This is a genomic window from Streptomyces sp. CNT360 (assembly GCF_000424785.1).
This window is the reverse complement of record NZ_AUKO01000001.1, coordinates 230,685-288,355: the sequence shown is the minus strand read 5'-3', so window position 1 is coordinate 288,355 and position 57,671 is coordinate 230,685. Positions and strand designations below refer to the sequence as shown.

Here is a 57,671-nt window from a genome sequence, read left to right as displayed (position 1 = left end):
TGACCACGCGATCGGTCAGCGCCTGGGCCAGCTCCAGCTCCTCCGTGGCGAAGCGCACGGCCTCCTCGGTGCGGCCGAGCTCGATGAGGGAGACGACGGTGTGCAGCCGGTTGGCCGCCTCGTGTGCCTGGGAGCGGAGGGCCTCGGCGAAGTCCCGTACCGAGTCGAGCTCCCCGGTCAGGGCGCGCAGCTCGGTGTGGTCCCGCAGGGTCACCACGGTGCCGCCGTCCTGCACCGGGGAGGAGCTGACGACGATCACGCGGCGCGCGGTGAGGTGGACCTCGTCCACGCGGGGTTCCGGGTCGGTGAGGGCGCGCGTCAGCTCCCTCGGCAGCCCGAGGGCGGTCACGGGGCGGCCGACCGGGTCCTGGCCGGCCGGCAGCTCCAGCAGCGTGCGGGCGCCGTCGTTGGCCAGGGCCACCCTGCCGCGGCCGTCGAGCAGGAGCAGGCCCTCCCGCACGGCGTGCAGCGTCGCCTGGTGGTAGTCGTACAGGCGGCTGAGCTCGGCGGCGTTCATGCCGTGGGTGTGGCGGCGCAGCCGGGCGTTGACCACGTAGGTGCCGGCGCCGCCGAGGAGGAGGGCGCCGCCCGCGACGGCGAGCAGCGCGGTGAGCTGTTCGCCGACCCGCTCGCTGATGGTGTCCACGGCGATGCCCGCGCTGACCATGCCGACGATGCGGTCACCGTCCCGGATCGGGGTGACCACCCGTACCGAGGGGCCGAGCGTGCCGGTGGAGGTCTCGGCGAAGGTGGCCCCGTCGAGGGCGTGGCCGATGTGGCCGACGAAGCGCTCGCCGATCCGCTGCGGGTCCGGATGGGTCCACCGGGTGCGGTCCCTGTCCATGATCGTGACAAAGGTGACGCCGGTGTCGCGGCGCACCCGCTCCGCGTACGGCTGCAACCGCCGCGAGGGGTCGGCCGACCGGATGGCCTCCCGCACCGAGGGCGAGTCGGCCACCGCCTGGGTGGTCGCCCGGGCACGGTGGGTGGCCGCCTCCTCGGCCTGCGTCTTCGCCGACAGGTACGCGAACAGGGCGCACCCCGCCACGACCACGCCGACCAGCACGGCCTGCATGGCGAAGAGCTGTCCCGCCAGGCTGTGCGGACGGGACCGCACCAGGGAGCCGGGGCGGGACAGACGCATGGGGACAGTCTGCCGCGACCGGTTACGTGCACGTAATGCACGTAAGGGTGACGCCCGTCGCACCGTGGTGCATAGTCGCCGGGACTCAACACGATCGAGATCCGCGATGAACGTGTCCTGTCAGGGACCTCACGCGGGGACCACCGTGACGTGAACCCACCGACGAGGAGCCGCAGACGTGTCGAAGAAGACACCGCAGCAGGCCGCAGCGGGCGCTGCGCCGGACGCACCACGGGTGAAGCGGGACCGCACGCACTACCTCTACCTCGCGGTGATCGCCGCGGTGGTGCTGGGCGTGACCCTCGGTCTGACGGCACCCGGCGTGGCCAAGGAGCTCAAGCCGCTCGGCGAGGGGTTCGTCAGCCTGATCACCATGATGATCTCGCCGATCATCTTCTGCACGATCGTGCTGGGCATCGGTTCGGTCCGCAAGGCCGCCAAGGTCGGTGCCGTGGGCGGGCTGGCCCTCGGCTACTTCCTGACGATGTCGCTGGTCGCGCTGGCCATCGGGCTGGTCGTCGGCAACGTGCTGGAGCCGGGCCACGGGCTGGACCTGACCGACGAGGCCCGCGAGGCGGGCGCCTCGCAGGCCAAGGGCGGCGAGGGCATGACCGACTTCCTGGTCGGAGTGATCCCCAAGACCATGGTCTCCGCCTTCACCTCGGGCGAGGTCCTGCAGACGCTGCTGATCGCTCTGCTGGTCGGCTTCGCGCTGCAGGCGCTGGGCAAGTCGGGGGAGCCCGTGCTGCGCGGCATCGGGCACATCCAGAAGCTGGTCTTCCGGGTGCTGGCGATGGTCATGTGGGCGGCGCCCGTCGGGGCGTTCGGCGCGATGGCCGCAGTGGTCGGCGAGACCGGCGTGGACGCGCTGAAGTCGCTGGCCGTCATCATGGTCGGCTTCTACCTGACCTGCTTCCTGTTCGTCTTCGTCGTCCTGGGGCTGATCCTGCGCCTGATCGCGGGGGTCAACATCTTCGCGCTGCTGAAGTACCTGGGCCGCGAGTTCCTGCTGATCCTGTCCACCTCGTCGTCCGAGTCGGCGCTGCCGCGGCTCATCGCGAAGATGGAGCACCTGGGCGTCAGCAAGCCCGTCGTCGGCATCACCGTGCCGACCGGGTACTCCTTCAACCTCGACGGCACGATGATCTACCTGACGATGGCCTCCCTCTTCGTCGCCGAGGCCATGGGGGATCCGCTCAGCCTGGGCCAGCAGATCTCGCTGCTCGTCTTCATGTTCATCGCCTCCAAGGGCGCCGCCGGTGTCACCGGTGCGGGCCTGGCCACCCTCGCGGGCGGCCTCCAGTCCCACCGCCCCGAACTGGTCGACGGCGTCGGACTGATCGTCGGTATCGACCGCTTCATGAGCGAGGCCCGCGCCCTGACCAACTTCGCGGGCAACGCGGTCGCCACCGTGCTGGTGGGCACGTGGACCAAGGAGATCGACAGGGGCCGGGTCCAGGAGGTGCTCGCCGGGCACCTTCCGTTCGACGAGAGCGGGCTGTCCCCTCAGCCGCACGACGTCCCCGCGGAGAGCACCGGGGACACGGACCAGGTGCCCTCCCAGGAGCGCCCCGAGGCGGCGGCCAGGGCCTGACGGCAGGGCGCAGGGGCGGCGACGGCAGGGCCGCCGCCCTCCCCGCGCCCTGCCTCGGCTCCGGAGCCCGGCTTCCCTCCGCCGGGCGCGGCGCCCGGCGCCGGCCTCCCCCGGGGACGACGGCGGCGCGGCTGCGGATCCGGCCGTGACGGCGGCTGCGGGCGTCCGAAGCACCGGCGGATTGCGGGAAGTCGTGGAGCGTCGGAGCCGTGGGTGGCGGGATGTCGTCGCTCGTCCCCGCGTGCCCTGCCGCATCCCCTCCCGGCCGCCTCCCCGCGGCCAAGGGGGCGAGGGATTCAGCAAGGGCGGAGCCAGACCGTGCCCAGGGGCGGCAGGGTGAGGGCGACCGTGTGCGGATGCCCGTGGGCCGGCGGGCCGGAGGCGGACAGGGCACCTGGGTTGACCACCCCGCCACCGCCGTACCGTGCGGCGTCCGTGTTCAGCACCTCGCACCAGGCGTCCCGCCCCCGCGGCAGACCCAGGCGGTAGCCCTGGCGGACGACGGGGGAGAAGTTGCTGACCGCCAGCAGCGGGCTCCCGTCGGCGGCGAACCGGAGGAAGGCGAACACGTTGTCGTCCGCGGCGTCGCCGAGCACCCAGGCGAACCCTGCCGGGTCGGTGTCCCGTTCCCACAGTGCGGGCGTCGCCCGGTACGCGGAGTTCAGGTCGCGCACCAGGTCGCGCACTCCGCGGTGGTCGGCCTCCGCACCGTAGGAGGGGTCCAGCAGCCACCAGTCGGGGCCGTGGCTCTCGGCCCACTCGGCGCCCTGCGCGAACTCCTGCCCCATGAACAGGAGCTGCTTGCCGGGGTGGGCCCACATGAAGGCGAGGTAGGCGCGGTGGGTGGCCCGCTGCTGCCACCAGTCGCCGGGCATCTTCGACACCAGTGAGCGCTTGCCGTGCACCACTTCGTCGTGGGAGATCGGCAGGATGTAGTTCTCCGCGTAGGCGTACACCATCGAGAACGTCATCGTGCCGTGGTGGTGGGCGCGGTGCACCGGGTCCTCGGACAGGTACGCCAGCGAGTCGTGCATCCAGCCCATGTTCCACTTGAAGCCGAAGCCGAGCCCCCCGAAGCCGCCCTCGCCCACGTGGTGGGTCGCGCGGGTCACGCCGGGCCACGCCGTGGACTCCTCCGCGGCGGTCAGGACGCCGGGGCAGCGCCGGTGGAGGGTGGCGTTCATCTCCTGGAGGAAGGCGACCGCCTCCAGGTTCTCGCGGCCGCCGTGCACGTTGGGCGTCCACGCGCCCTCGCCCCGCGAGTAGTCGAGGTAGAGCATCGAGGCGACGGCGTCCACGCGCAGGCCGTCGATGTGGAACTCCTCGCACCAGTAGACGGCGTTGGCGGCCAGGAAGTTGCGCACCTCGCGCCGCCCCAGATCGAACTCCAGGGTGCCCCAGTCGGGGTGTTCGGCGCGCCGCGGGTCGGGGTGCTCGTACAGGGGCGTCCCGTCGAAGCGGGCCAGCGCCCACTCGTCCTTGGGGAAGTGGGCGGGCACCCAGTCGACCAGCACGCCGATGCCCGCCCGGTGCAGTGTGTCGACGAGGAAACGGAGGTCGTCGGGGCCACCGAGCCGGGCGGTCGGGGCGTAGAACCCGGTCACCTGGTAGCCCCACGAGCCACCGTAGGGGTGCTCGGCCACCGGCATCAGCTCCACGTGGGTGAAGCCGAGGTCCCGTACGTAGGCGGTGAGTTGCCCGGCCAGCTCGCGGTAGCCCAGTCCGGGCCGCCAGGAGGGCAGATGCACCTCGTACACGGACAGCGGTGCCCGGTGGTGCGGGACCCTGCCGCGGGCGGCCAGCCACTCCTCGTCGCCCCACGTGTAGGACGAGGTCTCCACCACGGAGGCCGTCGCGGGCGGGCACTCGGTGCGCCGGGCCATCGGGTCGGCCCGCAGCGTGTGGGAGCCGTCGGGCCGTGCGAGGTCGAACTTGTAGCGCGCCCCCGCCGCCACGCCGGGCAAAAACAGCTCCCACACCCCGGTCGAGCCGAGCGACCGCATGGGCGCTGCCGTCGCATCCCAGTAGTTGAAGTCCCCGGCGACGCGTACGCCGCGCGCGTGCGGCGCCCACACGGTGAACCGGGTGCCGTCCACCCCTTCGTGCACCATCGGATGCGCCCCCAGGACCCGCCAGAGCTGCTCGTGCCGTCCCTCGCCGATCAGATGGAGGTCCAGCTCGCCCAGCGCTGGCAGGAACCGGTAGGGGTCGGCGGTGGTGACCTCGTCCTCGCCCGGCGCCTGCCCGTACCGGACCACCAGCTCGTACGGCGGCAGCGGAGCGGCTGCCACGGGCAGCACAGCGGCGAACAACCCCTCGCCCTCGTCGGTCAGTTCGGCGCGCAGTCCGGTGCCTCCGCCGGGCGGTGCTTCGACGCGCACGGTGACGGCCCGCGCATACGGGCGCAGCGCCCGCACCACCACCCCGGAGCCCTCGGCCAGCGGATGCGCGCCCAGCAGCGCGTGCGGGGCGTGGTGGGTACCCGTCAGCAACCGTTCCCTGTCCTCGGCCTCCAGCGGCGGTGCGGCCCGCACGGGCAGAGCCTCACCGCCAGGCGGCCGGGCCCCCTCCTCCGCCGCAGGGCTCCGGCGGGGCGCCGGTGTGCTGTCCTCGGCTGCCGGGGCGGCGTCGCTCGCGGGCCCGGCCGGTTTCCGGCGGAAGGCGGCCGGGACGTTCGGTGACTGCGGTTCGCGGGCCACGTGCACTCCTCGGGTCCGGGATCGGGCTGCTGCGCCTGCGGGGCCTGCGGCGCCGGCGGCTGCTGCGCCTGCGGGGCGGGGGCGTTGCTCAGGCCGTGGTGGGCGGCGCCGCCAGACGGCGGATCGCGGTCATCGGGACGTGCAGCCACGAGGGCCGGTTGCGGGCCTCGTACAGCACCTCGTAGACGGCCTTGTCCGTCTCGTAGGCCCGCAGCAGCACGGCCGCCTCGCGTGGATCGTGGCCGCTCACCTCGGCGTATCCCGCGCAGTACGCCGACCGGTGCGCGGCCGCCCAGGCGCGCGAGGCCGGACCGTGCGGTCCGGCCGGATGCCGGCAGGCGGCGTAGTCGAGCGACCGCAGCATGCCCGCCACGTCCCGGACCACGGGCTGGGGCGCACGCCGCTCGACCAGCGGGCGCGCCGGCTCCCCCTCGAAGTCGATGAGCGTCCAGGCGCTCGGGTCGTCGGCCGACCCGAGCGCCTGGCCCAGGTGCAGATCTCCGTGGATGCGCTGGGCCGGTACCGTACGGCCGCGTCCGGCGAGCTCGGACAGCGTGCGGAAGGCGTCGGCGAGTCCGGAGCGGAAAGGCCGCAGCGCGGGTACGGCGGCGCTCACCGCCTCCAACTGGCCCGCCATCGCCTGTGCCGTCCGCTCCAGTTCGGCTCCGGTCAGCGTCGCGGTCGGCAGCGCCTCGGCGAGCCCCGCGTGCACCCGTGCCGTCGTCCGGCCCAGCGCTCTGGCCGCGTCCGTGAAGTCCCTCCCCTCGGCCAGCGCCCGTAACGCGAGCCGCCAGCCGTCCTGGGTGCCGGGCAGATAGGGCTGGAGCACCCCCAGCGTGAAGGTGGCGGCGCCCGCACGGCGGGGCACCGCCTCGAACCATGCCAGCGGCGGTGGAACACTCCCGCACCCGTTGCGGGTCAGGGCCCGGCTCAGCTCCAGATCGGGGTTGACCCCGGCCTCCACCCGGCGGAAGACCTTCAGTATCGAGGTCTGGCCGTAGACCACGCAGGAGTTGGACTGTTCGCCCGCCAGCAGGTGGCCCGGCCCCGGCTCGGGCAGCACGGCACCCGGTTCCCGTACGAAGCGCAGCGCCCCCAGGGTGCCCGGTCTGCGGAGCCGTTCGGCCAGCAGCATCGTCAGCCGCGGGTCGGCCAGCGCCTCGTACACCGCGCTGCCCCGCAGCGGCCCCGACGCGGGCCATCCCACCAGCGCAGGCGCCAGCCGCGGTGGCAGCACGCGGCGGACGCCCAGCAGAAGCTGGTAGCGGTCGCCCGACGGCTGGGCGCGTACCAGCAGGTGGAGCAGTCCCGGTGTCGAGGTGCCGTCGCCGCAGGGCAGCACCTCGGTGACGGCCACCGGCGCCAGCCCCTCCAGCGGCCGTCCCTTCCCCGCGAACCACCGCTGTCGCGGCAGCCAGTCCAGCAGTGCGGGCACGAGCGGGCGCAGCAGTCCGGCGCCTGCGGTGGCGGGGACCGCGGTGAGGGGTGAAGGGCTCTCCGACATGGCTGTCCTTTCCGAGGACCGGGGGCGGAGGAGGCGTGCATCCGGGCGAGCGCGTCTCTGGGGCCGGGGAGGAGGGCGCTAGACCTTCCTCAGCCGGAACCAGTAGAAGCCGTGCCCGCCGAGCGTCAGCAGATACGGGAGTTTCCCGACCGCGGGGAAGCGCACTCCGCCGATCAGCTCCACCGGGATCCGCCCCTCCCATTCCCGCAGGTCCAGCTCCGTGGGCTGCGGGAACCGGGAGAAGTTGTGCACACACATCACCAGGTCGTCGCCGCCCTCGGGGAGCCTGAGTGCCCGCACAAAGGCCAGCACCGCCGGGTTGGAGGAGGAGAGTTCCTCGTAGGAGCCCAGCCCGAAGGCGGGGTTCTGTTTCCGTACCTCGATCACCCGCCGCGTCCAGTGCAGCAGCGAGCTCGGGGAACTCATCGCCGCCTCGACATTGGTCACCTGGTAGCCGTGGACCGGGTCCATGATGGTCGGCAGGAAGAGCCGCCCCGGATCGCAGGAGGAGAAGCCGGCGTTGCGGTCGGGCGTCCACTGCATGGGGGTGCGTACGGCGTCGCGGTCGCCCAGCCAGATGTTGTCGCCCATGCCGATCTCGTCGCCGTAGTACAGGATCGGCGACCCGGGCAGGGACAGCAGCAGCGCGGTGAACAGCTCGATCTGTTTGCGGTCGTTGTCCAGCAGGGGGGCCAGCCGCCGCCGGATGCCGATGTTGGCCCGCATACGCGGATCCTTGGCGTACTCGGCGTACATGTAGTCGCGCTCTTCGTCGGTGACCATCTCCAGGGTCAGCTCGTCGTGGTTGCGCAGGAAGACGCCCCACTGGCAACCGGAGGGGATCGGCGGGGTCTTCGCCAGGATCTCCGAGACCGGGTAGCGGGACTCCCGGCGCACCGCCATGAAGATGCGCGGCATCACGGGGAAGTGGAAGGCCATGTGGCACTCGTCGCCCCCGACCGTGTAGTCGCCGAAGTAGTCCACGACGTCCTCCGGCCACTGGTTCGCCTCGGCCAGCAGGACGGTGTCGGGGTAATGCGCGTCGACGACGCTCCGTACCCGTTTGAGGAAGGCGTGCGAGCGGGGCAGGTTCTCGCAGTTGGTGCCCTCCTCCGCGTACAGGTAGGGCACCGCGTCCAGCCGGAAGCCGTCGATCCCCAGGTCGAGCCAGAACCGCAGCGCGGAGACCATCTCGTCCTGGACCACCGGGTTCTCGTAGTTGAGGTCCGGCTGATGGGAGAAGAAGCGGTGCCAGTAGTACTGCTTGCGCACCGGGTCGAAGGTCCAGTTGGACGCCTCGGTGTCGACGAAGATGATGCGGGCGTCCTCGTACTGCTTGTCGTCGTCGGCCCAGACGTAGTAGTCGCCGTAGGGGCCGTCCGGGTCGCGGCGCGACTCCTGGAACCAGGGGTGCTGGTCGCTGGTGTGGTTCATGACGAAGTCGATGATGACCCGCATGCCGCGCTGGTGCGCCGCGTCCACGAACTGGACGAAGTCCGCGATGTCCCCGAACTCCGGGAGCACCGAGGTGTAGTCGGAGACGTCGTAACCGCCGTCCTTCAAAGGTGACTTGAAGAAGGGGGGCAGCCACAGGCAGTCGACGCCCAGCCACTGGAGGTAGTCCAGCTTCGCGGTGAGTCCGCGCAGGTCGCCGATGCCGTCGCCGTCGCTGTCCTGGAAGGAGCGGACGAGCACTTCGTAGAAGACCGCGCGCTTGAACCAGTCGGGGTCGCGGTCCTTGGCGGGGGTGTCCTCGAACGTGTCGGGGACGGGCTCATTGACGGTCATGAGGTGCTGACCCTCCGGTCGGTGGGGACGGTCGCAGAGTGAGGATGTGTGCCGCGGCCGAAGACCCACCTCCCGGCGCCAGCCGCACATAGTTGTCCCTGCCCCAGTGGTGGATCTCTCCGGTGAGCTCGTCGCGCACCGCGTAGGACTCGGCGCCGCTCAGTTGAGCGGGACTCAGCCCGGATGCGGCGAGTTGCCCCATGTCCAACGACACCGTGGCCTCGTGGGTGTGGTGGGGGTCGAGGTTGACGACCACGAGCACCGTGTCCTCGCGCGCCGGATCGCCGGGCACCTGCGCGTGTTTGGAGTACACCAGGATGTTGTCGTTGTCCGCGTGGTGGAAGTGCAGGTCACGCAGCTGTTGCAGCGCCGGGTGCCGTCGGCGCAGCCGGTTCAGCTCGGTGATCAGCGGGGTGATCGAGGCCCCCGCACGGTCGGCCGCCGCCCAGTCGCGGGGCCGCAGCTCGTACTTCTCCGAGGACAGGTACTCCTCGCTGCCCGGCCGCAGCGGAGTGTTCTCGCACAGTTCGTAGCCCGCGTACACGCCCCACGTCGGGGACAGCGTCGCCGCCAGCACGGCCCGGATCTCGAAGGCGGGGCGGCCGCCGTGCTGGAGGTAGGCGTGCAGGATGTCGGGGGTGTTGACGAAGAAGTTGGGCCGCAGGTAGGCGGCGGACTCGCCCGTCAGCTCCGTCAGGTACTCCGTCAGCTCCTGCTTGGTGGTGCGCCAGGTGAAGTAGGTGTAGGACTGCTGGAAGCCGACCCGCGCCAGGGTGTGCACCATCGCCGGGCGGGTGAAGGCTTCGGCGAGGAAGAGGACGTCCGGGTCCACCCGGTTGACCTCGGCGATGACCTCCTCCCAGAAGGCCACCGGCTTGGTGTGCGGGTTGTCCACCCGGAAGATCCGCACCCCGTGGTCCCTCCACAGCCGCAGCACCCGCAGCGTCTCGCGCAGGATGCCCGCGGCGGCGGAGGGGTCGTCGTCGAAGCAGAGCGGATAGATGTCCTGGTACTTCTTCGGCGGGTTCTCGGCGTAGGCGATGGAGCCGTCCGCGCGGGTGCGGAACCACTCGGGGTGCTCCTCGACCCAGGGGTGGTCCGGTGAGCACTGGAGGGCGAGGTCCAGGGCGACCTCCATGCCCAGCGCGCCCGCCCGCGCCACGAAGTGGTCGAAGTCGGCCATGGTGCCCAGGCCGGGGTGGAGCGCGTCGTGCCCCCCGGCCGCGGAGCCCACCGCCCAGGGGGAGCCCACGTCGTGCGGCGCGGCCGAGGGCGTGTTGTCGGGGCCCTTGCGGAAGGCGTGGCCGATGGGGTGCACCGGCGGCAGGTAGACGACGTCGAAACCCATCGCCGCGACCGCCTCCAGCCGCTCGGCGGCCGTGCGCAGCGTGCCGCTCACCGGCGGTGCCCCCGGCCGCACGCGCGCGCCCTCGGAGCGGGGGAAGAGCTCGTACCAGGAGCCGAACAGCGCACGGGAGCGCTCGACCTGGAGCGGCAGCGGCCGCGAGGCGGTGACCAGTTCGCGCAGCGGGTACCGCGCCAGGGCGGCGGCGACCTCGGGCGTCAGGGCGGCGGCCAGCCGTTCCGCCGGGGCCCGTACCGGGTCCTGCAGCGCCTCGGCGGCTGCCAGCACGGGGGCGCGGGCTGTACGGTCCGGCACGTCGGCCGCGGCGCGCGTGTGCAGCGCGGCCCCCTCCGCCAGCACGAGCTCGGTGTCGATCCCGGCCGGGACCTTGATGCGGGCGTGCTGCCGCCAGGTGCCGACCGGGTCGCTCCACGCCTCGACGGTGTAGCTGAAGCGGCCCTCCGCTTCGGGGATCACCTCGGCCCCCCACCGGTCCGTGCCCGGTGCCAGTTCGCGCATCGGGGTCCAGGGGCCCGCCCGGCCCTGCCCGTCGCGCAGCACCACGTTGGCGCCGACCGCCTCGTGGCCCTCCCGGAAGACGGTGGCCGTGACCCGGAACCTCTCACCGGGCACGGCCTTGGCGGGGCGGGACCCGCACTCCACGAGGGGGCGGACGTCGAGCACGGGAATGCGACCGATCATGGACTCCCCTGGGAGCATACCGGGATATAAAGGGCAGGACTTGCCGTACTGTGCCACCGTTCGCGCTGCTGTGCGGATGCGGGCAGGGCGGCCCCTGCCTCTGTCGTGCGGCCGGGCCTGTGCCGATACGGGCGTCGCGAGGCGGAACGCTCTACAAGGGCCGTCTTCTTCACGACAGTACGTGATGAGTCCGTGACCGCAAAGGGCGCATACGTGATCAAGTCTGCGTGCATATGCCCCAGTTGGCGTGCGATGCCACCCACGCCACCCGCCTTCCGTTCCGGGCCCCGAGCGTTCCGCCTCCCCGCACGCGAGAGCCCCGCCTCCCGGTGGGAAGGCGGGGCTCTCGCGTGCGAGCCGACCGGTGGGGCGGCCGGTGGGCGGGTCAGCTTCCGGTGACGTTGACCCCGTTCCAGGCGGCCTCGACCGTCTTGACCTCCGTGCTGTCGGCGCCGTACAGGTCCGTGGCGGCGGTGACGGTGGCCCGGCGCGCGTCCGCGTAGTCCGTCGTCGACGTCATCTGCTCGGTGAGCGCCTTGAACCAGATCTGCTGGGCCTTCTCGATGCCGATGCCGTCGACCTTCGAGCCGTCCTTGGTGGGCGAGTCGTACTTCACGCCGTTCACCTCGCGCTCCCCGCTGCCCACCGACAGCAGGAAGAAGAAGTGGTTGGCGATGCCGGAGGAGTAGTGGACGTCCACGTCACCGGCGTTCGAGTCCCAGTAGTCCAGCGACTGGCCGTCCTTGCTGGGCTCGTCCATGTAACGCAGCGGAGTGCCGTCGCCGTTGATGTCGATCTTCTCGCCGACCATGTAGTCCGGGGTGTCCTCCGGGCTGTCGGCATGGAACTCCACGGCCGCGGCGAAGATGTCGGAGGTCGCCTCGTTCAGACCGCCGGACTCGCCCGCGTAGTTGAGGTTGGCGGTGGTCGAGGTGACGCCGTGCGACATCTCGTGCGCCGCGACGTCCAGCGCGGTCAGCGGGTGCTCGTTGTTCTCGCCGTCCCCGTAGGTCATGCAGAAGCAGGAGTCGTCCCAGAACGCGTTGACGTAGCTGTCGCCGTAGTGGACCCGGCTCACCGCGCCCTTGCCGTCGCCGGCGATGCCCTCGCGGCCGTGCACGTCCTTGTAGTAGTCCCAGGTCTGGCCCGCGCCGTAGTGGGCGTCCACGCCCGCGGTCGCCTGGTCCTTGACGGTCCCGTCGCCCCAGGTGTCGTCGTCGTCCGTGAACAGCTCGCCGTCGCCGCTGCTGCCGTTCTTGAGGTTCGTGGTCTTGTTCCCGCCACGCTTCTCGTCCGTCATCGTGAACTTGCCGGACGAACCCGAGGTGCCGATCTCGACCTTGCCGCTGTACTGGCTGTTGCCGGTGCCCTCCTTCACGCCCTGGAACTCGAAGAGCTTCTTGCCGGTCTTCGCGTCCGTGATGACGTGCATCTGGTTGGGCGCACCGGACTTCTGGACACCGCCGACGACGGTCTCCCAGGCCAGCACGGGCTTGCCCGCGGCGGCCCAGACGATCTTGCGGGGCGCCTTGCTGCCCTTCGCCTTGGCCAGGGTGGGCTTGTGCGCCGAGGAGGCCGTCGTGTCGACGGCGAGCTTCGCCGAGGTGGCCTTGGTGGTGCCGGCGCGCTTGCCGCTCGGGGACTTGTGGACGACCAGGTCGCCGCCGAGGACCGGAAGCCCGTCGTAGGTCCGGGTGTAACGGACGTGCGTGGAGCCGTCCTTGTTCTTGATGACGTCCTTGACGTGGAGCTTCTCCTTGGCGCCGAGGCCCAGGGCGCGGGCGTCGGCGGACTTGGCAGCCTCCGTGTCCGCGGACTTGACCAGCTTGGTGTGCTGGCTCGCGGTCAGCGTCGCGGGCAGTGCGCCGTCCGCGGAGGTCTCCCCGCTGGGGGCCGCGCCGGCGGTTCCCGCGGTGACAGCCGCCGCTACCAGGGCCGCAGTTGCGGCGAGGGCGGATATCCGCTGCTTCGAGGTGAGGGGTCTCACGTCCGTGGCTCCTTCTGCCGTGGGGACCGGACGGCATGGGTGGGCAGCCGTCCGGGCAGAACTGAAGTGCGGTGCACCGTGCGGACGTCCGGCCGGAGGCCGAGCTGGCGTACGAATTCCGCACCGTGCGGTGGGCAGCCTGCCATCAAGGGCATGGACATGTCACCGGTGCGTCATTCTCCGACCCGAGGTTGGCCGGATTCTGTTCGTTGCTACGAGCGCCATGTCCGTATACCGGACGCGACGGCCCCACCCGGCCCTCGCGTGTCCGCCTGCCCCCTGTGGTGCGGAGCCGCTCTCCTCGTGGCCCCTCTCGTAGCTCTGCCCGCCCGCCGCGGGCGCTTCAGGCGCCGGTCGCGGCGGGGTAGACGGCGTCCAGCAGTTGCCGGACGAAAGCCTCCGGATCCTTCAGGCCTGACGCCTCCAGCGTCCGTGAGCCCTGCGCCAGCAGGTGCGGGATGGCGGCGTGCAGGGTCAGCGTGACCAGGTTGGCGCTCCCGGCGGTCACCGGGAGGCCCGCCGCCCGCTGCGCGGCCTCGAACGCGGGGAAGTCCGAGGCGGCGATCGGGTCGAGCACCTCGGAGAGCCAGGGGGTGCGGGCCGCCTCGGCCTGGAGCTCCAGGTAGGCGAGGAGGCGGGTCCGTCCGGCGCCCGCCACGTCCTGAAGGAGCCCGGACAGCAGGGCCACCAGGCCCTCGCGGCCCGCGGCGGGCGGCGCCGCGGCGGCCAGTTGCTCCCGCGTCGCGCGGTGCTGCTCGACGCAGCGCTCGGCGGCGGCCCTCAGCAGTGCCTCACGGGAGGGGAAGTAGTTCTTGGTCGTCCCCAGCGGGACGCGGGCGGCCTTGTCCACGGCGCGGTGCGTGAGTCCGCGCCCGCCCGCGGCGGCCAGCACGTCGCAGGCCGCGTCGCGCAGTCGGTCGCGGCGGTCCGAATTCACGTGTGCCTCTTCCTTCGCGTTCCTTCGCGTTTCTTCGCGTTTCTTCCCGGTCCTCAGCGGTTCGATTGGCAAGACTACCCCTGGCGTGGTACCACAGATGTGGTGGTTGGTCGGAACGGACGGACCGGAACCGAGGGAGAGCCATGCAGGGACATCCCGACGGGCCGCAGGGCCCGCGCACAGCGGCGGTCGTCGGTGCGGGCGTCGCCGGACTGGCGACCGCACTCGGCCTGCGCCGGGCCGACTGGCAGGTGACCGTGTGGGAGCGGCGCACCGATCTGGAGCGCTACGGCACGGCGTTCGGTATCCATCCACAGGCCCAGACCGCCCTCGACCGGCTCGACCCGGGCGTGGGGGAGACCCTGCGCCGCCGCGCCGTGCCCTACCGCGACGCCCACATCCGCAGGCCCGACGGCACCTCGCTCGCCCGGCTCCCGCTGGAGCGCATCGAGCGCAAGGCGGGCCGCCCCGAGCTGCTGATCTCCCGCCCGTACCTGATCGACGCGCTGGTCACGGCGCTCGACGCCTACGGCGACGTGCCGCTGAAGACGGGGGAGCCCGGCCCCGCCGCGGACCGCCTCACCGCGGAGTACGACCTGGTCGTGGGCGCCGACGGCCTCAACAGCGCGCTCCGCTCCGCCACGTTCGGCACCCGGAGCCGCCCCCGCCACCTCGGCACCGTCGCGTGGATCGGTACCGCCGGCATCGAGAGTCCCCGGCGCGGAGAGACCTGGGGGCGGGGCAGCTTCTTCGGGGTGACGCCCGTGGAACCCGGCCGCACCAACTGGTACGCCACGGCCCCGCACGTCGCCGACTTCGAGGAGCTGCGCGCGGCGTTCGCCGACTGGCACGACCCGATCCCCCGCATCCTCGCGGAGACCGACCCGGCCGACGTCCTCCGGTACGAGATGCGGCACCTGTACCCCGCGCTGGGCTCCTTCGTGCACGGGGGCCGCCTCGCGCTGGTCGGCGATGCGGCGCACGCGATGACGCCCAACCTCGGCCAGGGCGCCTGTACGGCCCTGATGGACGCCGAGGCCCTTGCCCGTGCCGTCGCGAGCCGCCCGGAACCCGGCGGGCTGCCCGCCGCGCTGCGGGCCTACGACGCGGAACGCCGCCGCCCGGCCCAGCGCACCGCGCTGGCCTCCCGCACCCTGCACCGCTTCATGTCGACCCGGCACACCCGGCTGCGCGAGGCCGTGCTGCGGGCACTGCCCTGACCCTGGCCTGGTCCGGCTCCGGTCGCTGCCCCGAGGCGGCCTCCCGCGCGCTGCCGCCGGGTGGACGCGCCGCCTGACCGGCGGACGGGGTCCGGCGGGCGGGGTCCGGCGGGCCCGGCGGGGTCAGGCGCCGGTGCCCGGCCCCGCCTCGGGCACCGGGTCGGCGACCCGGCGAGGCCCGCCGGCGGCCCGGGGCGCGGGGGCGGGCTTGGATGTCACCGCGCGGAGGTTGCGGACGGCGGGGACCGCGAGCAGGGCGCCGCTGACCCCCACCATGAGGAAGCCGCCCGCGAGCAGCACCGTACGGCCGCCGAACAGCTCCGCGGCGGGGCCTGCCAGCGCCTGGCCGACCGGCATCATGGCGAGCGAACCGGCCACCTCGTAGGCGTGGATCCGGTTGAGGACCTGGCCGGGCACCTGGGTCTGCACGCTGGTCGACCACATGACGCTCCAGATGCCGCCGCCCAGCCCCCACACGGCGGCCGCCGCCATCATGGCCCCCGGAGGCAGCGCAAGACCGACGGCGGCCGGGTAGCAGCAGCAGCTCAGCAGCGCGAGGGACCCGGCGCGCAGTTGGTGCACCGGCCGGAAGCGCAGCGCGAGCAGCCCGCCGAGGGCGGTACCGGCGCCGAGCGCCGAGTTGACCAGCCCGAAGGTGCCCGGGCCGTCGGCTGAATGATCTCGGAGGCGGTCAGCGGCACGAGCGGTCCGGACACGGCGACCACGTAGACCATCCAGATGAGGATGACGCTCCACATCCACCTCCGCGCCCGGAACTCCCGCCAGCCCTCGGCCAGGTCGTCGCCGTATCCGGTGCGTCCGGTACGGGCGGCCTGCGGGGGGAGCCGCAGCAGGGCCAGGCACAGGGCGCTGAGGGCGTAGGTGGCGGCGTGCGCGGCGAACACCCAGCCGGGGGAGAGGGCGCCCACCAGAGCGCCGGCCACCGCCGGACCGAGCAGCATGGCCAGCGACTCGGCCGTGCGGACCAGCCCGTTGGCGCCCTGCACATCGGCGGCGACGCGCGGGATGGTGCTGGCGACGCCGGGCTGGAAGAGGCCCGCGCACACGCCGTTGACCGCCCCGATGGCGCACACCTGCCACAGCACCACGTGGCCGGTCAGGAACAGCACGGACATCAGCCCCTGGGTGCACACCCGCACCAGATCGGAACCGACCATCAGGGCACGGGTGCTGAACCGGTCGCAGAAGACGCCGCCGAAGATGACGAAGCCGGCCAGGAACACCGTGAGCGAGGCCAGCGCGGCCCCGATCGCCCCGGGCCCGTGACCGTGCTGGATCAGTCCGGCCGACAGCGCCAGCGGCAGCATCGCGTCGCCGAGCTTGGCCACCGCCCGGCCGGTGAAGAAGAGGGCGAAGTCGCGGGAACGGAGGCTGGCCGCTGGGGCACCGGGAGAGGTCACGTCCGACCAGTCTGGACCGGATCAGGGGGCGCGGCGACCGATTTCGGGCCGTCGGGGCTACCGGGCCCCCGGTTCCGGCCCGTCCGGCACGCCCGGACCGGCGTCCTCGCGCATCCGCAGCACCAGCACCGACCTGCCCGCGACCGTCAGCGTGCTGCCCGCCGGGTACCGCGCCCCTTCCCCCGTGCCGTCCGCCCTCCCGCCTCCGTCCCTCGGGCCCTGGCGCTCCTCCCGGAGGTCGTCCGCGGCTGCCTGCCCTCCGGGCTCGCTCGCGGTCTCCCGCGCCGTGTCGAGCACCCTCTCGTACGTTGCGCCCCAGGCCGGGCCCGGCAGCCGGAACGCCAGGTCCTCGGGCCCGGCGTGCAGCACGCACAGGAAGCTGTCGTCACGGACGGGCGCACCCCTCGGGTCCCGCTGGGGGATGTCGCGCCCGGACAGGAACATGGCGACGGTGGCGCTCGGCGCGTACCAGTCGGCCTCCGTCATCTCCTCGCCGCGCGGGGTGAACCACGCCAGGTCGCGGAGCCCGTCGCTGCCCTGCTGCCGCCCGGAGAAGAACGCGCCGCGCCGCAGCACCGGGTGGGCGCGGCGCAGCCGCACCAGGCGGGAGGTCAGCTCCAGCAGCCCCCGCCAGCGCGGGTCCTCACGCAGCGACCAGTCCACCCAGCCGACCGGCGAGTCCTGGCAGTAGGCGTTGTTGTTGCCGCCCTGGGTGCGGCCCATCTCGTCGCCGGCCACCAGCATCGGCACCCCGGTGGACAGCAGCAGGGTGGCGAGCAGGTTGCGCAGCTGACGGGTGCGCAGTGCGCGGATCGCGGGGTCGTCGGTCTCGCCTTCGGCGCCGCAGTTGCACGAGTGGTTGTCCCCGGTGCCGTCGCGGTTGCCCTCGCCGTTGGCCTCGTTGTGCTTGCGCTCGTAACTGACCAGGTCGCGCAGGGTGAAGCCGTCGTGCGCGGTGACGTGGTTGACCGAGGCGTAGGGCCGCCGGCCGCCCCAGGCGTACAGGTCGCTGGAGCCGGAGAGCCGGTAGCCCACGTCGCGTACGTCGGCAAGGGCGCCGCGCCAGAAGTCCCGGACGGTGTCGCGGTAGCGGTCGTTCCACTCGGTCCACAGGGGTGGGAAGGCGCCCACCTGGTAGCCGCCGCTGCCCACGTCCCACGGCTCGGCGATCAGCTTGACGCGGCGCAGTACGGGATCCTGCGCGATGACCGCCAGGAAGGGGGAGAGCATGTCGACGTCGTGCAGCGAGCGGGCCAGCGCGGCCGCCAGGTCGAAGCGGAAGCCGTCGACGCCCATCTCGCACACCCAGTAGCGCAGCGAGTCGGTGATCAGGCGCAGCACGTGCGGCTGGACGACGTGCAGCGTGTTGCCGCACCCGGTGTAGTCGGTGTAGCGGCGCCCGTCGTGCGGCGGCAGCCGGTAGTAGCCGCGGTTGTCGATACCGCGCAGCCCGAGGGTGGGGCCGCGCTCGTCGCCCTCGGCGGTGTGGTTGTAGACGACGTCCAGCAGCACCTCGATGCCCGCGGCGTGCAGGGACCGCACCATCTCCCGGAACTCGCTCACCTGCTCGCCGCGGGTGCCGGTGGCGGCGTAGGCGGCGTGCGGGGCGAAGTAGCCGACGGAGTTGTAGCCCCAGTAGTTGCGCAGCCCGCGCCGCAGCAGATGGTCCTCGTGGGCGAACTGGTGCACGGGCAGGAGTTCGACGGCGGTGACCCCCAGCTTCGTCAGATGGGCGACCGCCGCCGGGTGGCCGAGCCCGGCGTAGGTGCCGCGCAGTTCCTCGGGGACGCCCGGGTGCTGTTTCGTGAAGCCGCGTACGTGCAGTTCGTAGATGACGGAGTCGGCCCACGGGGTGTGCGGCCGCGGGTGCGCGGGGAACGCGGGGAACGCGGGGATCGCGGGGAAGGGGCCGGGGCCCTCGACGACGACACCCTTGGGCACGTACGGCGCCGAGTCCCGCTCGTCCCTGACCGTGTCCGCGAGCTGCTGCTGCGGCCAGTCCCGCACGTGCCCGTACACCTCGGCAGGCAGCGGCACGGGCCGCCCGGCGGAATCTGCGGGCGCGAAGTCGCCGTCGACCGCCCGCGCGTACGGGTCCAGCAGCAGCTTGGCCGCGTTCCAGCGCGCCCCCGTCCACGGATCCCACCGGCCGTGCACCCGGTAGCCGTAGCGCTGAGGGGGCAGGACGCCCGGCAGGAAGCCGTGCCAGATGCCGTGCGTCTGCTCGCCCAGCCGGAAGCGGGTCTCGGTGCCCGCGTCGTCGAACAGGCAGACCTCCACCGCCTCGGCGCCGCCCGCCCACAGCGCGAAGTTGGTGCCCGCGACCCCGCCGGGCCCCCGGTGCGGACGGGACCCCAGTGGGTGCGGGCTGCCCGGCCACACCGCCGGGACCGGACCCCGTACCGCCCGCGCCGGACCGGGCCGCGCCGGGTGGGGATCGAGGGCCGGGCGCCCGTCACCGCCGACGGCGGCCGGCGCCCTGCGTTCGGGTGCGTGCGACACGTGGCGGCCTCCCGGCGGCTCGGTGGCTCGGTCGGCCCGCGGCGCGGACGCCGGTGGCCCCGGCGCACGGGCCCCGTCGCGGCCGGCGCGCGGCCCTCCACCGGATCCTTCCCGGAGGCGAGACCTCGCTCACACGTGTGATCGCGGTGTCCCGGACGCGGGCGTGTCGTTGGTCCGGACGTCCGGCGGGGGGAAGGGTCGGCAGCTCACGCGCCGCAACAGTCACACACGAGAACGGGGACGCCATGGCACGGGGCGTACGGGGTACGACGGCAGCGCGCGGTACGACGCCGCGCACCAGGACGCGGGCCGCGGGAGCGGGATGGGCCGGCATGCGGACGGTGCACGCCCTCCTGGTGGGGCTCGCACTGCTGTGCGCCGCACCGGCCGGGTGCGGCGTCATGGACGACGGGAAACCACCCAGGGAAGCCATCCGGGTCACGCCCGGGGACCGCTCGCGCAACGTACCGACAAACGCCGAGATCGAGGTGTCGGTGCCCGAGGGCAGCACGCTGCGCAGCGTCCGGATGGAGCGCAAGGGCAAGGATGCGGGCCGCGCCATCGCCGGGCGGTTCTCCGGGGACCGGCGTACCTGGCACCCGCTGCCCGCCGCAGCGAACCCGGCCGACCGCGCGGGCGGCCGCAGCAAGGACACGGTCCTCCAGTTGGCGAGCACCTACGAGGTGGACGTGGTAGCCGTCGACGGCCAGGGCGACCGGGTGATGAGGCACGCCACCTTCTCCACCCGGGTGCCGCCGCACCGCTTCGTCGGCTACTTCCGCCCCGAGAACGGCCAGACGGTGGGCACCGCGATGATCGTCTCGCTGGACTTCAGCCGGCCGGTCGAGGACAAGGCGGCGGTCGAGCGGGCGATCAGCGTGACCTCCGAGCCCCGGGTGCCCGTCGCCGCACACTGGTTCGGCGGTCAGCGGCTCGACTTCCGGCCGCGCTCCTACTGGAGGCCCGGCACCGAGGTCACCCTCGACCTGCGGTTGCGGGATGTGCGGGCGGCCCCGGGCGTCTACGGCACGCAGCGCAAGAAGGTGCGCTTCGCCATCGGCCGCGAACAGCACTCCGTGGTGGACGTGGAGCGCCGCACCCTGACCGTCCAGCGCGGCGACCGCACGGTGGACAAGCTGAAGATCACCGCAGGCACGAAGAAGAACCCCACCTACAACGGCAAGATGGTCATCAGCGAGAAGTTCGACGAGACCCGTATGAACGGCGACACCGTCGGCTTCGGCGGCGAGTACGACATCAAGGACGTGCCGCACGCCATGCGGCTCACCCGCAGCGGCACCTTTCTGCACGGCAACTACTGGGCTCCCAAGCGCACGTTCGGCCGGAAGAACACCAGTCACGGCTGCATCGGACTGGCCGACAAGCGTGGCGGTGACGCCGCCGCGCCGGCCGGCCGGTTCTTCGGCCGGTCGCTGGTCGGCGACCTGGTGACCGTGCGCGGCTCCCACGACAGCACCGTCAAGCCGGACAACGGGCTCGGCGGCTGGAACATGTCCTGGCGAGCGTGGGTCGCCGGCTCCGCCCTGCACTGACCCCGTGCGGCGCCCGGCCTCTTCCTGCTCTCCTGCCGTCGCCCCCGCGCTTCCTCCTGCCTCCTCCTGCCTTCTTCTGGTCTCCGCAAAACCGCGACCGAATGGTGACCCCCGCAGGGGCGAGGGCACCGCCTGCGGTGTGGTTGTCTGACACGGCGGGCGCACGCCGTCGTATCAGCTGCCGTCTCACGGCACCGACGGTGCGGCTCGCGTGTTCGGGGGCGCACACGGGTGCGCGCAGCCGTGTGCGGACGTGAGGATGGGGCCGTCTTGGACCTGAAGAGTGCGGTCAGGAACAAGCTGACGTGGGAGTCGATCCGCGGGGACAGCCGCGCGCAGGTCATAGGCGGGTCCGCCGTCGGCCTCGTGGTGCTGCTCGTCGTCCTGCTCCTGACGCTGACCACGTGCGGAGGCGGCGGCGGTTCGGGAGCGCGCGCCAAGGGCAGGGACGGGGGCGACAAGCCCGCCAAGGGTCCGTCCGAGGCCGTCGTCAGCATCGCTCCCCAGAACGGCGCCGACGACGTCAAGACCTCCGGCGCCCTGAAGGTGACCGCTGCCAAGGGCAAGCTGACCAAGGTGACCGTCAAGGACGCCAAGGACCACGAGGTCGAGGGTTCCGTCACCGAGGACGGCGGTGCCTGGAAGCCCGCCACCCACCTGGCCGCCGGGACGAAGTACACGGTCGACGCCGTGGCCGAGGACTCCGAAGGGCGGGCCGCCGCCAAGCACGCCGCGTTCACCACGTTCGTGCCGCAGAACACCTTCGTCGGGTACTTCACCCCGGAGAACGGCGACAAGGTCGGCGCGGGCATGCCCGTGTCCGTCAACTTCAACCGCCCGGTGACCGACAAGAAGGCGGTGGAGAAGGCGATCTCCGTCACCGCCGACCCGAAGGTCGAGGTGGCCGGCCACTGGTTCGGCGACCAGCGCCTGGACTTCCGCCCGGAGGAGTACTGGAAGGCGGGCACGAAGGTCACCATGGATCTCGACCTCAGCGGCGTCGAGGGCTCCGAGGGCGTCTACGGCACCCAGCACAAGACGGTGCGGTTCACCGTCGCGCGGCAGCAGGTCAGCGTCGTGGACGCGGAGAAGAAGACCATGACGGTGACCAAGGACGGCAAGAAGATCAAGACCGTGCCGATCACCTCGGGCAGTCCCGCCCACCCCACGTACAACGGCAGGATGGTCATCAGCGAGAAGCACCCGGTCACCCGGATGAACGGGGAGACCGTGGGCTTCGGCGGCGAGTACGACATCAAGGACGTGCCGCACGCGATGCGCCTGAGCACGTCGGGAACGTTCATCCACGGCAACTACTGGACGCCTGAGCCGCAGTTCGGCCAGGTCAACGCGAGCCACGGCTGTGTCGGCCTGTTCGACCTGCGCGGCGGCGGAGACAACGGCACGGCGGGCGCGTGGTTCTTCGACCACTCCATGGTCGGTGACATCGTCGAGATCAAGAACTCCAAGGACAAGACGATCCAGCCGGACAACGGACTGAACGGATGGAACATGTCCTGGGAGAAGTGGACGGCCCCTCAGTGACCGCCGAGGGCCCGGCCGCCTGCATGGTGGCGCCGGTCCCCAGGACGCGTAACGCCCGTTAACCTTCCTGCATGACGAATGAGGAACCCAGCGCCGCCACCGTCCGTCTCGACGTCGCCGACGGCGTCGGCACCATCCGGCTCGACCGGCCCAGGATGAACGCCCTCGACATCGCCATGCAGGACCGGCTGCGGGAGCTCGCCGGGGAGGCGGAGCGCCGCGACGACGTGCGGGCAGTGGTGCTCTACGGCGGCGAGAAGGTGTTCGCCGCCGGGGCGGACATCAAGGAGATGCGGGAGATGGACCACGCCGCGATGGTCGTGCGCTCCCGGGGGCTCCAGGAGGCGTTCACCGCCGTCGCACGGATCCCCAAGCCGGTCGTGGCGGCCGTCACCGGCTACGCGCTGGGCGGCGGCTGCGAGTTGGCACTCTGCGCGGACGTGCGCTTCGCGGGTCGGGGCGCCAAGCTCGGCCAGCCGGAGATCCTGCTCGGCCTGATCCCCGGCGCCGGCGGGACCCAGCGGCTGTCCCGGCTGATCGGCCCCGCCAGGGCCAAGGACCTGATCTTCACGGGCCGCAACGTCGAGGCGGCCGAGGCCCACCGGATCGGGCTGGTCGACCACGTGGTGCCGGACGCCGAGGTCTACGAGCGGGCCCACGCCTGGGCGGCCCGCCTCGCGCGTGGCCCGGCGCTGGCGCTGCGCGCCGCCAAGGAGGCGGTCGACTTCGGGCTGGAGGCCGGCATCGAGACGGGACTCGCCGTCGAACGCACCGCGTTCGCGGGCCTGTTCGCCACCGAGGACCGGGAGATCGGGATGCGCAGCTTCGTCGAGGAGGGCCCCGGCAAGGCGCGGTTCCGCTGACCGGCGCCGCTGCGCGACGGCCGGGCACCGCACCGCGCGCGGCCGGTGTGCGGGCGCCCTCCCGTCCGGCCGGAAACCAGGGAACCGGCCCCCAGGGGTCTGCCGTGCCGTCATGATGGAGGCCATGGCGGGTCAGGGAGATGTGGCGAGCGTGACCGAACGGGCTCCGAGCGACGCAGCGCACGAGTGGGACGCCGAACCGGTGAGCACTGTCCTCGAACGGGCGGGCGATCCGACCGCAGCCGAGGTGCCGCTGGTCAACGTGCCCGAGTCCGCGCGCCGCGCGCGACGGCTCGCCCAAGCCGTCCTCCAGCAGCGCTGGGCCCTCCCGGCGCAGGTCACCGAGCTGACGGTGCTGCTCGTCTCCGAACTCGTCGGCAACGCCGTGCGGCACACCGGCGCGCACACCATCGGCATCCGCATGCTGTTGCGCTCGGGCTGGATCCGCGTGGAGGTGCGCGACCCCTCGCGCGGGCTGCCCTGCCTGCTCCCGGTCGGTGAGCTGGATACCAGCGGCCGGGGCCTCTTCCTCGTCGACACCCTCGCCGAACGCTGGGGCGTGGACCTGCTGCCCCGCGGCAAGACGACCTGGTTCGAGATGCGCGCGGGGGACTGACGGCCGCGCCCGGTCGGGCCGCACCCTCTTCCGCCCGGACCCGGTCAGCCCCTGCGCGGGGGGTGGACGGCGCCCTGTTCGTGGGCGTGGCGGAACTCCACCAGCAGCCGGTCCGCGTCCGTCAGCAGCACCCCGTGGCTGGGCCAGGCCTCGCCCTCCGCTCTCTCGCACAGCTTCGCGTACCGCTCGCGGGAGTCCCGCAGGGTACGGCGCAGGGGGTCGTCGCCGCCGCCCCCTTCGTCCTCCTGGGAGCCGATCAGTCCGGCCGCCTCGGAGAGCGTCTCCAGCAACTCCCCGTAGGCGTGCAGGAAAGCGTCGCCGGGACGGCCCGTTTCCTCGTCGCGGAACCGTACGAAGCCGTAGCTGATGCTGCGGATCTGCTCGCCTGCCCGGCCCAGCGACTCCATCAGGACGCGGTAGCCCTGGAAGCTTCGCGGAATCGTCCGGCGGTGCAGCCAGGTGCGGGGGTTGTACACGACGCTCTCCGCGCCGGAGGCGACGGCGTCCCGGGCCGCCCCCAGCGTGGCGTCCAACTGCCGTGCGCGGTGCAGCCAGTCCTCGGCCGTCTCCTGCTCCGGCAGCCCCTCCTTGAGGCCGTCGGCCATGTCTCCCAGCAGGGTCCGGGTGGCTCGGCTGATCTCCTCGATGCCCTGCTCGGCGGTGCGGTAGCGCAGCGGCGGCAGGACCAGCATGGCGATCGCGATGCCCACCGCGGCCCCCAGCAGGGCCATCTCGATGATCTCCCACAGCATCTGGAGGTGGGAGCCGGAGAGCGCGTTGTAGGCGAAGACCCCGGCGACGGACACCTGGATCCCCTGACCGCCCAGCCTGCGCCAGCGGCCGATCAGCAAGGTGGCGGTCAGCATCACCGCGAAGGCCACCGCGTTCTCGCCGATGAGAGGGCCGACCAGCCCGGCCGCGACGACTCCGAGCACGACCGCCAGCACGAACCGCAGGGACTGCATCACGGAGCGGTAGGCGGTGGACTGCACCACCAGCAGCGCGGTGAAGGGCGCGTAGGTCGGCTGCGCGGAGCCGATCACGTAGGCGCCGATCCCCCAGGAGAGCACACCGGCCGCCCCGCTCTTGAGCAGCAACAGCGCCGTCTCGCGCTCCGGTCCCGCCTGGTGCCGTGCCCGGTGCAGGGCGCGGCGGAGCCTGGCCGCCGCCGTCGGCGGCCACCAGTTCCGAGTCCGGTCCACCGGCCTTGCTCCTTCCCCGCCCGTCTCGGCCGCCGCGCCCCGCCTGGCCGTCCTGTTCCTACGGAGTGCCCGCACCGGGTGCTCCAAAAGCGGCGAGTGATGCCGGCTTGCACGTGTGGCGCTCGGCGCATGTGGAACCCGGCCGACGAAAGCGCCGGTGCGGTCGCCGTCGGGCGTGCGAGAGCGGACGATGAAAACGGCAAAAGGCTGATAACGGTCACAAGGTAACGAGCACACAGTACGGACAGAGGGAGGAACCATGCCTGCAGGTGCGAACTCCAAGCGCGAGCGTCAGTACGAGCACATCAAGAAGGGCGCCGAGAAGCGCGGCACCTCCACCGGCCGGGCCAAGGAGATCGCGTCCCGCACGGTGAACAAGGAGCGCGCCCAGAAGGGCGAGGCCAGGACCGCCAGCCGCACCTCCGTGCGCGACAAGCCCGCACCCGAGCGCGGCGGTCAGCGCTCCGGCAACCGTATGGGACCCGGAGGCCCCACGCGCGACCAGCTCTACAACGAGGCCAAACAGCGCGGCATCGAGGGCCGCTCCCACATGAACAAGAAGGAGCTCCAGCGCGCTCTCGGCCGCTGAGGCGGCACCGTCCGCCGACGGCGCACCGCGCCCGCCGCGACCGCCGTCAACAAGGCCGTTTCACCCCGAGCGGGGCGGGAACCCCGTGGCGACGTCGAGGGAGGTGACGCAGTATGCCGGGCACGCCCGAGAACGCGCGCTCGCCCCGCGAGCCGGTGCGGGAACACGAGCACCGCTACGCGCCGGATGCCGAGCGCCCCCTGGGCGGCCACCTGGCCGTGCTGTCGTCATTCGGCACCGGTGTCGCCGGGGCCGCGCTCGCGCCCCGTCCGGCCGGGCGCCGGGCACCGCAGGACCTCGGCCCACGGGAACGGGTGCTGCTGACTTTGGCGACCCACAAGCTGTCCCGGATGCCGGCCGAGGACACGGTGACCGGCCCGCTGCGGGCGCCGTTCACCCGGTACGAGGGCACCAGCGCCTACGCCGGGGCCGCGGAAGAGGTGCGCGACGAGAGGGGCTCGGGGCTGCGGCACGCCGTGGGCGAGCTGCCCACCTGTCCCTCTCGCCTCGCCCCCTGGGCGGCCTCCGCGCTGCTCGTACTGCGCGCCGCCTCCCCCGCCACCGCACGCACCTGCTTCAGCGGCCTGCTTGCGGGCTCGGACTTCCGCCAGTCCGCGTACGCGGCCGCACAGCAGCGGCACGCACCCGGGGACTGACCGGCCCGCACAGCCGGCGATCTGTCCCGCACACACCTACCGAGGATTTACCGAGGATTGGAGCGCACCGTGGCAGCCAACGCTTCGCACAACGGATCCACCCCCTCCTACACCGTTCCGGGCATGTCCACCAGCGAGGGGGGCGATGTCATCCAGCTCCTGCGGATGCGACTGCACGCCCTCAACGACCTTGCGCTGACGCTCAAGCACGTGCACTGGAACGTGGTCGGACCGCACTTCATCGCCGTGCACGAGATGCTCGACCCGCAGGTCGAGGCGGTCCGCGAGATGATCGACAACACGGCCGAGCGCATCTCCACACTGGGCGGCTCCCCCTGGGGTACCCCGGGCGTGCTGGTCGCCGAACGCACCTGGGACGACTACGCGCTCGGCAGGGCCGAGGCCATCGAGCACCTCGGTGCCCTCGACGTGGTCTACACCGGCGTCATCGAGGACCACCGCAAGGCCGTCGAGGCCACCGACACCTCGGACCTGGTGACCCAGGACCTGCTGATCGAGCACCTGCGGAAGCTCGAACTCTTCCAGTGGTTCGTCCGCGCCCACATCGAGAGCTCCGGAGGCAAGCTCTCCACGGGGCCGCGCGACTCGGAGGAGGCCGCCGCGGGCAAGGCCGCCAAGGAGGCCCGCGGGAAGCCCTGACCCGCACGCGGGGCACGTCCACGGCCGCGCCGCCGACCCCACCGGGGTTCGGCGGCGCGGCCGTGTGTGCTGGGGGCCGTGTGCCGGGGCGGCAGGCCCGGGCGCGCCGCGTCGGGCAGGCCCGGGGCGCCCAGGTTCCCGGATGTGCCCAGGTGGGGGAGGGTGCGGTGGCGCGGATGGCGCTCCTCGGCGCGCGGTGGCCGCCGCCTGGCGGCATGATGGTGGGGCGGCCCCGCCGAAGGGTGCCGTGGCCGTACCGGACCGACCGCCGGGCGCCCGCCCGGGACCCGCGGGTGGCGCGGCCCCGTACTCACCGTCGTACCCACCTTCGTACACACCCGTCGTACCCACCGTTCGACTCGGAGCCGGCTGACAGGGGGCCGCGACCGGGAGATGGCGATGCACCGCTTCCGCGAACCTCGCAGGGGACCGAGCGTGCAGAGCGACCCGCCGGTCGCCGCGCACGTGGCGCTGGCCGTCAACGGCATGGGCAGCTTCAGCTGGGACCTGATCAGCGGCCGGATGCGGTTCGACGACGCCGGGCTCGCCGTGATGGGCTTCCGGCCCGAAGAGTACGACGACCGGCCGTCCACGCTGGAACAGCGCATGCTCGACCAGGAGCTGCCCGACATCCAGGCGCAGGTCGGCCGGGCCATGAAGGAACGCTCCGGGTACAGCCTCTACTTCCGGATCCGGCACCGCGACGGCTCCCTGCGCTGGACCCACACCCAGGGCACCGTCGTCTGCGACGACCGTGGCCGCCCCGCCCAGGTCATCGGGATCGTCCGCGACGCCAGCCAGGAGCTGCGGGCGGTCGACCAGACCCGCGAGCTGCGCCAGGCCAAGAGCGACCGCCGCCGGCAGGCCGACATCGTCGGCCACGTCAACGAGACCCTCGCCGCGACGGTGACCGTGGACGACGTCGCCGAGGCGCTGACCACCGACCGGTTCCTGCGCCGCCTCGGCGCCGCCAGCATCCTCGTGGGCCTTGCCGAAGGCGGGCGGGTCGGACTGGTGGGGGCCAACGGCGTGTCGCAGGACATCCTCCGCGACTTCCATCTGGCCCGTATCGCCGAGCCGCTGCCGCTCAGCGAGGCGGTGCGCACCCGCAACCCGGTGTTCGTGACCGACCGCGCCGAGTTCGCCCGGCGGTACCCGGGGCTGAGCCCGTACCTGCGGACGTTGCCGCGGGCCACCGCCGCCGTCTATCTGCCGCTGATCGCGCACGACACCCCCATCGGGGCGCTCGGCCTCACCTACGAAGGCAAGGCCCGCTTCACCCACGACGAGCGCACCGTGCTCACCGCGCTGAGCAGCACCATCGCCCAGTCCCTCCAGCGGGCGCTGCTCTACGACCAGGAGCACGAGCTCGCCGCCGGGCTGCAGACCGCGATGCTGCCGGGCCACATCCCGCACGTGCCCGGACTCTCCATGGTCACCCGCTACCGCCCGGCCCGCGCCCGGGGCGGCATCGGCGGGGACTGGTACGACGCCGTCACCCTGCCCGACGGGCGCATCGCGGCAGTCGTCGGCGATGTGCAGGGGCACGACGTGACCGCCGCCGCCGTGATGGGCCAGCTACGGATCGCGCTGCGCGCCTACGCCGCCGAGGGACACCCGCCCACCACCGTCATGGCGCGGGCCTCCGCGTTCCTCGCCGAGCTGGACACCGACCGGTTCGCCACCTGCCTGCTCGTCCTGCTCGACCCGCACACCGGCCTGGCGGTCAGCGTCCGCGCCGGTCACCTGGACCCGGTGCTGCGCCGCCCCGACGGGAGCTGCGTGTGGCTCAACACCCCCGGCGGGCTCCCGCTCGGCCTGACCGCGCCCACCGCGCAACCTCCCTACGCGACCGCCGAGACGGTGCTGGACCCCGGGTCGACGCTGCTGCTGTGCACCGACGGGCTCGTCGAGTCCCGCGCCAAGGACATCGACCAGGGCCGGGACCAGCTCATCGACGCCGTACGCTCCGGCCCGTCGCGCCCCGATCCGCTCGCCGACCACCTGCTGCGCACGATGGGCACCTTCACCGGGCAGGAGGACGATGTCGCCCTGCTGCTGCTCCGGCGCGCCGCGGGACGGCACCACACCTCGCCGCAGATGGCCGTCACCATCACCCCCTCCGACCCGCACTCGCTCCAGGCAGCGCGGGAAGCCCTGCGTACCGCGCTGCACCGCTGGTCGCTGGACGGTCTGTGCGACACGGCGCAGTTGCTGGCCAGCGAGATGGCCACCAACGCGCTGCTGCACACCGGCGGCGACGCCACCCTGACGGCCAGGCCGGTGCGCAACGGGGGGCGGGCCCTGCGCATCGCGGTCACCGACACCTCGCCCGCCTCGCCGCAGCGCCGGGCGGCCACCGAACAGTCCACCTCGGGCCGGGGCCTGATGCTCATCGAGGAGCTGGCCACCGACTGGGGCGTGGAGCCGCGCGGCAACGGCAAGCGCGTGTGGTGCGAGATCCCCCTCACACCGGCCAGGTGATTCGGCCGCCACGCGCCGGGCACCCGCGCCGGGGATTCCATCCGCAGGGTTGTCCGCCGAGCGAAAGGCCGCACGCACACCATGCCCGTGAACACCGGCGCGCCGTCGGCCGCCGCAGGTCCTTCCCCGGTCAAGATCAGCATCGTCGTGCCCACCTCCAACACGGGCCGGACGGTGCTCACCGGGTTGCGCTCCTTCCTGGCGCAGACCATGCCGCGCTCGCAGTTCGAGGTCATCTACGTGGACGACGGGTCCGTCGACGACACCGTCGCCCTCCTGAAGGCCGAGACGGCCGCGCAGGACGCGCACGACACCGTCCGCGTCCTGCGCATCCCGAACTCCGGCTGGCCCGGGCGCCCCCGCAATGTCGGCACCGACGCGGCCCGCGGCAGCTACGTCTACTACGTGGACGACGACGACTGGCTGGCCCCCGAGGCCCTGGAGCGGACCTGGGCCCGGGCCTGCGAGACCGGCGCCGACATCGTCATCGGCCGGATGGCCGGCCACGGCCGCAGGGCGCCGCGGGCGCTGTTCGAGAAGCCGATGGAGGCCGGGGATCTGCGCAGCGACCCCGCGCTGCTGGCCTCCATGACGGTGCACAAGCTCTTCAGGCGTGACTTCCTGCGGGCGCACGGGCTGCGCTTCCCCGAGGGGAAGGTGCGCCTGGAGGACCACATGTTCACGCTGCGGGCCTTCCTGCTCACCGACCGGGTCGCCACCGTCCACGACTACACCTGCTACCACTGGGTGCGGCACACCGGCGGCAACCACAACGTCAGCTTCGAGCGGAGCGAGCCGGGCGCCTACATCGACAGCGTCCGTCAGGTCCTCGCGCTCCTCGACGCCCCCGACACCCGGGTCCCGGCCGGCCGCCACCGCAACCGCCTGGCGGCCAAGTGGTACGGCAAGAAGGCGCTGGACCGCATCGGTGGGCGGCGCCTGCTGGAGGAGAGCGCCGAGCGGCGGGCCGACTGGTTCGCGGCGGTGCGCGCCCTGGCCCGCGACATGCCTCAGGAGGCGGACGCGGCGCTGCCCACCCGGCTCCGGGTCGTCGCGGCCCTGGCCCGGCACGGCGATCTCGCCGCCGCCGAGGAACTGGCGGCCTTCGAGGCCGGGGTCGGGCACCGGCCCCGCGTCGAGGCGGCCGAGCAGCGCGACGACGGCTCCTGGCACCTGCGGTGCACGACCGCGCTCGTCCGCAGGCGCGGCAGGGGGCGGGGGGCGGCACGGCTGGTCTTCTCCCGCACTGCGGACGGCCGCCTCCTGCTGCGGCTGCCGCCCCGCGTCGCGGCCGTCCCGGGGGCGGTCGAGGCGGCCGACTTCGCCAAGGCCGTACGGCGCAGCAACGTGCGCGGCCAGTTGCGGCACCGCGAGGGCGGCACCGTGCTGAACCTGGCCACCACCTGGCGGGTGACCGAGGACGCGGCCACGGAGCGGAACGGGCCACAGGCACCGCGCAGCCGTCCGGCGCGGTGGCGCCGCGGGCTGCGGAGGCTGTGGGACCAGGCTGCCGCGCACATACCCGGCAGGGCGCCCGCCCCCGACACGCGCACCCTGCGCTACGAGGCCGAGTTCACCGTCGACCCCGCCACCGCCGACCACGGCCGTCCGCTGGCTCCCGGCACCTGGGATGTGCACTTCCAGCTCGGCGTCGGCGGCTGGCGCACCTCCCGGCGGCTGCGCGGCCGCACCATCGAGGTCCCTCAGCGGCCGCGGGGAAGCTCCCGTTCCCTCCGGTCGGAGCCGTCCAGCCCTGCCGCGCGGTCCCGCCCTTCACCCGCCCTGTCACCCTGACCCGCCGGGCCCGCGCGCGGTCGGACCGGCGCAGCAGGCACCCGCAAGCAGGTGTGGGGGGTGGCGGTGACAAGTCTGTGGCGTCCACGTCTGCCGGCAGCCGCTCGGTCGTGACGGTGCCGTGCGTGGCGCGTTCCCCGTGAGTTGTACCGGCTCTCAGCCCTCGTTGAGGCTTCGTTCAGGCATCGTTCCACCGGTCCCGTGCCGTGGCGAACGTCTCGGCGAACAGCGGGTCGGCGACCGCCCCCTGTTCGTGCCGCTTGCCGTACCGCTGTTCGTAGGCGGCGAACCACTCGGGGTCGGAGTCGAGGAAGAGCACGTCGTGCAGCGCCATCCGGCGCATGGCCAGCATCGGCACCGGGGCCCGGGCGACCTGGAATTCGGGGTTGCGGGCGGCGCGTTCGTCACAGTGCGGGTGGAACTGGGCCAGCATCAGCCCGCGGTCCACCAGTTCGGGCTTGACCAGCCGGTGTGTCTCGTCGAGCAGGTGGTAGCGCTCCTCGGGGAGGCCGGAGAGGACCAGCACCAGTGTGTGCAGGAAGCGGTTGCGGCCCTCCCAGTTCGTCTTCTCGAAGGTCTCGGCCATCCGGCGCACCACCTCGACCAGGCCCTCGGCGTCGGCGCCCGGATCGACCTCCCACTCCTCCAGCAGGAAGGTCTGCGCCTTCATCGCGGACTCCACGAACGGGCAGACCGCGCCGTCCCGGTTGGTGCCCTCGTGCGGGCGCATGACGAACTCGTCCACCCACCGTCGCCCCGCCTCCAGAAGCGGCGACGACGAGCTGTCCGCCGCGCCCGATCTCTCGTGCGAGGACGGGAGGTGTCTTATGGGTATGTGCATGGATATTCCTCCTCGCTCAAGAACGCACTGAACCGCCGCCCGGCCCGTGCGACAGGGGGTGCGGTCGCTCGGCGACCGGGCGGTCCAGTGGTTCAGTTCTGACCGTTCAGTTCCGGCGCAGCAGCGTCACTGCTCGCTTCCGGTGGAGCAGCGCCACCGCGCCGGCGCCGGTGCTCCGGCGACGGCGGTGCGGCACCTGAGTGGTGGCTTCAAGCGGTGGCGTCTCCGGTGGCCGTGCCGTCAGTAGGTGTCGCCGAACGCGGCGCGCCGGTTCTTCTCCAGCCAGCCGCTGAACAGCCGTCCGACCGGTGCGCCGGGAACGCCGCCGCGCTCCGCAGGGGTTGCCACCGACAGCAGCCAGGCCGGCATGAACCGCAGCGTCCAGCCCGGTGCCGTCTTGCGCATATGGGTCGCGAAGCCCTTCCAGACGCCCTTGTCGAGGGCGGGGGCCAGCCGCCCCGTCAGCTCGCGCTCCTCGTCCCCGGCGTGCTGGGCGAGCTGCTCGCGCAACTCGTCCGTCTGGGCGGCCAGCTCGGCCGGGGCCGCCTCGTCGCTGCCGAGCCGGCGGCTCGTGGCGTGCCAGGCGTGCAGGACCTTGGTGAGGTCCTCGTGCTCGGCGGTCATCAGCGCCAACGCCTCCTCGTCGGCGCCGCGTTCGCGCAGCTTGGGCCAGAGGAAGTCGTCCTCGCCCTCGTGGTGGTGCTCGATGAGCTGGGAGATTCTGTCCACGTAGCCGCGCAGGGCGGTGGCGCGCTCGGAGTTCCCGGCCGGCAGCTCGCGCGCGGCGCGGCCGATGCGCTCCAGGTCGCGCACCATGGCGCGGTGGGCCAGCAGCATCGTCTGGTGTCCCGGGGCGAGTGCGGTGGTCGAAGACTCGGTCACAAGTGGCTCCTTACAGGCTCGACGGTCGGAGGGACCCTGGGGGTCGGTGCTTCACATGCGCCGGGCACGCGCACCGCGGGGTCCGGCGCGGGGCGGTCACCAGGCGTCGTCCGGCAGCCCCATCAGGATGCTGTCGTGACGCTCCGCGAGGGCCCGTTCGGTGGTGAGCAACGGAAGCACCTCCTGGGCGAAGAACCTGGCCGTCGCTATCTTGCCCAGACGAAAGGCGCGTCCGGCACCGTTCCGGCCGTCTGAGCCCGCATCCAACTGCGCCTGAGCGACCCCCGCCTGACGCAGCAGCAGCCAGCCGAGCAGCAGGTCACCGGTGGCCATCAGCAGCCGTGTGGTGTTCCGTCCCACCTGGTGGACCGCGGCGGGCTCCTCCAGCGAACGGAGCAGGAACGCGCCCAGGGCGTCCGCCATCGCGCGCACCTGCGTCACCGCCTCCGCGAGGAGCGCGCGCTCCTCCGCCAGGGCGCCGCCCGCCTCCTGGCGTGTCTCTTTCTCCACCTCGGTGAGCAGTCCTCCGAGGGCCGCGCCCTGATCCCGCGCGATCTTGCGGAAGAAGAAGTCCTGCCCCTGGATGGCGGTGGTCCCCTCGTACAGGGTGTCGATCTTGGTGTCGCGGATGTACTGCTCCAGCGGGAAGTCCTTCATGTAGCCCGCCCCACCAAGGATCTGCAGGGAGTGGTTGAGCTGCTCGCAGGCGCGCTCGGAGCTGTAGCCCTTGACGACGGGCAGCAGCAGGTCGTTGCGTGCCGTCGCTTCCTCGTCGGTGCGTCCCTCCGCCTGCGCGGCGGCGATCCGGTCCTGCAGCGTCGCCGTGTAGAGGACCAGGGCGCGCAGCCCCTCCGCGTATCCCTTCTGGAGCAGCAGGGAGCGCCGCACCTCGGGGTGCCGGGTGATGGGCACCTTGGGGGCGGAGCGGTCACCGAGTGCGGCCAGGTCGGTGCCCTGGATCCGCTCCTTCGCGTACCCGACCGCGTTGAGATAGCCGGTGGACAAGGTGGCCGCGGACTTGGTGCCGACGATCATCCGGGCCTGCTCGATGATCTGGAACATCTGCCGGATGCCGTTGTGCTCCTCGCCGAGCAGCATGCCGACGGCCGGCTCCTGGGCCCCGAAGGTGAGTTCGCAGGTGGCCGAGGCCTTGAGGCCCATCTTGTCCTCCAGCGCGGTGGCGTGCACCCCGTTGCGTGCCCCCAGCCTGCCGGTCGCTGGGTCGGCGAGGCGGAACTTCGGCACCAGGAACAGCGACAGACCCTTGGTGCCGGGCCCGTGCCCGTCGGGGCGGGCGAGCACGAAGTGGACGATGTTCTCGGCCAGGTCGTGCTCGCCGGAGGTGATGAACCGCTTGACGCCCTCCAGATGCCACGTCCCGTCCGGCTGCCGCCGCGCCCTGGTCCGGCAGGCACCCACGTCGCTGCCCGCCTCGGGCTCGGTCAGCACCATCGTGGCGCCCCACTGCCGGTCGACCATCCACCGGGCGAGCCGCCGCTGTTCCTCGGTGCCGAGGCGGTCGAGGACCCGTGCGAAGCCGGTGAACCCCTGGTAGAGGTAGACCGCCGGGTTGGCGCCCAGGGCCAGCTCCGCCACCGCCCAGCGCAGTGACGGGGGCGCGTCGGCCCCGCCGAGCGACGCCGGCAGGTCGAGCAGGTGCCAGCCGCCGTCCGTCCAGGCCCGGTAGGCGCGTTTGAAGGAGTCGGGCAGCGTGACGGAGCGGGCCTGGGGGTCGTGGACCGGCGGGGTGCGGTCCGCCGCGACGGCGGCGTCCGCCAACTGGTGCACCGCCAGGCGTTCGACCTCGGCCAGCACCGTGCGGGCGGTGTCCTGGCCGGTCCCGGCGAACGCCCCCTTGCCGTACACGTCGTGGCGGCCCAGCACATCGAAGAGGGTGAACTCCAGGTCCCGCAGGTTCGACTTGTAGTGGCCCATGGCCTCCGGCTGCTCCTTCCGTAAGAGGTGTCGGCCCGGCGCCTCGCCCCGGCCCGGGGCCGGGCGGTGTGCGGCGCCGGGGTGGATCAGTGGCGGCCGAGCAGGTGGGCGAGGGCCGCGGCGAGGCGCTCGACCTCCGCCTCCGTACCGACCGAGATGCGCAGCTTTCCGGGCAGCCCGAGGAGGGTCAGATCGCGGACGAGGATGTGGTGTTCCTCGGCGAGCCGGGCCGCGAAGCGGGTGCTGTCGCCGGGTTCGGTGCCCTGCCCAGGGACCTCGACCATCACGAAGTTCGTCGCCGAGGGGGAGTGGCCGAGGCCCAGCGAGTCCAGGGTCTTGCACAGCAGCTCCCGGGCCCGGGCGTTGTCCGCGCGCACCCGGTCCAGGTGGGCGGGGGCCTCCAGGGCGCGCAGCACGGCGCGCTGGGCCGGGCGGTTGACGTTGAAGGGCAGCGCCCTCGCGCTCGCGGTGATCCGTTCCACCAGCTGAGGCGGGCCGAGGGCGAGACCCGCCCGCACCGAGGCCAGCCCCCACGCCTTGGAGAAGGTGCGGGTCACCAGTACCCGACGCCCCTCGCGCACCGCTTCGAGCGCGAACTCGTGTGCGGGGCCCGCGAAGTCGAGGTACGCCTCGTCGAAGACCAGCACGGTGCCGCTGCTCTCGGCGGCGTCGATCAGCTCGGTGACCTCCTCGCGGTCCAGCAGCGCCCCGGTCGGGTTCAGCGGGTTGCAGACGAAGGCGAGGGCAGCACCCTGCCGCACGGCCGCCGTGAGGCCGGCGACCGGAAGGGCCGCACCCGCCAGCGGAACCACGTGCGTGGGTGCGCCCACGGCCGCCGCCGAGGTCACGTAGCCGGGGAAGGTGGAGTCGGTGGTGACGACGCGGCTGCCGGGCTCGCGCAGGAACGTCATCGAGGCGAGCAGCACCAGCTCGTCGGTGCCGTTGCCGATGGCGATCATCTCGGGGGCGACACGGAAGTGCTCGGCCAGGCGCTCGCGCAGCAGACCGCACTCGCTGTCCGGATAGCGGTTGAGGTGCTGCGCCGCCTCCGTGTGCACGGCCTCGACGGTGCCGGGTGGCGGGCCGTACGGGTTCTCGTTGAGGTGGAGGCGCAGGTAGTCCTCCCGGCCGATGATCTCGGTGGCGGTGAAGAAGTCCGGCTGCGCCGGGCGGCCCTGGAGCATGGGGTGTCTCTCTTTCGAACGGTGGCTCAGGGGCGGGTCAGTCCAGCGGGATCCGGGCGAGGGTCTTCAGCGCGCCCCCGTCCGGTCCCAGGGCGGCCCGGCAGCGGAAGCGCTGGATCTTCCCGCTGGGGGTCCGGGGCAGGTGGCCGCGCTCGACGAAGACGCACTCGGCGAGCGCGATGCCCGACTTCTCCCGGGCGACGGTGGCAGCCCGGCCGGCGATCACGTGGAAGTCGTCGCTGCGGCGCTTGGGTTCGAGCAGCAGGACCAGCCGGGAGATGCCGCCGTCGGCCACGTCCACCAGGGCCGAGCAGCCCTCGCGGACCGGGCCGAGCGCCTCGACGGCCGATTCGATCTCGCTCGTGTACACGTTGCGCCCGCCCACCGAGATCAGGTCGTCGGCACGGCCCACGAAGTACACCTCGCCTCGATGGACGAAGCCCAGGTCGCCGGTGTGCAGCACGCCGTCCCGGAACCGCTCGGCCGTGCGCGCGGGGTCCCCGAGGTAGCCGGAGGCCAGGCTCGGGGAGGAGACCAGGAGCTGCGAGACCCGGCCCGGCTCCTGCGTGGTCACCGTTACCCCGGGCAGCGGCGGGCCGTTGGAGACCAGCCGGGTGGCGCCGGGGGTGTCCTCGGCGACCTCGACGATCTCCCCGTCCCGCAGCGCCGCCCCGTCGAAACTGCGGGCGACCGGGTGCTCTCCCGTCGGGCTGCTGGCGACCGCCAGCGTCGCCTCGGCCATGCCGTACGCGGGCATGAACGCCGCCCGGCTCAGGCCCGAGGGACCGAACGCGGTCATGGCCGTCTCCAGGGTCGCCGCGTCCACCCGCTCGGCGCCCACCACGAAGACCTTCAGGGCGAGCGGCTTCGGCAGCGGGGTGCGGCCCTGTGCCCGGGCGGCCAGGTACAGGGCGGTGTTCGTGCCCGCGGACATGGTGGCGCCGAAGTCGGACATGTCCCGGAACCAGGTGCGCGGCGCCATCCCGAAGCGCTCGGGGGAGGAGAGGACGAAGTCGTAGTCGAACGCCCAGGCGTTCAGCAGCGTTCCGAAGACGCCCATGTCGTGGGAGAGCGGCAGCCAGGAGACGATCGTCTCGGCACCGACGCGCCCGTCCGCCAGGTCGTAGAGCATGTGCAGGTGGGTGGCGATGGCGCGGGAGGTGAGGGCGCACCCCTTGGGCAGGCTCGTGCTGCCGGACGAGTACTGGACGAAGGCGATGTCCTGCGGCCCCGGCGGCGACGGGTCCAGGTGCCCGCCGCCGTACAGCGAGGTCCAGGTATGCACCGGGAACCGCGCGGTCAGCCCGGCCGGCACCAGCGGCAGCATCGACTCGTCCGTCAGCAGCATCGCCGCGTCGAGCCGTTCGGTCAGCCGCGTCAACTGGCTCCCGTACTCCTGGGGGCTCTGCCCCCGGGCCGGCAGCGGGAAGGAGGCGACGGCGCCGCCGGCCAGCCAGACCGCGAGCAGCCCGCGCACGGTGTGCGCCGAGTTGGTGAGGACGGTCGCGACCCGCGTCCCCGGCCGCACACCTGCCGCGCGGAGTGCGGCCGCCATGCCGTGGGCCTCCCGTACGACCTGGCGCCACGGGGTGTGCCCGAAGCTGTCGCCGTCCCAGTGGTGCAGGACCCCCTTCGACTCCTCGCGCAGCAGCAGGTCCCACAGTTCGGTGCCGGTGGCTGCCATGGCTACTCCACGTCCACGAGGGAGACGTCGGAACCGTCGCGCGAGCGGTCCGCCATGGGGGCGATGCGCTGCTGGGCGGCGAGCAGTTCCTGCCGGTCGAGCTTGGTGCCGTCGACCCGGCTGATCCCGGCCTCGCGCATCGTCATCCGCTCCGGGTCGATCCGGATGACCTTCCAGGCCAGCCGGGAGCGCTCCAGGCTCCAGATGAAGACGGCCGACAGGTCGACCTCGTACCACTTCATCCCGTGCCGTGCGGAGCGCGGGAAGGCGTGGTGGTTGTTGTGCCAGGCCTCACCGAAGGACGGCACGGCCAGCCAGGCGACGTTGCGGGACTCGTCGGTGGTGGTGAACCGGCGGCGGCCGAAGTAGTGGCCGATGGAGTTGACCGCGTACGTCATGTGGTTGATCAGGAAGATCCGCACCAGGCCGCCCCACAGGACGCCGGTCAGCAGCGCCTGGACCGAGCCGCCGGTGATTGCGAAGGCCAGCAGGCCGGGCAGCAGGATGCCGGCGGCGACGACGAGCACGAACTTCTCGCTGAGCCAGCGCAGCGGCTTCTCCCGCACCAGGTCGGGGCAGTAGCGGATGGGGTCGGACTTGAGGCCCTCGTCGAAGAGCCAGCCCAGGTGCGCGTGCCACATCCCGGCGATCGCGCCCTTGAAGCCGGGCTCGAAGCCGAGGTGCGGGCTGTGCGGGTCGCCCTCCTTGTCGGCGACCCTGTGGTGCTTGCGGTGGTGGGCCGCCCAGATGATCGGCGGGCCCTGTCCCGCCATCACCCCGGCGGTGGCGAGCGCGACGCGGATGGGCTTGTACGTCTCGAAGGCGCGGTGCGTCAGCATCCGGTGGTAGCCGGTGGAGATGCCGAGGCCCGAGATGGCGTACATGATCAGCGTGACCAGCACGTCGGTCCAGCCGAAGATGTGGTTCCAGGCCAGTACCATGGCCGCGCCGAGTGCGAGCAGCGGTACCAGCGACGCGACGAGCATGTACCAGCGGTGTTCTCTGCCGTCCATATCCCTGTTGTCCTCTTCTGTGGTTTCCGGCCGTGCGGGTCAGACGCCCGAGGTGGTCTCCGGGTCGAACTCGGTGCGCAGCGCGGGCAGGGCCAGCGACAGCAGCGCGGCGCACGCGGTGAGCACCGTCCCGACCAGGAACGCCGAGTGGAAGCTCGTCAGCAGCGCGTCCGGCACCGCGGTGCCGGAGGAGATCTCGTCGTCCAGCCGGTTGCTCGCCAGGGTGGCCAGGACCGCGAGTCCGATCGCGCCGCCGATCTGCTGGCCGGTGTTGAGCACCCCGGAGGCCGCCCCGGAGTCGGCCTTGGGTACTCCGCTGACGGCCGCGACCACCAGCGGCACCATCGCCAGTCCGTAACCCGCCGCGCACAGCAGCAGGGTGGGCAGCAGGTCGGTGGGGTAGGAGGCGTCCAGCGGTGTCCTGAGCAGCAGGCCGAGCCCGAGGGTCGCCGAACCGAGGCCGACCAGGCACAGGGCCCGGCTGCCCACCTTGGGCAGGAGCTGGATCGCGATTCCGGAGAAGGCCGCCATGGTGACGCCGAACGGCGCCCAGGAGATGCCCGCCTTCAGCGGCGACCAGTGCAGCAGGTTCTGCATGTACTGGGTCAGGAAGAAGAAGATGCCGTACAGCCCCGAGGCGGCGAGCAGCATCATCACGTTGGCGGTGGAGATCTGCCGGTTGGCGAAGAGGCCGAGCCGGATCAGCGGTTCGTCGGCGCGCTGTTCCCGCACCACGAACGCGGCCAGCAGCACCGCCGCGCCCGCGAGCCCGGCCACCGTGGCCGCCGACCCCCACGGGCGGTGGTTGGTGCTGATGACGGTGTAGACGAGCAGCAGCAGCGCCCCGGTGATCAGGACGGCCCCCGTGCCGTCGGTCGCGGGCCGCTTGGCGGGCCCCTCGGTGCGGTCGGCGAGCGCGGGCCGCAGCGTGAGGGTGAACAGCAGCGCGCCGATGGGGATGTTGACGAAGAACACCCACCGCCAGTCGACGAGGTCGGTGATGAGGCCGCCCAGCAGCACGCCGGAGACCCCGGAGATGCCGGTGAGACCGCCCCAGATGCCCAGTGCCTTGCGCCGCTCCTTCGCCTCCGTGAAGACGGTGATGAGGATGGCCAGGGCGGAGGGACTCAGCAGCGCTGCCCCGAAACCCTGGGCGCCGCGGGAGACGATCAGCATCTCGGGCGAGGTGGCGAGCCCGCAGGCGAGCGAGGCGAAGGTGAAGATGCCCAGCCCGGTGAGGAACACCCGGCGGCGGCCGAACAGGTCGGCGCAGCGGCCACCGAGCACCAGGAAACCGCCGAACAGCAGCATGTAGGCGTCGACGACCCAGGCCAGCGAGGCCCGGTCGAAGTCGAGGCTGCTGCGGATGCTCGGCAGTGCCATGGCGACGACGGTGTCGTCGATGATGACCATGAACTGCGCACCGCAGGTCACCGCGAGCGCGAGGCCGGCAGCCTTGGGTACCGCGCCGGAGGGGGCCTTCTCGGTGGACCGGGCTGTTCCCCTGCCCATACGGGTTCTCCTGTTCGTCGTGCTGCGCGGGAACACAGCGTGGGGGTGGTTGCCGGGGCTCTTCGGCCCGCCCCGGCGAGCACGGTGCGGGGCGCCCGGGCGCGGGTCACGGCGGTTCCCGTGCCGGCCCGCTCCCGGGCGGATCAGGAGGTGCCGGCCTGGGCGACGACCCGGTTGAGCCGGTCCATGCGGGTGGCGAGACTCATCCGGCCCTCCAGACGGAAGGCGGGCAGCCGCCGCCCGTCGGTGTCGTTGAAGCCGTACTCCTCGGCCAGGTCACCGGTCGAGAGGATCTGGCCGGAGCGGCCCTGCACCTGCGGGTCGGCGGCCAGGTGGACGATCGCCCGGCCGACGTACTCGGGCGAGTGGACGACCGCGGCGGGTCCGTCCCCCAGCGCCTCCCAGGCGGCCTCCACCCGTTCGGTGCGCACGAAGCCGGGGTGCACGGAGAGGGCCGTGACCTGCTGCTTGCGCAGGTCCGCTGCGAACGCCTTGCTGAGCCGGTCGCTCGCCGACTTGAACACGTCGTACGCGGCCTGCCCGAGGTAGGTGTCGCCGTCGGTGAAGCCGATGCCGACGATCAGCCCGCCCTGCCGCTCGATCATCAGCGGCGTGAGCAGCCTGGTGACGTCGTACTGGGCGCGCAGCGAGCCCTCGCACAGCTCGTACCGCCACATCGGCTGCTTCCAGTAGGGGGCGTCGAAGCGGACGTCGGCGGAGCGTTCGTAGCCGGCCCAGGCGTTGTTCACCAGCAGGTCCACGGAGCCGTGCTCGGCCGCGATCCGGTCGGCCAGCGCCTGGTTGTCCTCACTGGAGCTGTGGTCGCAGCGCACCGCGATGCCGGTGCCGCCGCGCGCGGTGACCTCCTGCGCGGTGTCGTCCACCGTGCCCGGCAGATCCTCGGTGCGTCCCGTGGTGCGGCTGCTGCGCCCGGTGACGTAGACCGTGGCGCCGGCGCTGCCCAGGGCGAGCGCGATGCCCCGCCCCACGCCCCGGCTGGCACCGGTGACCACGGCGACGGTCTGCTCCAGCCGCGGTGGCTGCCATTCCTCGTGCGGGTCCTCGTTCACGGTTGCGTCCTTTCGGGCTGGTCAGCTGAGGTGGGCGGAGGCGTAGGCGAGGGTCTGCGCGTAGGCGTCCGTGTCCAGGACGTGCGGGATCCCGTAGCGTTCGCGCAGCGTCGGCATGGAGGTGGGCAGCACGCCGCCGCCGCACCGGGTGACCTCGCTGACGTCCCGCAGCACCGAGAGGTAGGAGCGGGCCAGCGGGGGAAGCCGGCGCAGTTCCTCCGGGTCGAGGGTGTCGGGGTCGGTGACCGGCGGCGGCGGGGACAGGGGCCGCCCGAGGGAGGTGGCGTGCTTGGCGCACACCTCGACGGCGGTGACCATGTCCATCGCCTCCTCGCCGTACGTCACCCAGAACTCCCCGCTGTCGTCGCCCAGTTCGATGCAGCGCAGCACCGCTTTGGCGAGCAGGTCCTGGGGTACGACGTCGATCCGGTTGCCGTCGTGCACCGGGAGGAAGGGGGCGCGCCCGCGGCAGATCCAGTCCGACATCAGCTGGACGATCTGCCCCCGGGAGGTCCAGCCCGTGCGGGAGTCGCCGATCAGGTTGGTCGGCCGGAAGACGGTGTGCGGCAGGCCGCTGTCGCGCAGCAGCTGCTCGGAGCGGAGCTTGGAGCGCACGTAGTTGGTGGTGACGTTGGTCTCGCTGAGCCGGTAGGGGGCGCTCGCCGACAGCGCGGCGACGAACGCGGTGCTCATGAAGTGCACCGTCGCGCCGGACTCCTCGGCGAACTCGATCACCCGGCGGGTGCCTTCCACGTTGACGGGCCGGTAGCGCTCGTCCGGCAGGCCCCATTCGGTCAGCCCGGCCGAGTGGACGACGGTGTCCACGTCGCGGGCCAGCGCCCGGTAGCTGTCTTCGTCCAGGCCGAAGCGCGGCTCGGCCACGTCGGCCGCCAACTGCTCGCCCGCCTCGGCGGGCAGCGAGGTGCCTTGCGGCCTGGTCATCGAGATCGTCCGGAGGGGGCGGCCCGGTATCTCCCGCAGGATGGCCCGGCCGACGACGCCGGAGGCCCCGGTCAGCAGTACGGTGCGGCTCTCGGTCATGCCCGCGACTCCTTCCACTCCATCAGACGCGTGGTGGCACGGGCGCCGACGTACAGCAGGGGCTCCGGCGGGAAGTCGCGCGCCGAGCGCTGTGCGTCGTCGACGTAGAGCAATCGGGAGAACTCCGAGTCCTTGCCCAGGACCAGGTCCCGCAACACCTTGCCGCCGGTGTGGGTGGCGGCGATCCCGTTGCCGTTGAACCCGTAGCCGTAGAAGATGTTGCCGCCCGGCAGCGCCCCGAAGTGCGGGGCGTAGTCCCGGGTGATGTCCATGACGCCGCCGTAGGTGTAGGTGAACCGCAGGTCCCGCCACATCGGGAAGAACCGGCCGAACTCCTCGGACAGGGCCCGGTAGGCGCGCTGGTCGTTCATGCGGCGGCGGCGCATGTCCCGTCCCCAGAAGTAGAAGGCGGGCCCGCCCGCCCACAGCAGCCGGTTGTCGGCGGTGAAGCGGGCACAGGTCAAGAACGTCTTCGCCTCGACCATCCCCTCGCGGCCCGCCCAGGCGATCCGGCCGAGCTGCTCGGTGGTGAGCGGTTCGCTCACCATGGCGTAACTCCACAGCGGCACGGTCTTGTTGCGGAACTGCTGGAAGGTGAACTGGCGGGCGTTGGCGGCGACGATCACCTTGTCGGCGGTGATCGTGCCCCCGGGGGTGACGACCTGCGGCCGCACGCCCGGCCGTACCCGGACGACCGGGGTGTTCTCGTGGACCACGACGCCCCGCTCCTTGACCACCCGGGCCACACCGCGGGCCAGCTTGAACGGGTTGACCAGGGCGCCCCCGGTGCGCATGGCGCCCAGCACGGCGGGGGAGCCGATCACCTCCTGCGCGTCGGCAGCCGGGAGGACCGGCGGCTGTTCCCGGCCGGCGATCCTGGTGGCCAGGTCGCGGTCGGTACGCAGCCGGCGCAACTGCGCCTGCGTGGTGGCCACCATCAGGTAGTCGTTGGCCTCGTACTCCGCGTCGATCTTGTTGCGGCGCGTGAAGCGGCCGATCTCCAGCACGGACCGCCCGACTGCCTGCGAGGCCTCCAGGGCGCGGCGCGTCCCGAACTCCTTGACCAGGGCCTGGATGTCCTTGCCGATGGTCGGCGTGACGAAGCCGTCGGCCCGGCCCGAGGCGCCGTGCCCCGCGAACTCCGCCTCGACGACACGGATGTCCAGCGCGGGCTCGGCCTCCTTGAGGAAGTGCGCGGCCCACAGCCCGGTGTAGCCGCCGCCGACGACGGCGACATCGCAGTCCACGTTCTCGCGCAGCGGCGGTTCCGGGACGACCGGCTCCGTCTCGTGCCAGTAGACGACATGCTTTCGCGTACTCACTCAGCGCCCCTTTTCGAGAATTATTCTCGACAGCCCCAGGTGGCGGTTCTGGAAGTGCCTGACGCTGGCCCCCAGATAGTTCTCGTAATTGACGACGTTCTCCTCGCCGGAGAGCCTCACGGCCGCTTCCCTGTTCTCCCTGAGACGCCGCAGCCATTCCACGCAGGTGCGGCTGTAGTGGTCCGGGTCGTTGCGCAGGGAGACGACGTCGAAGAGCTTCTCGCTCGATTCGACGACCTCCGAGAGCGCCGGGATCTCGGACTCCGGGAAGATCGTTTCCATGATGAACATCAGCTCCCGCACGGTGGCCTTGTCCATCACCGTGTTGTTGCCCTTGACGTTCGTCTGGAGGGCGATGCGGCCCCGGGGCGGCAGCCACTCGAAGCAGTGCTCGAAGAACTCCCGGTAGCCTGCCACCCGTTCGGCGCGGGAGAGGCCGGTGCGCGCGAAGTGCTCGAAGGCCCCGATCGACACGATCGCGTCGTACGGCTCGGCCGGCTGGTGGTCGCGCCAGTTCTCCACCCGGATCTCGGCCCCGGTGATCCGGGCCGACTCGGCCAGCTCGGCCTGGCTGTCGCTGAGCGTGAGGCCCACGGCGTGCTGGACGCCGTGTACCTGGATCAGCCGCTTCAGCAGGCTGCCCCAGCCGCAGCCCACGTCCAGGACGCGCCGGGCGCCACCGGCACGCGCCCCCTCGATGAGGTGGTCCAGCTTCCGCGCCTGCGCCGTCTCCAGGTCGTCGAGCGCCGCCTCCTTCGACCCCGGCTCGGCCCACAGGGCGCACGTGTAGGTGAGGGAGGAGTCCAGCCAGAGCGCGTAGAAGTCGTTGGAGACGTCGTAGTGGTGCCGGATCGCCTCGGCGGTGGCGCCCTGGTAGGCGGTGGCGCTCACGCCGCCGCGCCGGCGGCCCGGGTCGTCTCGACCAGTTCGACCAGGTCGCCGACCGTCTTCACGTTGGCGGCCTGGCTCGGGTCCAGCTCGACCTCCGCGTCGTCCTCGATCGTGTAGACGATGTCGGCGATCTGCAGGCTGGACAGGCCCACCGAGTCGAAGGCGGTATCGGCGCCGAGAGTGAGGTCGGTGGCCTTGCTGCCGAGCTTCTTTGCTATGAGGGCACACACGGTGTCGACGGTGATCACGGAATCTCCCTTTCAGTCGATCGCAGTCGAAGGAAGCTAACCCCGCCCGGCCGCACGGCACATGACAGACCGGTATGGCAGATCCCTGCCATACCGCCCCCGCCCCCGGATGGCAGACAGGTGCCACTTGTCGGTGCGCGCCGCACGGAACTGAAATGACCGGACCACCGCCTGAGAAAAGGACGGTCCATGAGAACCCCATTCCGTGTGGTCGACTTCATCGTCGACTTCCTGAGCCGGCAGGAAGTCCGTCACGTCTTCGGAGTCGGTGGCGCCAACATCGAGGACCTCTACGACGCTCTCCACCTGGCGGAGCACGGCCCGCTCGGCGTGGTCGCGAAACACGAATTCTCGGCAGCCACGATGGCCGACGGATACCACCGCGCGGCCCAGCGGATGCCCGTGGTCGCCGCCACCTCCGGCGCCGGCGCCATGAACCTGGTGCCCGGACTCGCCGAGCTGCGCGCCTCCTGGGTACCGGCCCTCGCGCTCATCGGGCAGCCGCCCGTGTCGCTGAACGGGCGCGGCTCCTTCCAGGAGACCAGCGGCCTGGCGGGCTCCATGGACGCGGCCCGGCTCTTCGGACAGATCGCCGTGAGCTGCGAGCGGGTGGAGGAACCCGAAGCGATCCTCCAGGCGCTGCCGCGGGCCTTCGCCGCCGCGTCGGCCGCACCGGGCCCCGCCGTGCTGCTGCTGCCCAAGGACGTCCAGCAGGCCGTCCTCGCCCCCTGGGACAGCCCCGCGAGGCAGGCCGCGCCCGAGCGCCCGAGCTCCGCCGCCGCCGACCGCGCGCAGGCCGTGACCCTGCTGCGCTCGGCCGCGGAGCGGCAGGGCGTGGCCGTGATCGCCGGCGAGGGTGTGGCGCGGGCCGACGCCCGGCCCGAACTCGCCGCGCTCGCCGCGGCGCTCGGGGCACGCGTCGCGGTGGCACCCGACGCCAAGGACGTCTTCGACGACCGGGACCCCCGGCACCTCGGCATCGCCGGAGTGATCGGCGGCGTCGAGGTACAGGCCGCGCTGGAACAGGCTTCCGCCGTTGTGCTGGCCGGAACCCGGCTGCCGCAGATGGCCGGTGCCGGGCTGCACGACCACCTCAAGGGCGTGCCGGTCGTCTGCCTCGACCGCCGCCCGCCGTTCCTGGAGGCGCACGAGGACCTGGTGCGGCTCACCGGGGACCTGCGCGAGGAGATGAGCCTGCTCACCGGGGAACTGCTCGCACCGCGCGCGGGGCTCCAGCAGCGCAACGGTGCCGCGCGGGCCCTGGTGGACAACCTCGCAGCACAGCAGGCGAGCGCCCCGACTGCGGAGCTGTCGCACGTGCCGGACTCGGCGGCGCTGGACATGACGACGGCGGCGCGCCTGGTCGGTGCGGCCCTTCCCGAGCGCTCCACCGTGGTCAGCGACGCGGGCAACACCGGTGCCGTCGCCATCCACCACGTGGGCGTGCCCCCGGGCGGCCGGTTCATCGTCGCCATGGGCATGGGCGGCATGGGCCACAGCTTCGGCGCGGCCGTCGGTGCCGCGTTCGCCACCGGGCGGCGTACCTGCGTACTGGCCGGCGACGGGGCGTTCTTCATGCACGGCATGGAGGTGCACACCGCGATCGAGCACCGGCTGCCCGTCACATTCGTGATCTTCGACAACCGGTCGCACGGCATGTGCCGCACCAGGGAGCAGCTCTTCTACGGGGGCGACTACTCCTACAACCTCTTCCGGCCGGCCAGGATCGGTGACGGCATGGCCGCCATGTTCCCCGGCCTGGACGCGGTGACCGCCCGGAGCGCGGGCGAGCTGCGCGCGGCGCTCGGACGGGCCCACGCCACCCGCGCGCCGGCCCTGATCTGCATCGAGGCCGACCCGGCCGAGGTGCCCCCGTTCCGTCCGTTCCAGGACGCCATCGCCGCCGGATCCAACCGGCCCGTCAACCAAGGAGTCGTACCAGGATGACCACCGCCCCGACGCACACCGACCCGGCCGCCGACTACACGCCGCCTCCCGCGGTCCCCGACGACCTCAAGGACGTCCCCGGGCTGCTGCGCTGGGAGACCACGCCCCGCGAGGAGGCGTTCGCGCACGCGGCGACGCTGACCAAGGAGACCTTCACCTACGACGAGGTGTACGGGCAGTTCGTCACCGTCCACCAGTACATCGACGCACCGCCGCAGGCCGTCTACGACTACCTGACCGACGAGCGCAACCTCAACGAGTACACCTACAGCACCCGCGACTTCGCGCCCACCGACACCCCCGGTCTCTACCAGGGCCGCGACACCCTGCTCGACGACGAGACCAAGATATTCCTGCGCATCGACGGCAACCCGGACGCGCTCACCGTGGACATGAAGTGCGCCTGGGACCAGGGCGAGGAGCTGTGGATGGTCTACATCCACCGGATCATCTCGGCCGAGACCGTGCTGGGCAAGCGCGGTTCGGTGGTCATCTGGACCAACTGCCACCACCCGTACTACGACAAGAACCCGCACCCCGAGCTGGCCTCCAGCCCCGAGCGCCCCTGGGTCGGCGACACCTGGGGCCTCTTCTACGCCGGCCACAAGGTGGAGATCGACAACCTCAAGAAGATCCTCGAACTCCGCCACGGCACCGCCGCATGAGGACGGTCAGCCTGCTCGAACTCGCCTCCTACCTGCCGGGGGAACCGGTGGACACGGACTGGTTCCGCCAGTTCCAGGAGGACGACGGCGAGATGTCCGGGCACACCATGTTCAAGGCGCCGCACCACCGGCACCAGGTGTCCCGGGACGAGACCCCCGCGGACATGATGGAGAAGGCCGGACTGCTCCTGCGCGAGCGGATCGGCAAGGACGCCGTCGAGGGCGCCGACGTGGTGATCACCAACACGCTGCTCCCCGAGGTGCCCTTCACCGGCCCGGGCGCCGAGGTCGCCCACCGGCTCGGCGTCAGCGCCGACTGGGTGCTCGACGCCCACAACGGCGGATGTGCCTCCTTCGTGCACCTGCTCAGGATCGCCCGGGCACTCATCGGCTCGGGACAGGCCGAATCCGCGCTGCTGTTCAACGTCCAGAACGGCGCGGGCCCGGTGATGACCCAGTCCCAGGTGCGCAAGCTCCCCGAGGCCGTCATCCCCGGCGACGGCTGCAGCGCCGCCTACGTGGCGGCGTCCGACACGTCACCGGTGCTCGGCATCGCGGTCACCAACCGCGGGGACTACACCCGCGACTGCGGACTCTCGCTGCCCGACGGGCGCAAGTACTGGGAGGCGGGGGAGAGCCAGATGCACGTCGGGTTCACCCCCGACAAGGTGGCGGACATCGTCGAGCGCGGCAACCGGCTCGTCCCCGAGGTGGTGGGCCGGGTCTGTGCGGAACTCGACCTCAAGACCGACGACATCGACATGCTGATCACCAACCAGCCCAACCGGATGTTCCTGAAGCAGTGGCAGGAGAGGCTCTCCATCCCCCCGGAGCGCCACCTGGACACCTTCGACCGGTTCGGCAACCTCTTCGGCGCCGGCGTCCCCATCACGCTCGACCACGGCATCCGGGAGGGCCGGATCCCCGACGGCAGCCTGCTGATGCTGGCGGGCTTCGCCCACGCCGGGGACTTCGCCGGAGCCGCGGCCGTGCACTGGCGGGCGGGGGGTGCGCGCGAGTGACCGCGTGGGCCGGCCGGAGCGGGCTGCGGTCCGCTCCGGCCGGCCCGCCAGCCCGAGCACGCACCGCACCCCTTTCGAGGAGAGCTCATGTCCCCTCCCCGAGCCGTCGTCATCGGCGGCGGCATCGGCGGTCTGACCACCGCGCTGGCCCTGCACCGGCGCGGCTGGCACACCACCGTCCTGGAGCGCGCTGCCGGCCCCGCCCCCGTCGGGGCCGCCCTCGCGCTGGCGCCCAACGCCCAGCGCGCACTGGGCACGCTCGGCCTCGGTACGCAGATCAGCGAGCTGGCGTCCTGGCGGGGTGACGGCCTGATGTGCGACCCCGCGGGCCGGCCCCTGACCCGCACCCGCAGCGAGGCCGTCGTCGCACGGTTCGGTGCACCCCTGGTCGTCCTGCGGCGCAGCGACCTGATCGACCTGATCGTCGACCGGCTGCCCGCAGGCACCGTCCGCACACGGGAGGCGGCATTCCTCACCCACGCCGGCTCGGCCCTGCACAAGGCCCATGTGAGCACCCCCAACGGGAGGCACGAGGCGGACCTGGTCGTCGCCGCCGACGGCGTACGCTCCCCGGCCCGGGCCATCCTCTTCCCCGACCACCCCGGCCCCGCCTTCGGCGGCTGGACCGTCTGGCGCATCCTCGCGCCGACCCCCGGCTCCGACTTCGTCCCGCACGAGTCGTGGGGCCGCGCCCAGGTGTGGGGCACCCTCGTGCGGGACGCGGACAGCGTGTTCATCTACGCCTGCGCCGCCACCGACGAGGGCGGCCGGTCCGCCGACGGGGAGAAGGCGGAGCTGCGGCGGCGCTTCGGCCGCTGGCACGACCCGGTGCCCGCACTGATCGAGTCGGTGCCCGAACACGAGATCCTCCGCTGCGACGTCCACCACATGCAGGTGCCGCTCGCGGCGTTCCACCGGGGCCGCACCGCGCTCCTCGGCGACGCGGCGCACGCCATGGTGCCGACCCTGGGGCAGGGCGCCAGCATGGCCATCGAGGACGGCGTCGTCCTCGCCCACCACGCCGCGCCGGACGCGGACCCGGTGGCCGCGCTCGCCGGGTACGACCGCGACCGCAGGCCCCGCACGCAGGCCGTGGTGCGCCGGGCCGCGCGCCTCCTCAAGCTGACCTCGCTGCGCTCCCCCGGCACCGTCGCGGCCCGGGACGGCCTCATGCGCATGGCCTCCCGGGCCGTGCCGGGACTCCTGCTGCGCGGCTTCGACGGCATCGCCGACTGGCGACCGCCCACCGCGAGGACGGGGACCTCACCGGCGCGACCGCCGGACCACCCCTCGATGTCCCCTCCCTCCGGCTCACCCCGAGTTTCCCGGACCCGGGCGACCGACCCCGGCCGCCCGTAGCACCACCCATCACGAGTGAGAAGAGGAACCGATCATGCGTCGGATCATCCAGGCAGGCACTGTCGCCTCCACCGCCGTCCTCCTCGGCGGGCTGGCCCTTGCCGCCCCGGCCTCCGCAGCCCCCGCCGCCGCACAGACCGTGACGGCGACGTACGACTGCGGCTCCTACGGGGTCACCGACCTGAAGATCGAGGCGTCAGCCGAGGGCGGTGTCGGCTCGGTCAAGGTCTCCACCAGTGGTGGTCTGGCCCCCGCCGACATCCCCGCCGACTCCGTCACCGCCACCCTGCGCCTGGAGCGGGCCTCCGGTGGCACGGTGGACTTCACGGGCACCGCCAACGAGGCCGCCCCCGCGGGCGAGCCGCTGACCGTAGGCCCGCTGACCGCACCCGTCACCGAGGGCGACAGCCTCGACTCCTACATCCCGGCCGACGGCTCCGACGTCGCGTCGCTCGACCTCGAAATCCTGGGCCAGGCCAACACCTGCAAGGCCGTCAGCAAGCAGACGCCGGGCCCGATCGTCTTCTGACGCGGTCCCGCCCGGCGAAGCCGTCGCCGGGCGGGCACGTAACGAGTGCCTGTACGCGGGTGGGACCGGCTGTGCGCACAGCCGGTCCCACCCGCGCCTCGGTCCCGGTGCTGTCGGCCCCGCCGGTGCCGCAGCCCGGCTCCGCCCGCACCGCCTGCCGGACACGCCCGTGTGGTGCGTCGGCCCGCCCGACGCGTCAGCCGGCCGGGGCGACCCGCCATCGGCGGCGCTTGGTCCGGGTGGGTCCGCCAGCGGCGGCAGTCGGTCGGCGTGGAGTTGACTGCGGCGGCGGCCCGGCCCGCGCGGGCTCGACTGGGCGGCGGTTGGTCCGGGTGGGCCGGGCTGCGGCGGCGGTTGGTCCGGGTGGGCCCGGCTGTGACGGCAGTTGGTCCGCGTGGGCTCGACCACGGCGGCGGCCCGGTCCGCGTGGGCTCGGCTGTGACGGCGGTTGGTCCGGGTGGGCCCGCCAGCGGCGGCAGTCGGTCGGCGTGGAGCTGACTGCGACGGTGGCCCGGTCCGCGCGGGCTCGACTGGGCGGCGGTTGTTCCGGGTGGGCCGGGCTGCGGCGGCGGTTGGTCCGGGTGGGCCTGGCTGCGGCGGCGGTTGGTCCGCGTGGGCTCGTCGGGGTCGTCGCTCGATCCGGCGCGAGTCCGTGCGGTGAATGGTCCCTGCGGCCCCGTGCGGGGCATGCTCCGTGCGGGGTTCGTCGCGGCACGACTTGTGCGGGGCCTGCTCGGGCAGGACTCGTGCGGGATCGTCCGGGCACGCTCCGTGCGGGTTCCGGGGCACGCCGTCTCCGGGGTGGTCGGGGCCGGTGCTCCAGGCCGGGAGCCGTCCGGCGCGGTGATGGAACCTCATGCCGGAGGCGTCCGGAGTGATGACGGGGAACCAGGCCGAAGATATTCGGCGCGGCTACGGCGTATCAGGCCGGACGCCTCCGGCGGTGACGCGGTTTCAGCCGCGAGGTGTCCGCTGCGGTGAGCGGGTCTCAGGCCGAAGCAAGCACCGACGCGGTGACGGTGTCTCAAGGTGCGGTGAGCTGCCAGGTTGCCGCTTCCGGCGGGCGGAGCACAAGCGGCGCCGTGTCGTCGGCCGGACGGGACAGCGCGGCCAGGCACTCCGCGCCGGCCGGCACGTCCTGGACCACCCACAGCTCCCGCGCGGCAGCGCCCTCGGCCTCCGTACGCTCCAGCACCGCGCTGCGCAGCTCGGGGCGCACGGCCACCCGTGCCAGGTCGGTGCCCAGGCCGATGCCCCAGCCCTTGACCACGGCCTCCTTCCGTACCCAGCAGCGCAGCAGTTCCTCGTCGCCTGCCGTGCCCTGTGCCGCCGCCGCGACATGGGCGCGCTCCTGGGCGCCGAGGCAGCGGCGCACCACCCCGGGCACCGCGAGCGGGCGGCGCAACTCGATGTCGACGCCGACGGGCGCCGAACGGGAGAGGGCCAGCATCCACCACGGGCCGGAGCGCGAGACACTCACCCGCCAGCCGCCGCGGGGCGCGCACAGGAGCGGCGGGCCGTGCCGGTCGCTGCCGCAGCCGGGGCACCGACCGGTGCCCCACACCACCTCGGCCGGCCGCACACCGTGCCAACGCGCCACCGTACGCCGGATCGCGGCCCGTGCCCCCGCGTAGTGGGCGGCCGCGACGGCATCCCGGTACTCCGCGAAGCGGTGTCGCTCCCGCTCGTCGAGCACCGCCACGTCGTCGGCCGCCGGGGTGTCCCGCACCCGGCCGGTCCAGACGTGCACCCCCCTGCGGGCGGTCCCGCTCATCACCGGCACCGTTGCAGAGCGCGTACCACCTGCACCCGGGAGCCGCACTCCAGCTTCTGCATGACGGCGCGCAGATGGTTGGTCACGGTCCACTCCGAGATGCCCAGCGCCGTGCCGATCTGCCGATTGGTCAACCCCTCGGTGACCAGCAGGGCGATCTCGTGCTGCCGGGGTGTCAGGCCGTGCGGGGCCGCCGGCACCGCGGCCCGCGGGGTCGGCTCACGCCGCGGACCCGGGGCGAAGAGGCCCGCGATCAGGGCGTCGTGCAGCGAGACCTCCTGCGCCCCGCGCCGTATCTGTCGCAGCGCCCCCGCCTCCAGTTCCTCGTGGAGCTGTGCCGAGACCGTGCCCAGCGCCGCGTCCTCGGCGGGGCCGAGCCCGTGTCGGCGCCGGATGCTCTCGGCACAGGCCAGCACCCGGACCGGCGCCTCCGGCTGAGCCCCGTCCCCGGAGCGCCCGATGACCAGCGCCAGAGTCTCCAGGGCCTCGGCGACCTGCGCCGGGCCACCCGTCCACAGCAGCAGCCGCATCGACTCGCGCACGTCCTCGTAGGCCTCCTCCGTGCGGCCGAGCGTCCAGCGGACCCGGGCCAGGGCGGCGAGCAGACCGGCGCGTACCGCAACCGGCGACACCGGGTCCGCCCAGTGCCCCGACCCCCCGCCCGCCTGTACCGGAGACCCCGCGTCCGCCGGACCGGACGGCCCCGTCGGTGCGACCAGCCCTCCTGCTGGTGCGACGGACGCCCCTGCCGGCGAACCGGACGTCTGCGCCGGTGGGACGGATGCTTCCGGTGGCGCACCGGATGTACGCGTCGGTGCGATGGACTTCCCGGTCGGCGTACTCGACGTGTCTGTCGGTGCGGCGGACGCCTCCGGATGCGGACCGGACGCCCCCATCGGCGCAAATGGCGCTCCGGTCGGCGAACTGGGCGTGTTCGTCGGTGTGGTGGATTTCCCGTCCGGCGAACTGGGCGTGTCCGTTGGTGCGGTGGACGCCCCGTCCGGCGAACGGGTCGTCTCCGTACGCGCGGTGGGCGCCGCCGTCGGCGCGGCGAACGTCCTCGCAGGCGCAACGGTCGTCCCCATCGGGCCGGGCGTCCCCATCGGGCCGGTCGTCCCCATCGGGCCCGGACCGGGCGGGCCGGGCACGAGGGGCTGTTCGGCCAGTGCCGTGAGCACCGGCGTCTCCGCCTCCGGGTCGCCGAGTGCGGCCCGCAGAAGCGCCTGCGACCGGCGGGCCGCAGCCGCGCCGGGTGTGTCCCCGGCGGCGCACAGTTCCTTCAGCGCCGAGTCGAGCAGCGCATCGGCGGCCACCGGGGCGCCCCGGCGGCGCAGCAGTTCGCCGCTGAGCGCGGCCACCCGGGCGCGGGCCGCGGGGTGTCCGGCGGCTGCCGCGTCCGCCGCGTCGAGCGCTTCCTCGGCGCGCCGGAGGGCACCGTGCTCCAACGACCAGCGGGCGACAGCGAGCAGCGCCGTCGCGGTGAGCGGGCCGCTAGCCTCCCCGTGCCGGGCCGCCGCGGACTCGGCCAGCTCCTCCACCGCGTCCGGGGCGAGCCCGTGGTGCAGCAGGGGCACCTCCAGCGCGGTCAGCAGGCGCAGCACCGCCGCGTGGTCACCGCGCCCGCGCAGGTGACGGGTGGCACTGCGCAGGTCCGGCAGCCTGGTGGCCACGAGCGACAGCAGCTGGGCCACGTCGTGCCCGCAGCGCAGCCGTTCGCCGATGCCGACGGCGAAGGCCGTGCAGCAGTCGGCGTGCCGGTCGAGGGCGTCGGCGAGCGCCGTCGGCCTCTCGGCCAGCCGCGTCCGGTAGTGCACACGGACCGGTTGCGGCAGCCGGAACTGCGGGGTGCCGTCGGGACCGGTGCAGCTCAGCAGCAGGCTCGCGCGGACGAGGGACTCCACCCCGGCCGCTGTCCGGTCCCGGTCCAGCTCCGCAACCCGGCCCGCCTCGGAGAGGCCGACCGGTGCCTCGAAGACGGCGAGGCCGTCGAGCAGCGCGCGTTCCGCCGTGCTCGACGGCCGCGCCGCCCACCGCAGTGCGCTGGCGACCGAGGCGTGCCGGGCGGGCGCGTCCCGCAGCCGTCTGCCTCCCGTGGCCACTCCGGAGCGCAGCTTGGCCAGCACGTCGTGCGGGCCCTCGCTCCCCACTGCTTCGGCGGCCAGTTCGATGGCCAGCGGTATGCCGTCGACCACCCGGCAGATCTCGGCCACGACCGACGGCCCGTCACCGTCGGCCAGACCGGCGCGGTAGTAGGGGCCGACCCGGTCGGTGAACAGCCGCTCCGCGGGTGAGCCCGCGCCGGTGGGCAGCGGTCCTACCAGGACGAGGCGCTCGGCGCGGATGTGCAGCGGCACCCTGCTGGTGACCAGCACCTGCAACCGCGGACAGGCCCGCAGCAGCGCGGAGAGGTGCAGCGCGACATCGGCCGCCACCGGATCGCTGTTGTCCAGCACGACCAGCAGCTTCGCGGCACCGATCCGTGCCTCGGCCCGGCTGCCCGTCGCCGCGCCGACGGCGGACCACAGGGAGGCGGCGCCGGACGCCTCGGCCAGGTCGGCCCACAGCACGGGGACCGGTCCGTGCCGCAGCCGGGCCGCCACCACCGCGTGGGCGAGGTGGCTCTTTCCCACCCCGGCGGGTCCGGTCAGGGTGATCAGCCGGTCCTCCTCGCCCGCCAGCAGGCCGGCGAGCAGGTCGACTTCCTCTCGGCGTCCGTGCAGCGCGCCGAAGCCGGGCCCCGTGAGGGGGCCGACGGCAGGCCGCGTGTCCCGGGGCGGACCACCGCCCTGCGGTGTGTCCGGGACCGTGTCACCGAGCCCCCGCTCTGGTGCGAACATCTCAGCCCTCCATAGGTGTGTGTTGAGCGAAGCCGCCCACGTCCCGCCCCGGCGCGCTACGGCGAGGCGTTGCGGGAGGCCGGGGCCGGCTCGCCCTCCGGCGTGCGGGGGGCGGCCGCCTCCTGCGCTCCGGCGGCCGCCCCGTGCGGGCCGCTGTCAGGCCCGTCCTGTGCGGTCTTCGCGGTGGGCGTGCCGGCGGGCGGCTCGGCGTGGTCCAGGCGCAGCACGCGGTGCAGTCGCCGCAGCGGCCCCGGCGCCCACCAGTTGGCCTTGCCCAGCAGCGTCATCAGGGCGGGTACCAGCAGCGCACGGACGATCGTGGCGTCCACGGCGACCGCGAACGCGGTGCCGAGTCCGAGCTCCTTGATGAAGACGATCCGGGAGAACACCAGCGCGCCGACGGCCACGCAGAACAGCAGCGCGGCCGACGTGACGATGCGCCCGCTCCGGGCCAGCCCCTCGGCGACCGCCGCGCGGTCGTCCAGCCCGGTCGCCCTGGCCTCCTTGATCCTCCCGAGCAGGAAGACGTTGTAGTCCGTGGACAGTCCGAAGGCCAGCGCGAACACGAGCAGGGGAGTGGTGCTCTCGATGCCGCTCTGGGCCCCGAATCCGAGGTGCCCGTCCTGGAAGACCCACACCAGGAAGCCGAGCGCGGCCCCGGTGGAGAGGGTGTTCATCACCAGGGCCTTGAGCGGCAGGACCAGCGAGCCGGTGAACGCGTACAGCAGCACCAGGGTGACCAGGGCGAGTACGCCCGCCGCCCGGGGCAGCCGGTCGCGGATGCCGTCCAGTTGAGAGAGGAAGTCGGCGGTCTGTCCGGTGAACCGGACCGGCACGGGCGCCCGGAGGTCCTCGACCGCGGTGGCGGCGTCGCGGGCCGCGGTGTCGAGCGGCGCGCCCTTCAGCACGGCGTCGATCTCGAAGTGCCTGCCGTCCAGCCGGACCGGGTCGGCCACCCGCTCGACCCCCGGCACCCGGGCGATCTCGCGTGCGTAGGAGGCGAGCGGAGCCTGGGCACGGCTCTCGGCGACGATGCGCAGCGGAGAGGTGGACGGCTGCGCGAAGTCCGTCTCCAGCGCTGCGGAGACCTTCCCCGCGCTGATGTCGGTGGGCAGCGAGGAGGCGTCGGCGCCGGTGAAGCGGATGCCCAGTGCGGGCGAGGCGATCAGCAGCAGCAGCGCGGTGGCGGCCAGCGCGGTGGCCACGGGCCGCCGCATCACCCCCAGCGCGATCCGCCGCCAGCGCCCGACGGCGGGGTCCTCGGCCTGCTCGGAGCGGCGCAGCCGCCGCGGCGCCAGGGCGTTGATGCGGCTGCCCAGCAGCGCGAGCAGCGCGGGCAGCCCCAGCAGGGCGAACAGGACGGCGGCCAGCGAGGTGATGACACCGGCCAGGCCCATGGAGCGCAGGTACGGCTGGGGGAAGACCAGCAGCCCCGCGAGGGCGGCAGCCACCGTCAGCCCGCTGAAGAGCACCGTGCGGCCCGCTGTCGCCAGGGTGCGGCGCAGCGCCTCGGGGCCGGGGCCGCAGACGGCCAGTTCGTCGCGGTAGCGGGAGACGCACAGCAGTCCGAAGTCGACGGCCAGGCCCAGCGCGAGCGCGAAGGCGAGATTGAGGGCGCCGGTCGACACGTTGCCGAAGAAGGTGGCCACCCGCAGGCCGGCCATCGTCAGCAGCAGCGTGAACACCGCTCCGACGACGGGCACCAGTGCCGCGACCGCACCGCGGAAGACGAGGAAGAGCAGCACCAGCAGCACCGGCAGGGCGAGCCCCTCGGCCAGCGCGAGATCCGTCGTGGTGACCTTGCCGACCTGCACCATGCCGATGGTCGGTCCGCCCAGGTGGGCGTGGCCGCGTAGCGCGGGGTCGGCCTCGATGGCGTCGGTCAGCTCCTTCTCGGCCTCCTTGGTGTCCTTCTCCGCCATCGGACGTACCGCGGCGACCACCACGGTGCTGCGGGCGTCCTTGGAGACGAGCCCCGGGTCCCGGGCCGACTTGTAGTCGACGACCCGCTTCACCTCGGACCTGTCCTTGAGCAGTGCGATGCCGGCGCGGACGGCTGCGGGCGCGGGCGCGCCGGGGTCGATCGCTGCGCCGGGGCGGATCAGCAGCGCGTACCCCTGCTGCGGGTCGATGCCGGTGGCGTCCTGGATCACCTGCCGGGCCCTGGTGTGCGAACCGGTGGGGTCGTCGTAGTCGGCGAGCCCGTTGGTCACCTTCGTCTGCACGGACCCGCCGAGGACGGCGGCGAGCACCGCGACAGCGAGCGCGAGCAGGAGGGAGAGCCTCCGCCTCGCGTGGAGGGCGGAGCCCAGGGCGTGGAACATGCGGCATCACCTTCGGCGGTTCAGGGGGTGCGGGGCGGAGGCCGGTGCGGGGAGGCGGCGGCCTCCGCCGGTCGGGCGGGAGCAGGTCAGGCGGCGAGTCCGCTCTCCCGTGGCGGCTGGATGAAGCTCAACGCGTTGTAGATGGTGCGGTCCGGGTCGGTGATCGCCCTGCGGCCGTGCATCACCCGGGTGTTGTCGATGACGGCCACGTCGCCGTCGCACCACTCCAGGTTCTCGGTCAGCCGCTCGGTGGTGTCTGCGACCTCCTCCAGCAGGGGCGCCGGCAGGTCCTCGCCGTCGGCGAAGGTGATGCGCGGCTTCTCGTAGTTGAAGGACGGGCCCAGGATGCTGTTGGCGAACGAGGTCCGCGTGCCGAACAGCGTGGGGCCCATCGCCGGGGTGCGGAAGGCGTAGGTGACCCCGCCGTCCGCCTCGGGCGTCACCTCGGTGCCGGGCATGGTCGCGGCGAGCGCCGACAGCTCCGCCGCGTCGATGCCGTCGGCGGGCCGGTCCAGCAGGTGCTGCGCCATGACCCGCCACTGCGTCTCGGCGACGTACCGGCTGTAGACGATGTCCCGGCCGCGGAAGGCCGCACGGGCCGCTTCCGGCAGCGCGTCCCACACCCGGTACCCGTCGCAGACGGTGGTCTGCGAACCGGAGGCGGCGGCCTTCTCGCAGAAGAACCAGGCCAGGTGGGCGCGGAAGGGGCTGTTGCCGTTCTCGGTGTGCAGCCCGACCTCGTCGAAGCCCGCGTCGACCTTCTGGGCCACGTCGGAGTGGAACTCG

41 protein-coding genes and 1 pseudogene (2 of these 42 cut by a window edge) are annotated in these 57,671 nt (G+C 72.9%); 16 read left to right on the top strand and 26 right to left on the bottom strand.

What is annotated here, in order from left to right; genetic code table 11:
• A protein-coding gene (locus H297_RS0101175; RefSeq protein WP_027735553.1) for a sensor histidine kinase crosses the window boundary here: on the bottom strand, positions 1-1,144 show its 5' portion. The gene continues 512 nt to the left of window position 1, outside the view; only the first 1,144 of its 1,656 coding nucleotides appear in the window; its start codon is at positions 1,142-1,144; the stop codon falls past the left edge of the window.
• Between the two features lie 178 nt (positions 1,145-1,322).
• On the opposite strand from H297_RS0101175, the gene H297_RS0101170 reads away from it, so the two are divergent.
• Positions 1,323-2,738 (top strand): cation:dicarboxylate symporter family transporter, encoded by a 1,416-nt coding sequence (locus H297_RS0101170; protein ID WP_027735552.1) that lies wholly within the window; start codon positions 1,323-1,325, stop codon positions 2,736-2,738.
• A gap of 296 nt (positions 2,739-3,034) precedes the next feature.
• Here the strand turns inward: H297_RS0101170 and glgB are convergent, their stop codons facing one another.
• From glgB to H297_RS0101140, 6 genes are all read right to left on the bottom strand, one after another.
• Positions 3,035-5,443, bottom strand: a complete 2,409-nt coding sequence (gene glgB / locus H297_RS0101165; protein WP_078513655.1) for a 1,4-alpha-glucan branching enzyme — start codon at positions 5,441-5,443, stop codon at positions 3,035-3,037.
• Positions 5,444-5,525: 82 nt separating this feature from the next.
• Entirely contained in the window at positions 5,526-6,941 is a 1,416-nt protein-coding gene (locus H297_RS33815; RefSeq protein ID WP_037792464.1) for a maltokinase N-terminal cap-like domain-containing protein, read from the bottom strand.
• A 78-nt stretch (positions 6,942-7,019) separates the two neighbouring features.
• Positions 7,020-8,729 (bottom strand): maltose alpha-D-glucosyltransferase, encoded by a 1,710-nt coding sequence (gene treS, locus H297_RS0101155; protein ID WP_027735550.1) that lies wholly within the window; start codon positions 8,727-8,729, stop codon positions 7,020-7,022.
• Positions 8,716-10,776, bottom strand: coding sequence for an alpha-1,4-glucan--maltose-1-phosphate maltosyltransferase (locus tag H297_RS0101150; RefSeq protein WP_027735549.1), 2,061 nt, complete (start codon positions 10,774-10,776; stop codon positions 8,716-8,718). Before H297_RS0101150 ends, treS begins: the two co-directional genes overlap by 14 nt.
• 385 nt (positions 10,777-11,161) lie before the next feature.
• Positions 11,162-12,763 (bottom strand): M4 family metallopeptidase, encoded by a 1,602-nt coding sequence (locus H297_RS0101145; protein ID WP_027735548.1) that lies wholly within the window; start codon positions 12,761-12,763, stop codon positions 11,162-11,164.
• Positions 12,764-13,106: 343 nt separating this feature from the next.
• Positions 13,107-13,700, bottom strand: coding sequence for a TetR family transcriptional regulator (locus H297_RS0101140; protein ID WP_027735547.1), 594 nt, complete (start codon positions 13,698-13,700; stop codon positions 13,107-13,109).
• A 143-nt stretch (positions 13,701-13,843) separates the two neighbouring features.
• On the opposite strand from H297_RS0101140, the gene H297_RS0101135 reads away from it, so the two are divergent.
• Positions 13,844-14,920: an FAD-dependent oxidoreductase gene (locus tag H297_RS0101135; RefSeq protein WP_051351394.1), complete on the top strand. Its 1,077-nt coding sequence runs from the start codon at positions 13,844-13,846 to the stop codon at positions 14,918-14,920.
• A 123-nt stretch (positions 14,921-15,043) separates the two neighbouring features.
• Here the strand turns inward: H297_RS0101135 and H297_RS33810 are convergent.
• Together H297_RS33810 and glgX are read right to left on the bottom strand one after the other, a co-directional pair.
• Positions 15,044-16,341, bottom strand: a pseudogene (locus H297_RS33810) (MFS transporter).
• 57 nt (positions 16,342-16,398) lie between these two features.
• Positions 16,399-18,843, bottom strand: a complete 2,445-nt coding sequence (gene glgX, locus H297_RS33805) for a glycogen debranching protein GlgX (protein WP_051351393.1) — start codon at positions 18,841-18,843, stop codon at positions 16,399-16,401.
• 332 nt (positions 18,844-19,175) lie between these two features.
• Between glgX and H297_RS0101120 the strand changes: the two genes are divergently transcribed.
• The 4 genes from H297_RS0101120 (at position 19,176) to H297_RS0101105 (ending at position 23,420) form a co-directional block, all read left to right on the top strand.
• On the top strand, positions 19,176-20,396 hold the full coding sequence (locus H297_RS0101120) for an Ig-like domain-containing protein (protein ID WP_051351392.1): 1,221 nt from the start codon (positions 19,176-19,178) through the stop codon (positions 20,394-20,396).
• A 270-nt stretch (positions 20,397-20,666) separates the two neighbouring features.
• Positions 20,667-21,941, top strand: a complete 1,275-nt coding sequence (locus H297_RS0101115) for an Ig-like domain-containing protein (protein WP_027735544.1) — start codon at positions 20,667-20,669, stop codon at positions 21,939-21,941.
• Positions 21,942-22,012: 71 nt separating this feature from the next.
• Positions 22,013-22,804 carry an enoyl-CoA hydratase-related protein gene (locus H297_RS0101110; protein ID WP_027735543.1) on the top strand — a complete coding sequence of 264 codons (792 nt, stop codon included), beginning with the start codon at positions 22,013-22,015 and terminating at the stop codon, positions 22,802-22,804.
• Between the two features lie 124 nt (positions 22,805-22,928).
• Positions 22,929-23,420: an ATP-binding protein gene (locus H297_RS0101105; protein WP_486589363.1), complete on the top strand. Its 492-nt coding sequence runs from the start codon at positions 22,929-22,931 to the stop codon at positions 23,418-23,420.
• Between the two features lie 44 nt (positions 23,421-23,464).
• Here the strand turns inward: H297_RS0101105 and H297_RS33800 are convergent, their stop codons facing one another.
• Positions 23,465-24,622 carry an aromatic acid exporter family protein gene (locus H297_RS33800; RefSeq protein ID WP_051351391.1) on the bottom strand — a complete coding sequence of 386 codons (1,158 nt, stop codon included), beginning with the start codon at positions 24,620-24,622 and terminating at the stop codon, positions 23,465-23,467.
• Positions 24,623-24,881: 259 nt separating this feature from the next.
• Between H297_RS33800 and H297_RS0101095 the strand changes: the two genes are divergently transcribed.
• From H297_RS0101095 to H297_RS33795, 5 genes are all read left to right on the top strand, one after another.
• Positions 24,882-25,211: a hypothetical protein gene (locus H297_RS0101095; protein WP_027735541.1), complete on the top strand. Its 330-nt coding sequence runs from the start codon at positions 24,882-24,884 to the stop codon at positions 25,209-25,211.
• 113 nt (positions 25,212-25,324) lie between these two features.
• Positions 25,325-25,867, top strand: a complete 543-nt coding sequence (locus H297_RS0101090; protein ID WP_027735540.1) for a DUF1360 domain-containing protein — start codon at positions 25,325-25,327, stop codon at positions 25,865-25,867.
• 123 nt (positions 25,868-25,990) lie between these two features.
• Positions 25,991-26,527, top strand: a complete 537-nt coding sequence (locus H297_RS0101085) for a Dps family protein (protein WP_051351487.1) — start codon at positions 25,991-25,993, stop codon at positions 26,525-26,527.
• Positions 26,528-26,926: 399 nt separating this feature from the next.
• Entirely contained in the window at positions 26,927-29,011 is a 2,085-nt protein-coding gene (locus H297_RS0101080) for a SpoIIE family protein phosphatase (RefSeq protein WP_027735538.1), read from the top strand.
• Between the two features lie 81 nt (positions 29,012-29,092).
• Positions 29,093-30,805: a glycosyltransferase family A protein gene (locus H297_RS33795; RefSeq protein WP_051351390.1), complete on the top strand. Its 1,713-nt coding sequence runs from the start codon at positions 29,093-29,095 to the stop codon at positions 30,803-30,805.
• A gap of 178 nt (positions 30,806-30,983) precedes the next feature.
• On the opposite strand, the gene H297_RS0101070 is transcribed toward H297_RS33795, so the two are convergent.
• The 12 genes from H297_RS0101070 to H297_RS0101015 all read right to left on the bottom strand — a co-directional run bounded on the left by H297_RS0101070 (position 30,984) and on the right by H297_RS0101015 (position 44,428).
• A complete protein-coding gene (locus tag H297_RS0101070; protein ID WP_158693624.1) occupies positions 30,984-31,646 on the bottom strand; it encodes a DUF6875 domain-containing protein in 663 nt (220 codons plus the stop codon).
• Between the two features lie 240 nt (positions 31,647-31,886).
• Positions 31,887-32,528: a hemerythrin domain-containing protein gene (locus tag H297_RS0101065; RefSeq protein ID WP_486589362.1), complete on the bottom strand. Its 642-nt coding sequence runs from the start codon at positions 32,526-32,528 to the stop codon at positions 31,887-31,889.
• 96 nt (positions 32,529-32,624) lie between these two features.
• Entirely contained in the window at positions 32,625-34,463 is a 1,839-nt protein-coding gene (locus H297_RS0101060) for an acyl-CoA dehydrogenase (protein WP_027735535.1), read from the bottom strand.
• An 86-nt stretch (positions 34,464-34,549) separates the two neighbouring features.
• Entirely contained in the window at positions 34,550-35,647 is a 1,098-nt protein-coding gene (locus tag H297_RS0101055; RefSeq protein WP_027735534.1) for a pyridoxal phosphate-dependent aminotransferase, read from the bottom strand.
• A gap of 37 nt (positions 35,648-35,684) precedes the next feature.
• The gene (locus H297_RS0101050) at positions 35,685-37,331 is read right to left on the bottom strand and encodes an AMP-binding protein (protein ID WP_051351389.1); all 1,647 of its coding nucleotides are present in this window, start codon (positions 37,329-37,331) and stop codon (positions 35,685-35,687) included.
• A gap of 2 nt (positions 37,332-37,333) precedes the next feature.
• On the bottom strand, positions 37,334-38,344 hold the full coding sequence (locus tag H297_RS0101045) for an acyl-CoA desaturase (protein WP_027735532.1): 1,011 nt from the start codon (positions 38,342-38,344) through the stop codon (positions 37,334-37,336).
• A gap of 39 nt (positions 38,345-38,383) precedes the next feature.
• Positions 38,384-39,856: an MFS transporter gene (locus tag H297_RS0101040; protein ID WP_027735531.1), complete on the bottom strand. Its 1,473-nt coding sequence runs from the start codon at positions 39,854-39,856 to the stop codon at positions 38,384-38,386.
• A 143-nt stretch (positions 39,857-39,999) separates the two neighbouring features.
• Complete coding sequence (locus H297_RS33790; protein ID WP_037792460.1) at positions 40,000-40,926, bottom strand: SDR family NAD(P)-dependent oxidoreductase; 927 nt, start codon at positions 40,924-40,926, stop codon at positions 40,000-40,002.
• Positions 40,927-40,947: 21 nt separating this feature from the next.
• Positions 40,948-41,967 carry an SDR family oxidoreductase gene (locus H297_RS0101030; protein ID WP_027735530.1) on the bottom strand — a complete coding sequence of 340 codons (1,020 nt, stop codon included), beginning with the start codon at positions 41,965-41,967 and terminating at the stop codon, positions 40,948-40,950.
• A complete protein-coding gene (locus H297_RS0101025; protein WP_027735529.1) occupies positions 41,964-43,289 on the bottom strand; it encodes an NAD(P)/FAD-dependent oxidoreductase in 1,326 nt (441 codons plus the stop codon). The genes H297_RS0101030 and H297_RS0101025 overlap by 4 nt, the downstream gene beginning before the upstream one ends.
• Positions 43,290-44,180 carry an SAM-dependent methyltransferase gene (locus H297_RS0101020; protein ID WP_027735528.1) on the bottom strand — a complete coding sequence of 297 codons (891 nt, stop codon included), beginning with the start codon at positions 44,178-44,180 and terminating at the stop codon, positions 43,290-43,292.
• Positions 44,177-44,428 carry an acyl carrier protein gene (locus tag H297_RS0101015; protein ID WP_027735527.1) on the bottom strand — a complete coding sequence of 84 codons (252 nt, stop codon included), beginning with the start codon at positions 44,426-44,428 and terminating at the stop codon, positions 44,177-44,179. Before H297_RS0101015 ends, H297_RS0101020 begins: the two co-directional genes overlap by 4 nt.
• Before the next feature lie 189 nt (positions 44,429-44,617).
• Between H297_RS0101015 and H297_RS0101010 the strand changes: the two genes are divergently transcribed.
• The 5 genes from H297_RS0101010 to H297_RS0100990 all read left to right on the top strand — a co-directional run bounded on the left by H297_RS0101010 (position 44,618) and on the right by H297_RS0100990 (position 49,950).
• A complete protein-coding gene (locus H297_RS0101010) occupies positions 44,618-46,375 on the top strand; it encodes a thiamine pyrophosphate-dependent enzyme (RefSeq protein ID WP_037792458.1) in 1,758 nt (585 codons plus the stop codon).
• Entirely contained in the window at positions 46,372-47,040 is a 669-nt protein-coding gene (locus tag H297_RS33785) for an SRPBCC family protein (protein WP_106959523.1), read from the top strand. Before H297_RS0101010 ends, H297_RS33785 begins: the two co-directional genes overlap by 4 nt.
• Positions 47,037-48,062: a 3-oxoacyl-[acyl-carrier-protein] synthase III C-terminal domain-containing protein gene (locus H297_RS0101000; protein ID WP_027735525.1), complete on the top strand. Its 1,026-nt coding sequence runs from the start codon at positions 47,037-47,039 to the stop codon at positions 48,060-48,062. Before H297_RS33785 ends, H297_RS0101000 begins: the two co-directional genes overlap by 4 nt.
• An 87-nt stretch (positions 48,063-48,149) precedes the next feature.
• Positions 48,150-49,421, top strand: a complete 1,272-nt coding sequence (locus H297_RS0100995; RefSeq protein ID WP_027735524.1) for an FAD-dependent oxidoreductase — start codon at positions 48,150-48,152, stop codon at positions 49,419-49,421.
• Between the two features lie 34 nt (positions 49,422-49,455).
• A complete protein-coding gene (locus H297_RS0100990) occupies positions 49,456-49,950 on the top strand; it encodes a hypothetical protein (RefSeq protein ID WP_027735523.1) in 495 nt (164 codons plus the stop codon).
• Positions 49,951-50,974: 1,024 nt separating this feature from the next.
• Here H297_RS0100990 and H297_RS40090 read toward each other — a convergent pair.
• From H297_RS40090 to H297_RS0100970, 4 genes are all read right to left on the bottom strand, one after another.
• Positions 50,975-51,724 carry a 4'-phosphopantetheinyl transferase superfamily protein gene (locus H297_RS40090; protein ID WP_051351388.1) on the bottom strand — a complete coding sequence of 250 codons (750 nt, stop codon included), beginning with the start codon at positions 51,722-51,724 and terminating at the stop codon, positions 50,975-50,977.
• Positions 51,724-54,561, bottom strand: a complete 2,838-nt coding sequence (locus H297_RS0100980) for a LuxR C-terminal-related transcriptional regulator (RefSeq protein WP_027735522.1) — start codon at positions 54,559-54,561, stop codon at positions 51,724-51,726. The genes H297_RS40090 and H297_RS0100980 overlap by 1 nt, the downstream gene beginning before the upstream one ends.
• A 56-nt stretch (positions 54,562-54,617) precedes the next feature.
• Positions 54,618-56,885: an MMPL family transporter gene (locus tag H297_RS33775; protein ID WP_051351387.1), complete on the bottom strand. Its 2,268-nt coding sequence runs from the start codon at positions 56,883-56,885 to the stop codon at positions 54,618-54,620.
• A gap of 86 nt (positions 56,886-56,971) precedes the next feature.
• Positions 56,972-57,671: the 3' portion of a TauD/TfdA family dioxygenase gene (locus H297_RS0100970; protein ID WP_027735521.1), read on the bottom strand. 215 nt of this gene lie beyond the right edge of the window; the window shows 700 of its 915 coding nt (coding positions 216-915); its start codon lies beyond the right edge, outside the window — the gene reads right to left on this strand; the stop codon is at positions 56,972-56,974.

Excerpts from the sequence above, each read along its gene's own strand:
- H297_RS33815 (WP_037792464.1), bottom strand. The coding sequence starts at position 6,941 with ATGTCGGAGAGCCCTTCACCCCTCACCGCGGTCCCCGCCACCGCAGGC.
- treS (WP_027735550.1), bottom strand. The coding sequence starts at position 8,729 with ATGACCGTCAATGAGCCCGTCCCCGACACGTTCGAGGACACCCCCGCC.
- H297_RS0101150 (WP_027735549.1), bottom strand. The coding sequence starts at position 10,776 with ATGATCGGTCGCATTCCCGTGCTCGACGTCCGCCCCCTCGTGGAGTGC.
- H297_RS0101135 (WP_051351394.1), top strand. The coding sequence starts at position 13,844 with ATGCAGGGACATCCCGACGGGCCGCAGGGCCCGCGCACAGCGGCGGTC.
- H297_RS0101120 (WP_051351392.1), top strand. The coding sequence starts at position 19,176 with ATGCGGACGGTGCACGCCCTCCTGGTGGGGCTCGCACTGCTGTGCGCC.
- H297_RS0101110 (WP_027735543.1), top strand. The coding sequence starts at position 22,013 with ATGACGAATGAGGAACCCAGCGCCGCCACCGTCCGTCTCGACGTCGCC.
- H297_RS0101105 (WP_486589363.1), top strand. The coding sequence starts at position 22,929 with ATGGCGGGTCAGGGAGATGTGGCGAGCGTGACCGAACGGGCTCCGAGC.
- H297_RS0101095 (WP_027735541.1), top strand. The coding sequence starts at position 24,882 with ATGCCTGCAGGTGCGAACTCCAAGCGCGAGCGTCAGTACGAGCACATC.
- H297_RS0101090 (WP_027735540.1), top strand. The coding sequence starts at position 25,325 with ATGCCGGGCACGCCCGAGAACGCGCGCTCGCCCCGCGAGCCGGTGCGG.
- H297_RS0101085 (WP_051351487.1), top strand. The coding sequence starts at position 25,991 with ATGTCCACCAGCGAGGGGGGCGATGTCATCCAGCTCCTGCGGATGCGA.
- H297_RS0101080 (WP_027735538.1), top strand. The coding sequence starts at position 26,927 with ATGCACCGCTTCCGCGAACCTCGCAGGGGACCGAGCGTGCAGAGCGAC.
- H297_RS33795 (WP_051351390.1), top strand. The coding sequence starts at position 29,093 with ATGCCCGTGAACACCGGCGCGCCGTCGGCCGCCGCAGGTCCTTCCCCG.
- H297_RS0101070 (WP_158693624.1), bottom strand. The coding sequence starts at position 31,646 with ATGCACATACCCATAAGACACCTCCCGTCCTCGCACGAGAGATCGGGC.
- H297_RS0101060 (WP_027735535.1), bottom strand. The coding sequence starts at position 34,463 with ATGGGCCACTACAAGTCGAACCTGCGGGACCTGGAGTTCACCCTCTTC.
- H297_RS0101055 (WP_027735534.1), bottom strand. The coding sequence starts at position 35,647 with ATGCTCCAGGGCCGCCCGGCGCAGCCGGACTTCTTCACCGCCACCGAG.
- H297_RS0101050 (WP_051351389.1), bottom strand. The coding sequence starts at position 37,331 with ATGGCAGCCACCGGCACCGAACTGTGGGACCTGCTGCTGCGCGAGGAG.
- H297_RS0101045 (WP_027735532.1), bottom strand. The coding sequence starts at position 38,344 with ATGGACGGCAGAGAACACCGCTGGTACATGCTCGTCGCGTCGCTGGTA.
- H297_RS0101040 (WP_027735531.1), bottom strand. The coding sequence starts at position 39,856 with ATGGGCAGGGGAACAGCCCGGTCCACCGAGAAGGCCCCCTCCGGCGCG.
- H297_RS0101030 (WP_027735530.1), bottom strand. The coding sequence starts at position 41,967 with ATGACCGAGAGCCGCACCGTACTGCTGACCGGGGCCTCCGGCGTCGTC.
- H297_RS0101010 (WP_037792458.1), top strand. The coding sequence starts at position 44,618 with ATGAGAACCCCATTCCGTGTGGTCGACTTCATCGTCGACTTCCTGAGC.
- H297_RS33785 (WP_106959523.1), top strand. The coding sequence starts at position 46,372 with ATGACCACCGCCCCGACGCACACCGACCCGGCCGCCGACTACACGCCG.
- H297_RS0101000 (WP_027735525.1), top strand. The coding sequence starts at position 47,037 with ATGAGGACGGTCAGCCTGCTCGAACTCGCCTCCTACCTGCCGGGGGAA.
- H297_RS0100995 (WP_027735524.1), top strand. The coding sequence starts at position 48,150 with ATGTCCCCTCCCCGAGCCGTCGTCATCGGCGGCGGCATCGGCGGTCTG.
- H297_RS0100990 (WP_027735523.1), top strand. The coding sequence starts at position 49,456 with ATGCGTCGGATCATCCAGGCAGGCACTGTCGCCTCCACCGCCGTCCTC.
- H297_RS40090 (WP_051351388.1), bottom strand. The coding sequence starts at position 51,724 with ATGAGCGGGACCGCCCGCAGGGGGGTGCACGTCTGGACCGGCCGGGTG.
- H297_RS0100980 (WP_027735522.1), bottom strand. The coding sequence starts at position 54,561 with ATGTTCGCACCAGAGCGGGGGCTCGGTGACACGGTCCCGGACACACCG.
- H297_RS33775 (WP_051351387.1), bottom strand. The coding sequence starts at position 56,885 with ATGTTCCACGCCCTGGGCTCCGCCCTCCACGCGAGGCGGAGGCTCTCC.